Source organism: Flavobacterium supellecticarium, from assembly GCF_004801375.1.
Lineage (GTDB): Bacteria > Bacteroidota > Bacteroidia > Flavobacteriales > Flavobacteriaceae > Flavobacterium > Flavobacterium supellecticarium.
On record NZ_SSNZ01000002.1, the window covers coordinates 749,728 to 807,398 of the forward strand.

Consider the following 57,671-nt stretch of genomic DNA (forward strand, 5'->3'; position numbering starts at 1 on the left):
CGGAGCATCGTCTACAATTGACCTTGGTACGAAGGTAGTTGGTCTGGATGGTGACCTGACTATTGTTGGACTGGGTGGTGGAAAATACGAATACAATATGAACGGCTTACCCTTTGGTGTAAGCATGACCAATCCGTATTGGGGTTCGCGTACCGAGTTAATGGAAGTTATCAGATTGGCCCGACAAAAGAAAATTCATATTGAAGTTGAAAAATACAATCTGGACCAGGCCGTGGAAGTATATGATAAATTGCGAAACGGACAAATAAAAGGGCGTGCTGTTTTAATCCCATAAACCACCAATAAATCATAAAAAAGCGACTGCTGGAAAACTCTGGCAGTCGCTTTTTTATTGTTATACCGAAAAATAAATCGGGAATTGCGATAAAAAAACTATCTTTGTTGTACAAAAATGTGATCTACATGTGAAAATAATTTCTTTCAGGCACTACTAAACCGCGGACTACAAAGTACTCCCGGATGTTTTGTTTCACCTCTAAAGAAAGAAATTATGTTGCTTTTACAGCATGTCTCCTATATGCATCCCAATAGGGAGCTTTTATTTGACGACCTGAATCTGGTTGTTAACAATTATGACAAAATAGCCTTAATCGGGCATAACGGCGTAGGAAAGTCCACGTTGTTTCGTATCATCACCGGATCCGTACCCATTTCCGGAGGTCAGTGTACTATTCGTACCGAACCGTATTACATCCCACAGGTATTCGGGCAATTTAACCGGCTTACCGTGGCCGAAGCTTTACGGATTGACAGAAAATTACAGGCACTATCCGAAATCCTTTCCGGTACTGTAACCGAAGAAAATTTTACGACGCTCAATGACGACTGGACTCTGGAAGAACGTTGTCGGGAAGCCCTGCTTTACTGGCAATTGGACGATATCGACCTGAATCAGCCGATGCATACGTTAAGCGGCGGACAAAAAACCAAAGTTTTTCTGGCCGGAATAACGATCCATCAACCGGAATTGATTTTGTTGGATGAGCCCAGTAACCATTTGGATTATGCTGGTCGTGAATTATTATACAACTTTATACAGTCTGACAATAGAGCTATGATCGTAATCAGTCACGATCGCAAACTGCTTAATTTACTGGATATAACCTGCGAACTAACCGCAAATGGTATTATGACCTATGGCGGGAATTACGATTTTTATAAGACTCAAAAAGAAATCGAAAACAACGCCTTACATCAGGACATCCAGAGCAAAGAAAAAGCCTTAAAAAAGGCCAAAGAAAAAGAGCGGGAAACCTTGGAGCGCCAACAAAAACTGGATGCAAAAGGAAAAGGAAAACAGGAAAAAGCAGGTGTGGCAAGGATAATGATCAACACCATGCGAAATAAAGCCGAAAACAGCACGTCAAAACTAAAAAGTGTACATGCCGAGAAAATAGGTGGCATCACAAAAGAGTTGCAAAATTTACGGGCTACAGTAGCGGATATCGACAAAATGAAATTTGGTTTTGGACTACCGGCATTGCATAAAGGCAAATTGCTGTTTAAAGCATCAGGACTAAATTATTCGTATGACGATAGGCCACTATGGAAATACGATTTAAACATTGAAATCGCTAGTGGTGATCGTATAGTGATAAAAGGGAATAATGGTTCTGGAAAGACGACATTGATTCAGATTATTTTGGGCAATTTGCAATCGGAAATCGGAACCATTCACAGCATACCGATCAAAACAATTTATATCGATCAGGAATATTCACTAATTGATAACCGTATAACGGTATACGAACAGGCGCAGCAATTTAATACAACTGCTTTACCGGAGCACGAAATAAAAATGCGTTTAAATCGGTTTTTATTTACCTACGATGATTGGCAAAAGCCTTGTAAAGTATTAAGTGGCGGAGAGCGAATGCGTTTGTTGCTTTGTGGTCTTACTATTGGTAATGAAGCACCGGACTGTATTGTTTTGGATGAACCGACAAATAACCTCGATTTACAAAATATCGAAATTCTTACCGCTTCGATCAATGAATACAAAGGAACCCTGCTTGTTGTTTCCCATGATGAGGTTTTTCTGGAGCAGTTGCATATTGAGAGGGAAATAATTTTATAATGTTGTTATTACTTCTTTACACCTGACAGGTTTTTAAAACCTGTCAGGTGTTTGTGTTAAAAAAACTGTTGAGTGTTTGTATAGAGGATAAATTATATTCGTATTGCGAATAATACACTTTTATTGTTTTAAAATGCAGTCTCGAAATCTGAATGATATACCATAATACACATATTGTAATTTATAAAGATTCTATTTTTCACAGATTGCAATTCTTTCTTTTTGAATAGCGCTAATAAAGAGTTAGCTTTGCAGTCCACTAACTTAATTGACAATAGTTTAATGACAAAAATGACGAATCGTGCCTTACTACAAAGCAGGATTTCGGCACTACTATTGCCATGTCTTTTTCCGATGGTATCTCAGGCACAGGATATCTTATGGGAAAAATCCTATGGCGGTAAACATGCCGAATTCCTGGCAGATGCGCTGCCTACGCCCGACTATGGGTTCCTCTTAGCAGGCAGTTCCTTATCCGACAAAAACGGAAACAAAGAAATGGCTTCCAGCGGTAATTTCGATTACTGGCTCTGGAAGATGGATGAACACGGATCGGCCGAATGGCAAAAAAGCTATGGCGGCTCCGGTATGGATTTTCTACAAAGTGTACAACTTACGACCGATGGCGGTTTTATTCTGGCCGGAGTATCGGATTCTCCGAAAGGCACTGGTAAAAAAGACGACTCCAAAGGTCATAATGACTTCTGGATCGTAAAACTCGACGCCAAAGGAACCGAACAATGGCAACGTACCATTGGCGGTAACGGTCAGGAGCAACTAAGTTGTATCCGACGTACCAAAGATGGTGGTTATATCGTTGGCGGTTCGTCTGCATCGGGAAAATCGGGTGACAAAACGGAAGCCAATTTTGGGAACCTGGATTACTGGGTGGTCAAATTGAGTTCCGATGGTACCATCGAATGGCAGAAAGCCTACGGCGGAAAATACCTGGATCAACTTAAAACGGTGGAACAAACCCCGGATGGTGGCTATATCATCGGCGGTTATTCCAATTCCCCGGCCTCGGGTAACAAGCTGAATGACAACATAGGCGCGGGTGATTACTGGATTCTTAAAACCGACAAACAGGGCGGAATCGAATGGCAGCGTACCTTAGGCGGTGATGGGGATGATAACCTGACGGCACTGATCCAATGCAAAACCGGCGGCTATTTATTGGGCGGAAGTTCCAATTCAAATCCATCGAACGATAAAAGTAAGGCCAACGGTAAAGGAACTGACTTTTGGGTGGTACGATTGGACACCGACGGACAAACGATCTGGCAGGAAACCTATAATTATGGTAAAACCGACCTGCTAACTTCGATTATTGAGAATGACGATCATACCTTTTTGATTGGTGGGTATGCCCATACCGAAGTAGGCGAAGGCAAAAAAGATAAAAAAGACATCAACGACTATATCGCGGTAAAAATAAACGATAAAGGTGAAGAAGTATGGAGTAAAACCGTAGGAAGTGATGGTGAAGACATCTTAGGCCGCTTGATCGAAACCCGCGATGGCGGATATTTACTGGCAGGAACCTCCAAAGGAAAACCCTCGCGCGATAAAAACGGCGGTAATGGAGGTAGCGATTTTTGGGTGGTAAAGCTTAAAGATCGTTATAAAAAAGAACTGGACAAACCGGCCATCGAAGCTCTTCCGAACCCGGCACAACAATTCACGAACATCATTGTGGGTTACGATTTCCAAACGGGAACGGCCTCCGTATTTGACCTTTCCGGCCGACAACTGCAACAGTTTTCGATCGATAGTCGCACCGTACCGGTAGACTTAAGTCCGTACCCGGAAGGTATCTATATCGTAGAAATCCGTACCAACGTACAACACAACTCGGTAAAAGTCATTAAGGGTATCCAACCTAAATAAGAAATCACATGAAAAAAATACTACTCACCTTACTGCTTTTAGGGCTTTATGGGACAACTATGGCTCAGGAAACACCTCCACCAAGCCCTAATGCAATGGTCGTACCCGAGGTTACCAAACCTTCGGTGGACGCCTTTGCCTTAACCAAATTCGGGGATATCCCGATTAATGAATACACCGGAATGGTCAATGCTTCGATTCCGCTGTATACCCTGCAATCCGGGCATCTGTCTTTACCGATAACTTTAAATTATAATGCTGCGGGTGTTAAAGTAAGCCAACCGGCCACCTGGACGGGAATTAACTGGACACTTAGTGCCGGAGGGGTGATCACCCGAACGGTAAACGATAAACCCGATGAAGCCGATTATCTGGAAGGAAGGCTGACGGCCGAAATGATTGATCCGGCCGGTTTGTATAACGGTTCCTCTCATGCCATATGGTTAAACCGGATTTTTGCGAAGCTACGCAGGATATGGGATGTGAAGCCCGATCAGTTTTATTTTAATTTTCCGGGCTATTCCGGTAGCTTCTTCTTTGATGTGGATTTTGTGCCACGTCTGACTAAAGCGGATAGCAACCTTAAAATTGAAATAATGGGAAGTGATCCCGATAATAAGATTCGTTTCCGCCAGTCGCAGGAATTTCGTCTGATCACCCCTGAAGGCATTAAATATTATTTTGGAGGTGCTACTGCCACCGAAACCACCTTTGTTGGAACGCGTATGGATAACCCCTATGTGCCAACGGCCTATTATCTGACCCGAATTGATCATCCGGAAAGTGGAACCATTATGTTGGAATACGACTCGGATTCGGTAAACAAAACGATCCGTATGGATCAGGTGGAAAACCTGACTGTTAAAGTGTATGAATTCGATACCAGTACCCGCGACTGTGTTCGACCGCCAACGGTTGAACAGGATCATACTACCACCCTTAACAATACGATTACCGCTAATGGAAAGACTTTAACCAAGATAAAAGGAGCTGGCTCCGAAATTACGTTTAACAGTACCAATGGTTCTTCATTACATTATCGAAAAGTGTTAAACAGTATTGAGATCAAACAGGGAGCCACAGTGGTCAATACGATCAACTTAACCTATCTGTTTCCAGGTTTACCAACCTTTTCAGAGCGTTTTTTTCTGACCAAAGTCGAGTTCAATAAAAACAACAACTATGGCCACGGACGTAAATACGAACAATATACTATGGAATACGATGATCCGTTAGCCTTACCAACCCGGACGAGTTCGGCGCGCGATGCATTAGGATATTATAACGGTAAAACGTTTAATTCGACAGCCTTGCCACAAAACAACGATTTGTACTTCCATAATTACTATCCGAATCTGGCCGATAGAAGTTCCGATTTTGCCAGCGCGGTAAAAGGAGCACTAAAGAAAATTATTTATCCGACCGGAGGGTATTCGGAATTTGAATACGAAATGGAAAAATCCAAAGACTATGTTACGGATGGCCTTACAATGGATATCTGGCGTAACAATACCGCGAGAAACCCGGTAAACAAAACATCGGTAAACGGTGCTATTACAGGAGATTTATACCAAAATCCAGATGGAACCTTTGGCTTTACTGGTGCTTTTGAAAACCAGACGATTAAAGGGATTATCAATGTCCTTTCGACTAGTCAGATGGGACATACCGATGTTATTGTGTTGAAAATTTCGGATTTGTCCGCAAACACTATACAAGAGATTACCTTCCGTATGCCGGATGGCAATCAGGAGATTGGAACCGGTAGGTATGATTTTTCAAAGGAATTTACTTTTGATATTGTAAAAGACCATCAATATGCTTTTCAGTTATATAACAACTACCAGTTATCCACGACTCAGTTTGATGCCCAACTTTATTTTACCTATCGCAAAGGAACCAAACTAATAGACGACGGAAAGTTACGGGTTAAGCGTACAACGGATTATACAGCCGCAAGTGAGCAGGCTTTTGTAAAACGGTACTACTATACTTCCATGGAAGATTATTTTAAAAACCCATTGGATTTGGTAACCTTTAAAAAGAACCACGAGTATATTACCGATTGGCAATTGACCAAATGTTGTAATGGAGGTGGCGAAGCGCCACTGGAACAAAAGCAACAGTTTGAGATCAACTTTAGAACGTTTTCGTCCAATCCGCTTACCCCAATTAGCGAACTGGAGCGTAACTACGAGCACGTACTGATCAGCTATGGTGGCGATAACTTTGAACTGGGTGGAAAATACAAACGCTTTAATAACTCCGTTCTGGGAATCAATCAGGATATATGGCCGATACATCAGAGTGTTTTTCAACAGGAGCGCGCCAGCTATAAAGGAAATGCCGGAGATATTTACCAGGGTACCTTACTGGAAGAAATTGACCTGACAAAACGCGGCAGCACCTTGTATAAGGTTCGGCAAAAAAACTGGCAATACCGTTATGAAGATCAGGCAAGCATCACTGGCGTTATCGGAGGATATGCCTACTTTAACTGTTTGTTCAAACAAAGTGGGATTACCAACTTTGACCTGCGTAAATACCAACTGTTATCTCGAAAAGTACAGTTAGTCAAAGAGAAAGCCTATGATTTTACCACACCGGTACTCTATACGGTGAATGTTGACAATAACCCGGATGCTTATTTGTCCACTACAACTGACTATTGGTATGATGGGCTAATAGGTTTACCGACCATGATTGTAACCACCACAAGCGAAGATGGGATGGTAAGCCGCATACATTACTCGTATGCGGATCAGGTGAATCTGGTGCCGGATGCGACACCTTCACAGATCACGGCTCTTAATAAGCTTGTCGAATTAAATAAAGTATCGGAGCCGATTACGGTTCGCACTTTCTACGGACTTGCTAATGGAATTCCGCCATTGACCGGAACCAAAATAACGTATTATAAAAGCTGGAACAACAATCCGAACCGGATTTTACCGGAGCTAGTGCGTTTTTCAAAGGGAAGCGGCGCTTTGGAAGACCGTATCCTGATCGAAAAATACGATGCGTATGGAAACATGGTGCAAGTACGGCTTAAGGATGGTGCCCCTACCTATTATCAATACAACAGTCGTAATCAGGTAACGCTTAAAATTGAAAACTATGCCCCAGCTGATCCCGTTGACGGAAATGAGGAAGTGACGTTACCGGAACCAATACCGGGAGGTCCTTGTACCATAAGTCAAACCTTTCCCGGGTCTATTGTGACGTATTATTACTATGATGCTACGACCTTTTTATTAACCCGAACACTGGATACCAACTGTCGAAACACCTACTATGAGTATGATAGTCTAATGCGTTTAAAGCGTATTAAAGATCATGATGGCAATACTATCGAAGAGTACGACAACAATTACCGAACCAACTAAAACCAGCAGTATGAAAAAATTACTTATAGCCTTGATGTGTGCTCCGGTTTTAATGGTGGCACAAACCAATTCACAGAACTGGACCAAGAAAACGACCTATCGGGAAGCCAATAGCGGCCGACCGGCTTCGACGGTGACCTACTACGATGGTCTTGGCCGACCGGTACAGCAAAATATAAACAAACAATCCGGTACCGGAAAAGATCTGATCACCCATATCGAATACGATTTAGGACGTCAGTTAAAAGAATACTTACCGTATCCGGCCACGACCAACGATATGAGTTATCAGGCCGGCGCGCAGTCGGCTACCTTAAGCTATTCGCAATACAGCGGACAATATCCGTTTAGCGAAAAAATAGTAGAACTGTCGCCATTGGCACGTACCTTAAAACAAGGCGCACCCGGGACAGATTGGCAGGTAAACCCAAATGCAGATACGGACCATACGATAAAATTGGACTATCTGACTAATGGTGCGAACGAAGTAAAAAACTATTTTGCAACAACCACCTGGGACAATACCAATGGCGTCTATACGATACAGTTACAGGATAAGGGCTATTATGCTGCAAGCCAATTATATAAAACGGTGACCAAAGACGAAAACTGGAAATCGGGCAGTAATAATACCACCGAGGAGTTTAAAGATAAAAACGGCCGTGTGGTTTTAAAGCGTACCTATAACGATGGCGCACACGATACTTATTATGTTTATGATATCTACGGAAACCTAACCTATGTCATCCCGCCGTTAGTAAACAATCCGACGGCACAACTGGACGATTTATGCTATCAGTATAAGTACGATTCCCGCAACCGTATGGTCGAAAAAAAGCTGCCGGGCAAACAATGGGAGTTTATCGTGTATGATAAAATCGACCGTGTCGTGGCTACTGGACCCGCTTTATCGCCTTTTGGCGGTACACAAACCGGGTATCTAATCACCAAATACGATGCCTTAAACAGAGCCGTTTATACCGGATGGTTGCAAACCACATCTACCCGAGCAACTATGCAGTCGCAATACAATGCAGCGGGGACTATTGTATCGGAGGAGCGAACCAAAGTTAATGTGACAGTAAACGTGGATAATATAGCGATCAGTTATACCAATTGGGTTATTCCAACCAGCGGAATGAAACTGCTTACAGTGAATTACTACGATAATTATACCTATGTCAATGCTATTACACAACCAGAAGCACCGCTTCAAACCGAAGCGACTTCAGTAGCCGGACTACCGACCGGAAGTTGGGTACGCGTAGTAACGACTCCATCGGAAACGTTTAACGAACAAAGTTATACATTATACGATCCGAAATACCGTCCGATTCGAACCTATACAACCAATCATTTGGGCGGCTATACCCAAGTAGACAGTAAGCTGGATTTTAGCGGAAAAGTAGAATTTACGCAAACCTATCATAAATTGAATAGCAGTAGCCCGGAGTATACGATCAAAGATTCTTATACGTATACCGATGAAGATCGATTGCTGACACATGTCCATCAAATTAATGGCGGTGCTGAGGAGCTTATCACCAAAAACACCTATGATGAACTGGGACGTTTGGAATCCAAAATTGTAGGCGGATCGGATACTACCGGAACCAGTGGTATGCAAAAAGTAGATTACCGCTATAACATCCGGGGTTGGCTAACGGATATTAACAACAGTGCACCTTTGGGAGATCTGGGACTTACTTTGGACGAAGGTGACCTATTTGGCTTTAAGATCAATTACAATCGGGTAACGGAAACCGACGAAGACGGCATTATGTATTTTGGTTCATCTAGTGCCTATGGGAACGTAAAACCGTTATATAACGGTAATATTTCAGAGACTTTTTGGAAAACTAACAGTGATAATGTCCTTCGGAAATATGGTTACCGATATGACAATTTAAATCGTTTATCCGGAGCTTATTATCAAAAGCCATTATCCGTTGAATCTATAACAAATTCGTATGATGAATATGTTAACTATGATAAAAATGGAAATATCACTTCCCTGAAACGTATGGGGAATCTGGATCATCCTAATTTTGTTATTAATATCGACGATTTGTCCTATACCTATAACGGAAACCGCCTGATGCGGGTAAACGAAGCAACAAACAATCCGGAAGGTTTTAAGGATAACGGTTATGGAAATACCTATAACGATTATGCCTATGATGCAAACGGTAATATGACTCAGGATGCCAATAAAAAGATTACGAATATTGTTTATAATCACTTAAATCTGCCAACAGAAATTCTGTTTAGTGATGGTAATAAAATTGCTTATATTTACAACGCAACCGGAGTTAAGGTACAAAAAAGTGTACTGGATGGTGGTAGTACATCTCGTGTAGATTACCAACAGGGGTTTCAATATGAGAATCAGGAATTATCGTTTTTCCCACATACAGAAGGCTATGTTAAGGTAACGGAAGGTAACTACTTTAACTATGTTTATAATTACACGGATCATTTAGGGAATATCCGAATGAGTTGGACCTGGTATCAGAAAAGTGGTAGTGTGGCGGTAATGGAAGAAAACCATTATTACCCGTTTGGTTTAAAACACCGTGCCTATAATGTAGAATCGTATACCTATGCAATGCCAATGGACGGTTCTCCGGGATATAATATACCGGAACTGGTTGATGAAACGGTTGATAATCCGAATCCGTATAAATATAAATACAACGGGAAAGAGCTGCAAGATGAACTGGGGCTTAATGTTTACGATTATGGCGCACGTAATTATGATGCTGCAATTGGTCGTTGGATGAATATTGACCCGCTGGCGGAAAATTCCAGAAGATGGACACCGTACAATTATGCCTATAATAACCCAATGTATTTTGTTGACCCTGATGGTATGCAGGCTGAACATAATCCTTTTAAAGGTTTAGTGAAAGCTGTAAGAGAAACAATAGCTAGTGATTTAAGAGCTGTAAAAAATACTGTAACAAATACTCTAAATCAAATCAAAACATTCGTAAATGAATCTAAATTAGAATTTAAAGTTGAAGGAAAAGTTAATGTTGGTCTTCAAGCTGGAGGAAGTGTTAAATTAGGAGGTTCTAAGGTTGCATTATATGGTAATGGAACGTCGATAACTTTAGCCGAAGGAAAAATGACTCAAACGGAAACGGATTATGCACCAATAAAAACATCTGGAAATTATATTGGAAAGGATGATAAAGTTGAAGCATCACAAGGTGCGGAAGTAGGTTTTGGTTTAGCCTCAGCATCAGTAGAACGAAAACATGAATCTAATGTATATCATGGAGGTGTTCAAAATGAAACAGTCAAATCCGAAGGAGGTATAGGTATTGGTCCTTTAGGTGTAAATTATAGTAATGAGAAAAATTTAGAAACTAAAAATAAAGAACAACGATTAGAAACAAAGGTTGGTGTTAAAGGAGCCCTAGGTATAGGTTTTGATGTTAATGTTACTTTTGGATTAGTTAAAAAGCAATAAATATGGAGTTGTATTTCAAAATAGGTATCGGGTTTATTAGTCTGTTTATTTTATTAGCATTAATTTCATTACTGCTCATTTTTAGTGATAGAACTAAGCTTAATGATATGACAAATAAAAATCATCTAGGGAGTTTCCATGGAGGAACCTTTTATTCTCAACCATTATTACCAATTGACGAATGTGAAGATGAAAATTTAAATCAAGTAATTAAAAGTCATAATAAAAAAATTAGAGTTTTTTATTTTTCTTTTTTGTTTTTAATACTTGGTATAGTTTTTTTAAATTTATCAGATAAATAAAATCAAATGAAAAATAAAAATTGTTTTTTACTCCATTTGTGTGTGTTACTAGTTTTAGTCTCATGTAATAAAAATGAGGTGAAAAAAGACTTTTTTGCAAATGGTAGAGTCAAGACAGAAATAAAAATGGAAGGAAATGTTAGAAATGGATTCTATAAGGAATACTATGAAAATGGAAATCTTAAATTAGTTTCAAATTTTGAAAATGATATTCAAAATGGAGAAACAATTCTATATTTTGACAATGGTAAGAAAGAAAAAGAAATTTTTTTCAAAAACGGAATACAAGAAGGAAAGTCTACATTTTACTATGAAAATGGAGTTATAAGTGAGGTCGGTAATGTAAAGAATGGAAAAAAGAACGGTTCTTTTACACTAAATTGGGAAGATGGTGTTTTAAAAAGTAAACTAAATTTTGTTAATGATGAAATTCAAGGAGAAGGATTTTTTTATAATAAAAAAGGCCAATTAGAATATAAAATTAACTTTAAAGATTCATCTCCAATAAATTGGAATTCAGTTAAGACAGATTATAATTTTGATTTTCTTTTTCCAAACAGCTTTGAAACTGTGTTAACAAACTCTAAGGAAGGTAAGATTGCACTTATTTATAAAAGTAGCTCTGATATTTACAAACCAAATGTAAATGTTGTAACGATTTATAACAGTAAAAATATGACACTGCCATCTATTATTTCAGAAAATATGAAAGAGTTAAAATCGAGTTACAGTAATTTAAAAATCATTGAACAAACTGATGAATTTGTTGATTTTCAAATTGAACAAGAAGGGCTCTTGATAAGAGGATGCAGTAGTTTTAGAGACTGTGCTAATAATGAGGTTTTAATATTATCAACATTGTCATTAGCTAAATCATATGAAATCTATACGCCAATATTCAACTTGATGAAAGAAAGTTTTACTTGTAGGAATCATTAATCCCGATAGCGCGGATTTGTAATCCGTGCCAGCAAAGAGAAGAAGCAAACTACAACTGTAAAAAGTTGTAGTTTTGTTTTTTATAGAACCAGAGGATTCAGATAATCCGCGCGATCCGCGCTATCTGGTAAAATGATAAATAAAATGATAAATAAAATTCTTATATTTTCAATATTAATAGGCTGTATTATGTATATCATTTATGCATTGAAGAAGGGAACTATCTGGGATAAAGATAAAACGTTGTACACTAATTTATTCTCACTTAGAGCTTTTCTTGGGGCATTAATGTTTTCTTTGCTTCTAATTTTAATGATTTTAAAAGATTATAATTTATTATGAAATACTATTTATTAATATTGCTGATAGGAGTACTTGTACAAAACAATATTTCCCCCGATAACGCGGATTTGTAATCCGTGCCAGTAAAGAAGACGCAAACTACAACCCTAAAAAGTTGTAGTTTTGTTTTTTATAGAATTAGAGGAATCAGATAATCAGAGCGATTGGAATTTATTTTGAAGTGTAGTCACGGATTGTAAATCCGCGCCATCTGATTGGATTAAATGGAGAACAAATGATGGGAAACAACACATTACTTATGATGCAAGTGTTAAAACTGTTGAACAGGCTAAAGAAAAAAAATATACAAATGTTGAAGAAGTAGTTTCTCAGGGTCTAGCACATAATTCAGATTATAGTGAGGTTGTTGAACTTGGTGCCGGAGGCAATTATAGAGTAAATGGAGGAGAAAGAAAAGATATTGATGATGAAAGTTATACTATGCGGGGAGGGACATTAATTTCTGAAAATAAAGGAATCATGGATGCTATAGGCGAGTGGGGACCTAGTGCATTACAAGAAACTGGTGGAGATTTTACGAAAGCAGCAGCAGGATTAGCTTTAACTGGCTATGGTGCTCCAGCAGCAGGATTTTTAGCAACAGTTGGAGGTGTTCTCTCAACGATTGGAGCGGCTGGTGAAGTTATTAATAATACTGTTGAGGGAGTCTCAGATGGCAATTTCAAACTTGGGAAATCGCTTAGAACAATTGGTTCGGAGATTCTTTCAAAAACATTAAATCGACCTGGAAATAATTTTGGACAAGCAGGTGAAATTTGGAATGATATTCTTATTAATGAAACTAATAATCAAATAGATAAATTGAAAATTTAACGATATGGATTTAATATGGCTTTTTCTATTGATTATTGTTGTCTTTATATCAATAAAAGACTTGATGAAATCGAAAAAACTACCTAATGACAGTGTATATAACTTCTATCAAAATTCAAGGTTTTATCGCCTTTTAATTTTGGTCGTTGCTTGTATTGTTGTTATTATAATTGTTATTGTAAGAAAAATTATTTATTAAAAAACCAAATGAAAAGTTTAGCAATCTTAATTATTTTTTTATTTTTCAATTCAAATCAAGAGAAACTTTATGGTAAGTTTAAAATTGAATATGAGGATAGATTTAAATCACAGAATGGAATAGTTATCTTCAAAGACAGTATTTATGAAAGACATTTAAAAAATGGTAAAGTAGTAAAAGGAAAAATCAAATATAAAAAATTCAGTATTGAGTTAGAAGATGTGGGGACAAATTTGGAAATGGATTTTTATAAAGGAGATATTGATAAAGACACAATTTTTTTTAATACGAGAGATTTAAATAATAAAGCTGTTACTAATAATGATATTGTTATTAATTCGGGGAAGTTAATAAGATTAAAAAAAGAAAAATCCCTCTGATAGCACGGATTTGTAATCCATGCCAGTAAAGAAGAAGCAAGCTACAACCCTAAAAAGTTGCAGTTTTGTTTTTTATAGTGTTTGGAGCAGGCTATGTAAAAGTGACCGATGAGATTTATTACAATTATGTCTTTAATTATACGGATCATTTGGGTAATATCCGATCGAGTTGGACCTATGATGATAAAGCGGGAGGTTTAAAAATAATGGAAGAAAGTCATTATTATCCGTTTGGATTAAAACATAAGATGTATAACGTACAGCAGTTTGTTTTTGTTACCCCGCCGGATGGTTCCCCGGAGTATATGTCGCCGGTATTGCTGGAAGACGGTTCAAAACCGTTGATCAACCCGTATAAATATAAATACAACGGGAAAGAGTTACAAGACGAGCTGGGGCTTAACATGTATGATTATGGAGCACGTAATTATGACCCTGCGATTGGTCGATGGATGAATATGGACCCGCTGGCGGAGAATTCAAGACGTTGGACACCGTATAATTACGCATACAATAATCCGATGTATTTTATTGATCCTGATGGGATGCAGGCAATTGAGAATGATGATTGGATTGAGTACACTACAAGAGATGGTAAGCAAAGTATTACTTATGATGCAGAAATAAGAACCATAGAACAAGCTGAAGCAAAAGGATATACAGGAGTTAAGCAAGTTTTTTCAGAAGCAACAGCTACGAATAGTGGAAATGGAGACAAAATAGAGTTTAGGAAAGGAGGGACGTATACAGTTAATGGAAGTGATGCTATCAATCCAGTTGATCAAAGGTATACTACTGAAAGTGGAGCAACTATTAATGTAAATCAAAGTGCTTTGTCTCAAATAGCACCTATTTTATCCAATTCTGGAGATGTAGCAGTAGTTGCAGGAACTCTTATGGTCCTTACAGGTGTAGGAGCTCCAGCTGGAGCAGCATTGATTACTTATGGCGGTTATGCATCTACCGCGGGAACGGCGTTAGATTTAGTAAATGATGCAAATAATGGGACTTTGACAACTGAAAAAGTTGTAACAAAAGGAGTTATGATGGCATTGCCTGAGGTTGGTGGAGCTGGATTTAAAGCACTTGGAGCTCCTAACGCAGGGAAGTTATTAAACTTGCAAGTTATGGGAGCAGATAAAACATTAGATGCAATGAGAGAAACAAAATCTGGACTTTATAGAAAGTAATTATGAATGATTATATAGTTTTAACGTGTTTAATAATTGTTTTAAGTTTCTATCACTTATTTTTTAAAAATAGATTAATAAAATGGGAGAAAAGAGATATGGTAGAAAAATCCTTTTCTATTAAGTTTACAGTTATTATTGTCGTTGGGATAATTTTACTAATTTTTAAAATTATGAAATCATAATTATGAAATATACTTATATTATTTTGTTGGTAAATCTTTTATTCTCAAGCTTTATTAATGCGCAAAAAATTAAATTCAAAGACGAAAATTTCAAATCTGCTTTATTGGAGTTAGGTTATGATTTCAATAAAGACAATGAAATTCAAATTTCTGAAATTGATACAGTTGTCAAACTAAAAGTTTCTAAAAAAAAGATTAAAGTTTTAGATGATTTAGTACATTTTAAAAAATTGAAAATGATAAATGCAATGACAAATCAAATAACAAGTCTTGATGTTTTTAATGATAATTCAACAATAGAAGAAATATATATCGGGGAAAATCAACTTGGAAAAAAAATGATTTTAAAGAATATCAAAAACTTAAAGGGATTATATGCTTTCAGGAATGGAATCGAAGAAATAAACTTTATAGGAACTGATAACATTGAATCCTTATATCTTCAAGGAAATTTATTTGAAAGGATTGAATTTAAGAATCTTACAAAACTTAGTACGTTACAATTATCCGAAAATGAAAAGTTAAAAGAAATAAATGTTAGCAATAACAAAGAATTAGCTCAGCTATATCTTACTGATACAGCTATATTAAAATTAGATATAACAAATAATCCATTACTAAAAACTTTATACGTTGAAAAAAAAGTAAGAATTGAAGTAAATGGAAAACAATCTGATTTTAAACCAATGCCAATAATTCAAATTTCTAAATAAGTTTTTTTTAAAAAATAGTATGGAATTGCAATCCGATAACGCGGATTTATTTCATCCGTTCGGCTAAAGCCTCGGGTGTAATCCGTGTAATTAAAACTAAAAACTACAACCCTAAAAAGTTGTAGTTTTTTATTTAATTTTAAAAATCTACCGCTTTGCTCTTATTTATACTACTGTAAAACAAAAATTTTTATGTAGTACGGCATGTTTGTCCTTTTACAGTACTGTTTTAGCTACATAATTTTACGTATATTTATACCCGACTATTCATTAAAAAACGTTAGTATGTCACATTTTGATACGCCAGATAAAAAGATACATCAGGGAAGAAATATTAAACGTTTTCGCGAAATGCTGGGTATTAAACAAGAAGCCTTGGCTATTGAGCTTGGTGAGGACTGGACTCAAAAAAGAGTGTCTTTAATGGAACAACGCGAAACTATCGAAAACAATATTCTCGCGCAGGTAGCTCAAATTTTAAACGTTCCCGTAGAAGCAATCGAAAATCTTGACGACGAACAAGCCGTAAATATCATTGCCAATACATTTAATATTGAAAAAGATGGCTATATAGGAAATTTAAATCCAGTATTTAATATTAATCCGCTCGAAGAAATTAAACAATTGCATGAAGAAAAGATCGCGCTATACGAACGTATGCTAAAAGAAAAAGAAGATATGATGAATCGGTTAGAACAGTTAATTTTAAAAAAATAATCCGATAGCGCGGATTCATAATAAAAACTACAACCTTAAAAAGTTGTAGTTTTGTTTTTATAGGATATGCGGTTTTAGTGAATTTTAAACTTAGTGCGGATTGTAAATCCGATCGAGTTGGATCTATGTTGATAAAGCGGGAGGTTTAAAAATAATGGAAGAAAGCCATTATTATCCGTTTGGATTAAAACATAAGATGTATAACGTACAGCAGTTTGTTTTTGTTACCCCGCCGGATGGTTCCCCGGAGTATATGGCACCGGTATTGATGGAAGGCGGTTCAAAACCGTTGATCAACCCGTATAAATATAAATACAACGGAAAAGAGCTGCAAGACGAACTAGGGCTTAATGTTTACGATTATGGCGCACGTAATTATGATGCTGCAATTGGTCGTTGGATGAATATTGACCCGCTGGCGGAATTGTCAAGAAGATATAGTCCATACACCTATGCATTAGACAATCCTGTTTTTTTTATCGATGTAGACGGGATGTATGCATCTAATACAAAAGATAGAGATGATAGACCCACATATGGATCAGGACACTGGTCGGATAGTATGAGAAATCAGAATTCGACTGGAGATAATTCATCCGAGAATAGTTCAAATGCAGGAAATGGTGACCCAAAAAAGGGGAAAAAATCTTTCGGTGACACTTTCAGACAAATGGCAAGTCAGATTAGTAATTGGGTTGATGAAAATATAGGAAATTCAGCTCGAGAAATGACTGATGTAACAAGCGAATGGGCTACTGATATTAGTGAAACACATGCGAGTATAGGATCTGGAGATATTTTTCAAAGACATATGGGACCTGCTAAGGAACTATATGAACTAGGATTTGGAGCAACAGGAGTTGGATTAGCAAGTACTAGAAGTTTTGTTACAAAAGTTGTACCAGAAGGATACACTATAGCAGCATCGAAGTTTGATTATTTTTTTGGGCGTGTTACCTCAAGTGCAAATAACATTAGACGTTCCCAAGATAACTTGAGAGATTTGACTACATTGGGAGTTAAAAATGAAAGAGATTTGATAAAATTATTTAATAAAGCATTTGAAAGCGCTACAATTAAAACAACAGTAAATGATTATGGAACAACGCTAACAAAGACTGCTAGAGTTGGAAATCAAGGGCAAATTAATGTCGGCTTTTTTTATAAAGGTGGGGATATGAAAAAGGAGCCTATTATTTCAACTGTTATACCGAAAATTTATAAATAAAATGGAAAATTTTAATTTTAGAATAATCACAGAAAAGGAGTTTGAAAAACTTGAAAGCACATTAATTTTTAGTGATAAAAATGATAGAAGTTTTGGTGAAATTTCTTTTCTAGATAAAAAATTTAAATTTAGCTGGCATAGCGAAATAGTTTTGCCAATTATAAAACAAATAGATCATAATGCATTCGGTATTGGTATAGATTTGAATTTTGTACTAATAGATTTGAATAAAAGAGAAATATTATTAAATTTAAAATTAGATAATTATTTTATGGATTTTGTAATGCATAATGAGAATATTTATGTAGCAGCACAAACATATATTATACAAATAGAAATAAAAGGATGTAAGATTATTAAAGAATATGGTTTGCCTGAATTTTTTAATGAATTTATTTTGGAAGGTAACACAATTAGGGTTCAATGTATCGATAATGAGATTGTTGATCTTTAGAGTAAAATCTCCGATAGCGCGGATTTGTAATCCGTGCCAGTAAAGAAGAAGCAAGCTACAACAAACTGTTTAAACAATAAAACCTATTTCGGCTAAGCCGGAAATAGGTTTTATTTTTTTTTAAATCACTTAATTTTTATATTCTTCGTAACCTTCATCAACCTCAATATTTCGATAAAACTCCTTTAGGTCCTCTACTTTCATTATTGCGTTGGAATGGACCGATTTCAAGAAATCAAGAAACTTAAGCCTGTCCTCTTCAGTAATTTCAGTGCTCCCATCGTTAGGAAAATTAGCCAGAATCAAATCTTTAATCACTTGATGTTGCTCAGTCATTACAGCCATTTTTTGATATGAAAACCTTAGGTTATTATCCTCGTTTTCATCGACAATCTCTGATGAACCAGTACTTTTGTTGGTAGTGTTGTCATTGTTGCTTAAAATACTCCTAATGGACTCTCGTTCTTCTTTGAGAATACTTTTTAGCTGTAAGTTTATAAGCTCCTCATTAATGACAATTGAAGTAGATGAACCTCCAGCTGAACCATTAAAATTATGTGATTGATTTGTGGCAATATACCCTTTTTTTCTTAGGCTGTGTGCCACATTTTTAACACTTTGAACATTCTGAAAGCCAAGATATGGAGCAATGGCATTATAATTCATGTAAAAAGTGTTCCCTTTGTCAGTGAACGACAATACCAATTCTAAAAAACTTTTTTCCGAAATAGTAATTGGTAATTTCAATAATGCTGGGTAAGATTTTATGAACCCAGTCTCTTTAAAGTTCTGCATAAATTTATTTTTACGCATGACCACCTTAGCGGTCTTATTCCTTTGCTTAATCTGCGAAAGGCGTACTAGAAACAACAACATTTCTAGTGTAACAATTTTTCAAGTAAGTTCCTGAACATTTGTATAATGCAAAGGTACTAATGAAAATCAATAAGTTGCAAGTTTTCAAATCAACTATTTTTTTTGGCATTTTATGAGTACCTCGGTATTAATCTCCTTTACTCCAAAAAAAAGTTGAGGGTGGTATGCTTCGCAAGCTTCCATGAAAAAGACAATAAAAACTCCAGCCTATGAGAATCTTCTAAAAGAGTTTGACAGGTTTGTTAAAGTGAGGAACTATAAGCAAGGTCAAGGAAAAATGTACCAGAATGCGGTAAAGGAGTTTCTCATTTGGCTGGAAGATTCAGGAGTGACCAAGATAAAGGATGTAGACAGCCAAGAGACAATAAGTTATTTCGAACACCTGATTGCAAGACCCAAACAAAGAGGTGAAGGTACTTTGGCCGAGAAGACCATCAAATTTCATTTATTCACTATGGGACTTTTCCTGTTGAACCTTTTGGAAAACAAGGAAATTGATAAAGAGTTCTACATTCCAACGTACGGAAACGGGATTCAGAATCCGAGGAACATACTTTCAACTGTTGAGGTTAAAATGCTCTTCGATAACTGTACATCTGAAATTGAAAGGGCTATGTTGTCGGTTGCCTATGGCTGTGGTCTTAGAAGGTCTGAAATTGAGAAACTGGATGTCAAGGACGTGCAACTCATCAGCGGGATGCTGATGGTCCGTAAGGGAAAAGGTAGCAAGAGACGGGAAGTTCCTATGAGTGACTCGGTGCTTAAATGCTTAAAGCAATACATTACTGAAGAGCGGTATCAGAAACTGATAGGAAGAAACCAATTGGAAGAGGCTCTTTTTGTCAATGCTAGAGGTAAAAGGGCCAGCGGTGAAATACTCAATGATATGCTGAAAAGGATTATCGAGCAAACGGATAATTACGAGCTGATTCAAAAAGGCATATCACTCCACTGTCTTCGTCACAGTATCGCAAGTCATCTTTCCGATAACGATGCAGGCATTGAATTCATCGGGCGTTTTCTTGGTCATTCAGAAATCAATACCACCTATATCTATGCCATCAAGAACAAAAAGCGAAAGCCAGTAGTAACCTTTTAAAATCAAGCTTATGGAAAAAATCAAGTTAGAGGATTATCTGAAACAGCGGTTGGCCGAGAAAACAGCCCAGAGCTATCTTTTCACCATCAATAATTTCATTAAGACCAACCCGAAATGCAAACGTTATAAGTTTCATGATATCATTAACTATATGGATGAGGTCACGCAGAAACAATCCAATACCCAATACAGAATCAGAATCCTTTCAGCAATTAAAAAGTACTACGAGTATTTGGTAATGACTGGAGTAAGAAAAGACCATCCATGCAAAAAACTGAACATCAAAAACAGAAGCAATCTGGATATCCAATTGCAGGATTTGTTCAGCAGCGAAGAATTGCAATTGCTCCTACAAAGGGAAAACCGCTATTGGTTTTTGGAAAGTCGAAATAATGTGCTATTATCACTATTGATTTATCAAGGGCTTACCAGTGAAGAAATCACAAAATTGGAGTTGAAAGACATCGATTTGGAAAACGGGACAATCTACATTAAAACTTCCAATACGCTAAATGGAAGAACCCTTGAATTGCTCAACAAGCAAATACTTCCATTATCCAAATATATTGATGAGGTTAGGCCAAAGATGCTTCGTTGCAATACTGATAAACTGATTTTGAACAAGCTCGGCAAACCGATTTCAGTTGATGGCATTCATTCGGTCATTGACCCATTAAAGAATTTGTTCCCAGATAGGAAACTAAATCCTCAAACCATTCGGATGAGTGTGATTTGTAATTGGCTCAATGAAAAGAAATATGATTTGGTTAAGGTTCAGGAGCTGGCTGGACACAAATGGCCAGGGACAACGGAGAAATACATACGAGTTGATGTGAATGCAGAGCGTGAATTGATAAATAGGTATTTTCCTATTCTCTAAATTAGTATTTTTGGATTATTAACTAATGTTTATGGAAGAAACTTACATACAATATGGTGTCTCAAGTGATTTGGCTCAAAAATTAAAATTACTGGGTATTCCTAAAACTACTTTTGAAAAAACTTCAAACAAAAATTTAAGAGAAAAGTATTTTCTACCTGATGATGAAATAATTCTGGTTAAGGAACTTATAAAAAGGCAGCCAATTAGAGAGGATATAATCGAAAAACTACTCGAGAATTCAAACTATACTTGTTGTATATGTAAAGGAACAAAAGGGAAATCGTATATAATTCATCATATTGAAGAATATTCTACAAGTCAGAATAATGAATATCATAATTTAGCAGTTCTCTGTCCAGATGACCACGATATTGCTCATAAGAAAGGGAAATCTTTGACTTTGAAATTAACAGAAAATCAAATTAATAATGCAAAATATAAATGGGAGGAAGAAGTTAAAAGGAGGAACATTGAAAAAGCATCTAAAAATGGAAATATTTTTGAAGTAGATTTTATAAACATTCCTAGAATTTTAGAGTTATGTATTGAGTTGTTTGATAAAATACCTAACACTCGGTACACTGAGCAATTGTTAAGTTTGGGATTAATAACAATCGATGGAGGTATTAATGAAACTAAACTTTCGGAAGTTAATGAAAATCCAACTACACCTTTAATTTTCTTTGCTCCACATGGCGCAGCAATACTTAAAGCTCATTATTATGAAATCTTTCAAAAAGTATTGATGCATCTCAATTTTATTGACCTTGATTTATTATTAAACAGAAATTCTATAAAGTCTGGTATTGTGGGTGAATACTGTTATTATGTTGGGGGTCCGTATAGCTCAAAATTACCAAATCCAATTACTAAAGATTGTGAGTTGATGAGATTTTATTTTAAGCGAAAACCATTTATCGTTGAATGGCTTGTTGACCCTAAATATTTTAGTTCAAGTTCAGCAAAACATAGAACAAATCATAGGAATGTATATATGATTTATGGGAAAATACGAAACGTTAATATTGAGATTCGTGATGACAAACAGCATATAATTATAGATATTAGACCTTATTGTTTTGGATTACCAGAACTTAGGAAACATAGAGTTCCTGATATAGCATATAGAGATAAATATGATGATATATTTGATGAGAATGATATTGATAGTATCTGATTGTAAAACCTAAAAAAAGTAAAACTAATGAAAGAAGTCTACATAGCATATTTTGATTTTATGGGATTCAAAGAATTCATTTTAAATAATGAAAATGAAGTTTTAATCCGAAGAATGGGGCATATTTTTAGAGATATTGAAGTATGCCTAGGGCAAGGAAAGTATCAAGAGCCAAGTAATGGGGTTCTTCTGGCAGATATTTCCAAATCAAAACTCAATTGCCTTAATATTTCAGATACAGTTTTATTTTGGACTAATGGATGTGATTTTGAGGCTCTACAGGAATTGCTAAATGTTGCGTATGAATTTAATTGGAGAGAGATAGGTTACAACTTTCCATTAAGAGGAGCTTTGGTCAAAGGAGAAATTAAAGAAGTATCAGGTAAAAATACTAATTCTGAAGGAGGCTCATATTCAGTACAATGTTTGTATGGCAAAGGATTGGTTTTAGCACATGACATTGCTGAAGCACAAGAATGGGCCGGAACAATAATTGATAAATCGATTATTAATGATTTGAAAAAAGAAATCAATGGAATAGAATATTTGGAAAGCTTAGCAGTTAAGTATCAAGTCCCATTTAAAAATGATGAGAATCATGAGTTTTATGTCTTTAAACTAAAAAAAGGAATAATTACTGATGAGGCTTTAAAAAATGTATTAGAGGCAGTTGAAAAAGTATTTTCTCAGGATAATAAATCTATAGACAAAAAAAGTGTGCAATTAAAAATTAATAATACTAAAGATTTTATAATTAACACTAAGAATACCTATTAGCAACTGTATTTAAAATAATTAATTTTAAAACTAGATGATTTAAAAATGGATATTAAGAAGATTCTTTCTAAAGCTGGTCAAACTTCACTATTACCTCAGTATGAAAATTCAGAAACGATGTATGAACGATTTTCTCAAGCTTCATTGGAAGAAAGGGATGAAATTGCCAGAGCTGAAAATGAACGTGGTTATAAACTCACCGATAATTATGAAATTATTGCAGATAATCTCAATTTCTTTATTTTAAAAAAAGAAGAATTTGAAAAAGAGTTTTTGTGGGAGCTATCACAGCGAATTTCACCTTCAAGTGCTGAAAAGTTCTGTAATATAGTCGCTCAATACTGGGCAGATGGTAAAACAAAAAGAGACTTTATAGAAGTTAAAAGGCTATTAGCAAGTGTTAAAAACTATTTATTAGGATATAGAATAGCTAGTTCTGAGAATAATATTAAGGTTTTGTGTGAAATTGATAATGATATTGAGCCTAATTTTGATGATGATGAAATTAAAGAAATACTTAATTTGAATAGAGAAATGATACGAGGATATTTTCCTCAATGGCTTGAAACCCGCTCAAATTATCATAGTTTAAATACAGAAAGTATCTATTGTAGAAGAGGACTTTACTTAAAACAAATTTTCGAAGAAAAAAGCGAATACTTCGAATGGGATTACATTAATTCATATTCAATTGGTTTTACAGTAACAGAAAAATTTGCCCAAATGACAAAAAATGACATTCCTGTTATCATCAATAAAAATTTATCAGATATTGAGCATCGAGTATTATTTTTTGCACCATTCATTAAAGGAATGCCTGTTCGACAATTTGAATTAGGAGTTATCCCACATTGTAACTCAATGTATTGCTATAATCAAGGAAAACATGGAGGCATAGATGAGTTTTTAATTGAGTAACTCCGCAGATGTTTCCCTAATCGGTAATTTATGTACTTTTGAAAAGGTTCGTTAAAAGATATCTCAATGATATATTTAAATTTTGCGACACATACTAAATAATTAATTGATGGAAGAATTAGCAAGTAATTTACTTGATGTTATAAAAGATTATAGGAATCATGATGGAATCCAATTAGATACCCAACATATTATCGATTGGGTAAATCAATTTGGTGAAGATGCTGAGTTTATGCTTGAAGAAATTAATCATATTATACCACAGGTCTACATTTCCAAAGAAAAAGCCAAATCATTTATCGATGAACATGTAGATGCTTTAATGAGAGAATTAGGCTATAATAACATTATTGATTTTCTTAGTAATACTGAATTTTTAGATTTGCAAGAGCCTCATAAGAGCCAACCTGCAATACTCGATATATTGGAAACACTATTAGGGGAAAAGTATGGTGAATCTTATCTGAAATACAAAACATATCCCAAAGTTAATTTTGTTTATTTTGATGATATATTAGCTTCTGGTAGTACTATTGGGAATCATTTGACTAAATGGCTGGACGATACAAATGCTGATGGAATCAGAAACGTGGATAATGTTTTGAAAAACAATTACAAGCTATCAGTAAATTTATTTTGTATGCATACTTGGGGACAATCGTTCCAAAAGTTTAGACTGATGAAAACATTTGATGATAGTCTTGGAAAAAAAATAAATTGGTTTTACAATTTAGAGATTCAGAACCATGCGAAATGGAGCAATCAATCATTAAATATTGCTTTTCCAGTCGAAGAACAACCTTCCAATGTCAAGCAGTATTTAGCGGGTTTGGAAGCAGAAAAATACGAAGATTATGCTTATAGAAAGGCGAATACTCCAAGTGTAGAAAAGTTTTTTACATCACCAGAAAATAGAATCAAATACGAAAATATTATTCTTCAAAAAGGGATATTAATAATAAACATGATTCAAAATGAAATAAAACCAAATATAAGACCGTTAGGTTTGATAAACCCGAACTATAAAATATTTGGATTAGGAACACACTTCTTTACTTGGAGGAATATTCCGAACAACAGTCCTTTAGTGTTTTGGTGGGAAGTGGCTGGACATAATTGGAAACCGTTATTTCCTGTTGCAAATAGAGGATAATATGAAAAAATTGCATTACTTTGTATTATGAGAATTAGCGAAAGAACATATAATGTTAATGAGGTAATCGCTTTTAGTAAAACTTCTGGTAAATTTGGAGGTCTTTCCAATATGGCTCCTGGATACTCATTATTTGTTAATGAAACAAACATAGCTAATACTGAGATTCTTTACCAAGCATGTAGATTTCCGTTATTCCCAAGCATTCAGCAAGAGATAATTTCTCAGACCAACCCAATGGAAGCTAAAGAAATTAGTCGAAAGTATAATCAATACACTAGGCAGGATTGGGAAGAGGTGAAGTTCGATATAATGAGCTGGTGCTTACAGATAAAACTCCTTCAAAATTATGATAAGTTTTCTGCATTATTGATAAGCACCTATGCGAAGCCAATAGTAGAGTATTCAACCAAAGACGATGTTTGGGGAGCAATCCCTACTGATTCAAATACCTTAAAGGGTAAAAATGCTTTAGGAAGATTGCTAATGCAAATGCGGGAAGTGTATTTGAAAGGTTTTAAGGATATTGAGTACGTAAAACCATTAAATATCCCTGCTTTTTTATTGTTTGATAATCCGATTGATAAGGCCTATAAACCCGAAATTGTCATACATGACCTCGATGATATTTATGCATACTAAATAAAAACCAAAAGCTCTCAATCGAGAGCTTTTTTATTTTCAAACAGGACAAAAAAAGTTTCGCAGAATTTGTCCCCCATCGACCTCAGTATTTACTGGGGTTTTTCATTTGCCTGAAATAATCATAAAATCTAAATCCTTTATTTATAGGCTTTCCAACACTTTTTTCTTGCATTTTCATGTCCTTTTTTATGATATCCGCAATTTTCAATTTTGAAAAGCTAAAAATTTCATGTCTTAAATTAAAAAATCCGATGAACGTATTTAGCACCATGATTGTGAACTACTGATTTTGCTGGATTCTTTTTGTCCTATTTTTTCACAAGCCCAGTAAATACTTTAGCTCACAAGAAACGAACAATTTGTTTCCAATGATTTGAAATGATATAGGTCAATTTGCAAAAATGTATGTCTCACCAAATCATAAAAAATATGATTCGATTTGTAAACAAATTCAAAAATGAGGATATAACTTAAAAATATATACGATATGATTAAATTAATAATAGTACTTGGCTTTTTTCTTTTAGTGATTATACTTGGCTTCGCTTTTCCTGACAGAGTTGTCATTGTTTTCTTTGCTTTGAGTTTAGTAATAGTCTCTATCTGTAATGCTTTAATAGCATATTTTAACAAAGGCAAAAAATAGCACCTGTTTTCTGTTGAAAAATACTACTTTTGAATCGCTGGTTGGTGGTGGAAAACGGACGTTCTTAGCCCATTGGGGCAGGTTTGCAAAGTCCTATAAGTATAAATACAATGGGAAAGAGCTACAAGACGAGTTGGGGCTTAATGTTTACGATTATGGGGCGATGATGTATGACCCTGCTACAGGACGAAGAAATAATATTGACCCATTAATAGAGAAAATGAGCCGATATAGCCCGTATAGTTATGCGTTTAATAATCCTATGAGGTTTGTAGACCCTGATGGTATGGCTCCTTTTGACTGGATAAAATGGACAAGTAATAATGGTCAAAAATTCATGACTTATGATTCTGGTGTAAAATCAGTATCACAGGCTCAAGAAAAAGGTTATACTAATGTAGAGAAAGTATTTGAAAAAGGTAAAGGAGGTTCAACTACAACAGATGAAACTTTTAGATTTGATAAAGGCGGTCTTTATAGTGTTAATGGTGGACCTATTCAAAACGTTAAAAATGGAGCCTTTATTGCTGAAAATGGAGTAACAATTAATGACAATAAAAGTTATACACAACAGTTTTCAGCAGTTTTTTCTGGTGTTGGGGACTATTCTTCAACTATTGGAGCAACTTTAACAGCAACTGGAATTGGAGCACCACTTGGAGCAGTCTTAAATACACTTGGAACAGTTTCAGGAACAATAGGTACAGCTCTTGACCTTGCAGATGATGCATTTAATTCAGAAACGTTAACAATAGAAAAAACAGCGACTAAAATTACAACAACTGTTCTAGCTCCAATGGGATTTAAGAAGGCAGGCTTTAATGATATTGAGGGACCAATAATGGATATGTTATTAATGGGGGCTGATAAAACGATAGACTATGGAAGGGATAATTTAGTAGAACCATTTAAACCATAATAATTATGAATAATAAGATTACTGTATTTACATTCTTAATAATATGTGTTTGTATATTACTATATATGGTTAAGAAACGTATTGTTTGGGAAGACAAAAAGTCGGTTTATAATAATACATTTTCTTTAAGAGCATTTCTTATGCTGATTTTTATGATTATAATTTTAGTAGCATTACTTTTTAAATAAATTATTATAAGCGATGAAATTTTTTAAAATTCTATATGTGATTCCTACGTTTTTTGGTTTTTCAACATTACAACAAAGTAATTTGGAAGGGCGTTACAAAATTTTTTTTGAGAATGAATATCATTCTCAAAATGGTGTAATCAGTTTTAATATTGATTCTTACAAGAGGACTTTAACTAACAAGAAAAACATTTCAGGAACTATTGAATATAAAAAGAATAAAGTGATTCTCAATGATGAAAATTCTTCTTTACAGATGGAACTTTCTAAAAGTGAGATTGATAAGGATACTATAAGCTTTAGGACTTTAAATAGTAACAAGAAAGTTGAAGAAAGCGATATAATTATGTATGAAGGAATTCTTGTAAAATTGAAATAGTATATCGAAAACCCGATGGCGCGAATTTATTTCATCAGTTCGGCTAAAGCCTCGGGTGTAATCCGTGCTAGTAAAACAGAAGCAAGCTACAACTGTAAAAAGTTGTAGCTTTGTTTTTATGGTAGTTTAAGTAAAAATTTTAATATTTAGAAACGGATTATAAATCCACACCATCAGGGCAGTGCGTTCGACTTTTATTCAGTTTTGTTTAATGTCCATATAATGGCCTTTTCCTTTGTTGCTCTGAATATGGTTGCGTGTTTTTCTTTCGGTTCGTCAGAAAATTTCCATTGTACGTTTGCTCGGTTTTCTATTTTCAAAATATCTGCTAATTCTTTTGTAAATGGCGCGATATCTTCTGCGTTTGAACCTGCAAACCAAAGTCGTTTGTTAGATGATGGAAATTTAGCCAAATGTTCTTTTGCAGTTCTTACTAAGTAATGATTATTCCACCAAAGCGATGGGTCAAAAGCAATGTAATTATCAAACATTTCAGGTGTCAAGAAGAATGTTTCCATAACAAAAAGCCCTGATGCAGATTCGCCAATAATACTTTTTTCATGCGTTGTTCTGTATCGTTTCTCTATTTCAGGGAAAAGCTCGTCTTGAATAAACGCTCTAAACTTTTCTGAACCACCAACAATTGGTGCGATTTTTTTGTCTTTTGCTACTTCTGTAAATCCTGTCAAATCCCTTCTTCGTTGTGTGTTTTCAATCCCTACAAGAATTAAAGGTCTTATTTTATTTTCCTTAATTAACTTTGCCAAAGTATTTGCCATGTGCGGAAAATCTTCTTTTATTCCACCGTCAGCCATATACATTACAGGTAATGAGTCAGATTTTGTTTTATAGTTCATTGGCGTCCAAACATTAATAATTCTCTCTTCTCCAACTTGTTTAGACTGAATTTTAAAAGTTTCGTATTCTGGAATTGGGTCGTTTGGTTGTGATGCGTTAGAGCAACTTACAAATGTTACAAGAATAAAAAGCAAGTTGTAATAAATAAATTTCATCTTTTCTGTTGTTCTTTCTGTTAATATTCTAAGCACTGTTGTTTTAAACTAATGTACAAACTTGTTTGCATTTATAACAAAACTAAATAAAAAACCCTGAAATTTTGTCAGATACATGATTTCAACAAAGCTTAATTAATAAGAGAAATAGCTCAAGAAACGCCCGATAGCGCGGATTTATTTCATCAGTTCGGCTAAAGCCTCGGGTGTAATCCGTGCTAGAAAAGCAGAAGTAAGCTACAACCCAAAAAAGTTGTAGCTTTGTTTTTTAGGGTATAGGGTTTTAGTAAATACTTTATGAAAATTGCACGGATTGTAAATCCGCGCCATTTCGGGGTATTGTGACGGTAATGGAAGAAAACCATTATTACCCGTTTGGTTTAAAACACCGGGCTTATAATATCGAGTCGTATATGTATGCTATGCCGATGGATGGTTCACCCGGATATAACATACCGGAACTGGTTGATGAAACGGTTGATAATCCGAATCCGTATAAATATAAATCCGCGTTAACCCAAGTGATTAAATTAAGAGAAAAACAACAACCTAAACAATAATCATGAAAGAGCTTATATCTTTGTTAAGAATTAAAAACTTAATTCTATTTCTTTGTATTTCCTTGTCTGTACAATCACAAACGAAGCAAAGTGTTTTTGCGTTAGATAGAATGAATTTGGTTTATAGAGGGATTGAAAATCCAATATCAGTTGCAGTGAATAATGCCAAATCTTATCGGTTGTATGGCATAGGAATTGAACAAAAGCAAGATGGAACTTATGTTTTGCGTCCAGGTATTGGGTTAGAAACGAAAATTTTTGTTGAAATTATTCAACAAAACAACTCTGTAATAACGGAAGAACACCTTGTTAGAATAAAAAAATTACCAAAACCAATAGGTAGTTTAAATGAAGAATTTTCTACAAAAGGTTTTTTAGAATTTACTAAAGATGATTTAAGAAATGCTATTATAAAAATAAAGTTTATTGATTTTAATTTTGGTATTGACTTTAAAGTAGATTCTTTTATTATTAAATACAAAAAACAAGAGATAAAAGTTGAAGGGAATAAAATAGATGAAAATGCTTTTCAATTCATATCAAAATTAAAGAAAGGCTCCGAATTTATCATTGATGATATTAGTTATCCTGCAACAGAACCTCTTAAAATAAAACCGATTAGGGTTTGGATAAAATAAGGTAACAAATAGGAAAAGATATAAATTTCCCGATAGCGCGGATTTATTTCATCAGTTCGGCTAAAGCCTCGGGTGTAATCCGTGCTAGTAAAGCAGAAGCAAGCTACAACCCAAAAAAGTTGTGGCTTTGTTTTTTAGGGTATAGGGTTTTAGTAAATACTTTATGAAAATTGCACGGATTGCAAATCCGCGCCATCGGGCTTAGCGCGTCAATAAATAGAAACTACAGATCTAAAAGGTTGTAGTTTTATTTTTGTCAATGCCTTTATATTTAGATGCGGATTGTAAATCCACGCTATTAGTCACGGTGATTTTTTTGCTCATAATATTCCATCCAATTGCGGATTCTTCCCACATACATTTTAAGATAGTTTTCAGTAAAAAATATATTCGACCAATCAAATCGTTGGGCTTGTACACCAAGATAAAATACAAAAATAGACGCTCCGGCTTCCGGAATTAATCCAATTTCTTCTTCGGATAAATGCCTTATTTTTTGGTAGCCATTTAGAAAGCTTTTTGCTTTTAATTCATATTCATTTTTATCCGATTCTATAAAAAATAACTGCTTACAAAAATAGCCAACATCTAAAATTAATAACCCATTTCCGCAATTATCAAAATCAAAAATAGTGATCTCATTTTCGTTATTGACGCTCAGATTATCATACCAAATATCCAAATGAACGATCCCTGTTTTATTTTCGGATAAATTACGGCCTTTAATTCTCGTTGCTATTGTACTACCAATCTCTTTTAAAAATTTCATTTCATTTAAATCTTCATCAAAAAATGGCTTTAAATGAGTATAGGGTTCATTCAAAAGTATTTCCGAATCATAATTTACCCGATCAATTTTTTTGCTTTCGGTTACGTTATGAATTTGAGCCATCAGCGAACCAATGGAAAAGCAGGTTTCGTTGGACATAAACCGCATTTTTTCACCTTTAGCAAATGAAAAAAGTACGCCATATCGAATTCCTTCGGGAGCATTAATTTCCTGAATAAAGGTTCCATGGTGATCTGAAATGGGATAGGAAACAGAAAGCGCATTTTCTCTGAGTAAATTCAGAAGCGCTAATTCTTGCTCAATTTCTGTTTTTGTTCGCCATTTATGACAATACACTCTAAAAACAAATTTTGTTTCATGATCCGAAATAAAGTAAGTATGATTTACGCCGGTTCTAAATAATTTACAATTAAGATTTTCGGATAGCGGGTATTTTTCTTTTATAAAATTCCCTAATGCTGTTTCTGATAATGTTGAGGCTGTTACTGGAAAAGTTGTCATATCGTTCGGTTTTTTATAAAGGTGGCTAATGGTTTAGGGTGAATTAATAAACAGGTATCGCTATACCATAAAATGAGAAACCTACTCCCGTTAGGAATAGGTTTTAAGGATAAAAACTACTGATGTTATCGGTAATTGTTATTTTTTGTATTCTTTTACGACTTGATTGATTTTACCAAATATTGAATTGCCGTTTCGGTCTTTCATTTCAATTTCAATTCTGTCTCCAAAACGCATAAACGGAGTGGACGCTTTTCCGTCTTTTATGATTTCTAAACATCTAACTTCAGCCAAACAGCTGGAACCATTCAGACTTCCCTGGTTTGCGACTGTTCCGGAGCCGATAACAGTTCCGGCCATTAAAGAACGCGTTTTAGAAGCATGTGCGATTAGCTGACCAAAGTCAAATGTCATATCGATTCCGGCATTAGGAGAACCGATACATTTGCCATTTAAAGTTGAATATAAGGGTAAATGGAGCTTTCCGTTTGTCCAGTCACCATCCAGTTCATCTGGAGTAACAACGACCGGTGCAAATGATGTCCAGGGTTTGGATTGATAAAATCCAAATTGTTTGGATAATTCATTAGGAATCAGATTTCTTAGCGAAACATCATTGATAATTGTGATTAGTTTAATGTGATGTAATGCGTCTTCCGGATTAGTTCCGGCTGGAACATCATCAGTAATAACGGCTACTTCCGATTCGAAATCAATACCCCATTCTTCGTTTTCAATCATTATGTCGTCAGTAGCCCCAATAAATGCGTCAGAAGCGCCCATATACATTAACGGATCTGTCCAAAAAGATTCCGGTAATTCCGAATTTCGGGCCTTACGTACCAGTTCTACATGGGTCACATAAGCACTTCCGTCGGCCCAATGGTATGCTCTCGGAATTGGTGCTAAAACGCGGGCAGAAGAAAAATCAAATGTATCAGGGATCTTGTCTGCGTTTAAGTTTTCATAAACATGTTGTAATTTAGCCTCAGTTTCTTTCCAATTATCGATTGCAAATTGCATGGTTGCTGCAATTTCAGGCACTTTTACTGCTTTGGTTAATTCTTTATTTACGACTACTAATTGTCCATCTCTGGTTTTGTTGTCAATTGAAGCTAATTTCATGTACTATTTGTGTTATTCGTTTTTTATAATTGTAGTTAAAATATTATAAGAACAACAAATTTAGACAAAAACATTGAAACGAACCCAAAGGTGATGGCTAGCATCACTGATCTCTTATTTTGTGTTAACAGAAACAAACCTTCGGAACCACAATCCGACGCCCGGAATTACTTTAAACCAAAAAGAGCATACAAAACAAATTGTACGCTCTTTAAAGACCAAAATAATCAGAAGGATAAACCATCAATTATTCAGATGCTGTAAAGATACGATAAGATAAAACCAAAAACACTGATTTACTGCTTTTTATGATAAATTTATGAGAAACGTAGTAGTTTCAGATCGCGCGGATTTATAATCTGTGCTGATAAAACGAATCCTAAATGTTTTACACCTGACAGTTTTTTAAAACCTGTCAGGTGTTTTTATACAGTTTTCTTGATCAAATATTACTTATTCTCGGCTGCATACTCGATCATACCCGATAGCACGGATTTATTTTATTATTTCGGCTAAAGCCTCGGGTGCAATCCGTGTTAATAAACCAGATGATTATAATTCCGGTCACACTATGATTGTAAGGATGCTAAATAATCAGCAATAATGTCTTTTTGGGTTAAATCAATAATTCGTTTTTTATACCAGTCGACTAAAACCAGTTGCAGCTCTACACCAATAGCATACAGAAAATCGATCATCCCGGAATTGTTGGGCGTCGTTGCTATTTCGGCATCAAACGAATCGAACCATAAATAGGTTATCGTAGTCGTTTCGGCATATAAAAAAATAGCAAAATTGTGATACATAAAACAATGCGCATTTTGAATAGTATTGCGATACGATTTAAACGTACTGTTTTTTACAAAATCAGGCTCGGCATAGGGTATAAAACCGTAGTTGATCAATTTTGTAGTCATATCAGATACGGTAATCGCTAAATCAGATGTAGGAACAGGACGGTTACCGCCAATAGGCCGCGTAGTAAAATATTGTTCGCTTTCCGGAACCATTTCCCAGGAATTGCGTTCGTCGTCTTCCAGTTCCGTCAATAGCGTAAAAGCCTCGTTTATAAAATGCACATTATTGATCGGAGTAAACTCATAACATAAAAAAGAATCCTCGTAAAAGTAGGGCTCCATAGGCGTCATTTTAGCGATAGTTAACAAAGCTATCAAAAGTAAGTGATCAAAAGATAAAAATTCTTTGTTGTTATATTTTACACCTGACAGGTTTCCAAAACCTGTCAGGTGTTTATTCAAAAGTTAGCGGGATCAAATATTATTGATCCTCGGCTACATATTCGAGTATATCTCCGGGCTGACAATCTAAGGCTTTACAAACGGCTTCCAGTGTCGAAAATCGGATCGCTTTTGCCTTTCCTGTTTTTAAAATGGAAAGATTCGAAAGGGTCAGGTCGACTTTTTCGGAAAGCTCATTCAGCGACATCTTTCGCCTGGCCATCATAACGTCTAAGTTTACTATTATCGGCATATATTATATCGTTAAATCGTTTTCATTCTGAATTTCGATACCGCGTTTTACGATTTGAGCAATTACAAACAGGGTCACGGCCATAAAAAGCCATACGTCGGCACCATCCATATTTAAGAGGCGCAAGTTAGGCGTTTCGGCGCCTTTTTGGGTAAGCCATTCAGAATAATGTAAACCGTAATACGAAAACAAACCGATTCCCAAAGCCAGATATGCGATGTTCTGAATAAATTGGTGTAACGCGCTACTAAAAGGATTGGCAATGTTTAATTTTTTAGCGACAAACAGTTTTACGATCAGATAAAACAATATCGCTTTTAACACGGCTATGATCGTCATAATAATGGCAATGACAGCGAAATGACCTCGATCTGATTGAAAAAGACCAGATAGATAATCGGCGCCTTCCCAAAAATTATGTACACCATCGGGGTTGATAAAAAGTGAAATAATAGTGTTTACAACAATGGCACCTGCTTCAACACATAAGCCGATAAAAATGATCCAGGAAAATACTTGAAGTACTTTCAAAATCTGGTTGGAGGTGATTTTAATTTCCATAAGAGGATGATGATTTAAAATTTACAGAGCAAATATCAGTAAAAATTTATTGAAAAACAATAAAAATAAATTGAAATACAAAATATTTAGAAGTTGAGGTTTAAAATAGAGTGTTCTTATTTCCGGTTTTCCGTAAGGAAATCGCGGTTTGCAGACTGTTATTTGCCGGTAATTACAAACCATAAATAAATTAATCATGGAAAACATTCAAGCGATTAAGCCCGGACCAAAAAGACAAACGGACAAAGGGAAAGACGACAAACGGCAACGGGTAACACCCGATAACAAGCCAAAACATCCAACTTTAAAACCGCATAAGCATAAACCTAATGACTAGCGGTAGGGAGAAAAAGAACGGAGTCTGATAAAGACTCCGTTTTTAATTATTGATCAAAGCTATATAGAAAGGGCGCTTGTCGTATAAAGCGAGGTTGTTCCATTTCCTGTAGTACAAAATCGGCCAGGTCGGTAGCACTGATAAAATCACCGGGACAATCGGTCAGGGAAGTATGATACGGAAACGATTCGTCAGTTTGTCGGATTAAAGGCAACCGAATCATCGTCCAGTCCAAATCACTTTGTGTGAGTAGTTCGTATTCCTTTTGTTTGTCATATGTGGTTTCCGGGAAATGATCATACATCCATTGAGTGGCCATTTGTACTGTATCACTTTTAACATCGGCTGGCGTATTTACATTTAGTCCGGTAGTCACAATATAACGTGACAATTTATAGTGGTGCATGGCTTTTATAATATGACCGGTTGCAGTACTAAAAATCGTAGGTTCGCCTTTGGGCTGTCCAAGTGTGCTCACCACCCTATCACAGTCCTGTAACAAAAGCAATACCGATTCAAAATTGCGGACATCGCCTTTTACAATTTCAAGCAAAGGATTTTGAGTATCATAATTTTCGGGATTCCGAAGTAGTAATCTAATGGAAAAACCTTTTTTAAGCAGTTGTTGTACAAGGTATTTTCCGGATTTTCCAGTGCCGCCAATTACGGCAATTTTTATAGTTTTCATTGCGATTATTTTATAAAATTAGAGAATAAAATACCGGGACTCCATTGGGAGTCCGGATGTTCAGGAAGCATTCCTAAACCGGGATTGTTATTTTATAAAACAATTCGAATACAGCTAAGATACAAAAAAGGAAGTATAAAAGCGGCTAATTTTTAAACTCGGAACCGATACTGTTGCTAAGATCATAAAGCAACCACTGTTTTTCCAGTACGGCATTTTTTTCATTTTTCAGCAACCGGATAAAATCCGAAACACCAACCGGTTCATTACCATTACCATGAATCAGCACAATACTTCCGGAAGTCGCTAATTGTCCTTTTGCAAGCCAAGCATCACTACCAATTGGAATCAGTCCGTAATCCGTTACAAGACCAACGACTTTGTTATCCGATACCAATCCGGGAAACCGGAAAAATACCGATGGGATAAGTCCTTGTTCGAGCATGACAACCTCGTTTTGTAGTATTTCGAAATTAATATCGGTACCGGGTTTGAGTAGGAAATTCTCCTGTAAGGGGAATTTAGGGTCATAAAAATGACTATACGTATGGTTGACCCAGGTAATACGGATCGCATTATTCTTTTCGAGTTGTTGTAACCATCCGATATCGTCACGATGGTTTTCCAGAAAATGTCCGGATAGGGAAAGTGCTACCGGAACCGGTTTTTCTATGGTACCAAATGCAGCCATAAGATCGGTAAAAATGTTCCGGTCTAATGGTTTGTGCGACGGACAAAGGTCGATGGTTAGTGTAATTCCTTTTTCTTTCGGATAACCGTGAATAATCCCTGCATCCTGTAACGAAAAAGATTGTGAAGAGGCATATTGCAAGGCTTTTAAATAGGGCGTGTCCTTAAATTGTTTTTTCAGTGTTTCCCAGGAAGCAGTTTGAACCTGTAATGCGGTAGCGGGTACAATCCGGGGTTCGAGTGTCGTACAATTTACGGTTAGATATTGCAATTGTCCGTTTTGTTGAAAACGTCTTAAAACGATCAGATCTTCCCGGTTGAATTGTCCGTAGCCAGTGTAACGTGTATATTGGCGAACATCAGATTGTGCATTCGCCGAGGAAACGAACAGGTACAACAAAATTTGGAATAAGTGTTTTAAGGGCATCGCAGACTATTTTAAACAGTATTGAAAGTACTAAATTCGGACGAATTTCAGCTATAAATAGTAAAATCAGAGCATTTAGTACAACCAAAAAACCGTTTTGTAATACAAAAAATCCCTTAAATAAGGGATTTTACAAATAATAAGGATGATATTAAGCCACAGTAATGGCAAATTCTTCCTGCGGTAAACGCACTTTTTTAAAAGTCGCAAAAGTATCATTTTCGGCATCGCGGTAACCTAAAGCCAGTACCACAACACTTTTTAATCCTTTTTCCTGTAAACCCAAAAGGCGATCGAATTTTTCCGGATCGAAACCTTCCATAGGTGTGGAATCGACACGTAAATCGGCAGCAGCAATCATTGCGGTTCCAAGACCGATATAGGCTTGTCGGGCGGCCCATTGGAAATTGTGTTCGTCGCCGCGTGACAAGATACCGTTTACCAATGCATTTTTAAAATCGGCTAGATTTTCAACCGGAATTGCGCGTACGGTCGCAATATGGTTCATATAGTCTTCAATTTGTTCAAGAGTGACTTTTTCAAATGCGGCAAAAACCAATAGATGAGAGGAATTAGCAATTTGCGTATTAAAAGAACCTTCGCCCAATTCTTTTTTAAGTTCCGGGTTTTCGACTACAATCAGGCGATACGGCTGTAATCCGGTTGAAGAAGCCGATAAATTGGTCGCATTAATAATCTGGTCGATAGTATCGGGATTTACTTTTTTGGTGTTGAATTTTTTAGTCGCATAACGCCAGTTAAGGCTTTCGATTAATTCCATGATAGTACAATTTAATGATTCTGAGGACAAAGTTCGAAATAAGTTGTTTACTTTTGTCACTAACAAACAAAAAGTAATAGTAACATAGAGGTAACAAGCTGGATATGGAAACACCGATTCACTCACAAATGGCCTGTAATAAGGCAATAATGGCGGTACACGATGCAATGTATGTTTTGGGCGGTAAATGGAAGATTTCGATTATTGCATCGTTGCTATTCGGAAAAAAACGCTATTCCGATATTTTAAAGGATGTCGATGGAATTTCCGGAAAAATGCTTAGCCGGGAACTTAAGGAAATGGAAATAAATCAATTGATCAAACGCACGGTGATCACGACACAACCGGTTAGTGTGATGTACGAACTCACGCCTTATGGCGAAACGGTACAACCGGTAATTACGATTCTGGCACAATGGGGGATTGCACACCGGGATCTGGTTACCAAAGGAACTGCCAGCGTAGAATTGTAATAAAACTTGTGATACGTTTTAAAAAATAGTAACTTGAAATGGTATTAAACCAAAACAAGAAACGATGGCCTGGAATCCCGAAATATACGATCAATTTAAGAAAGTCCGTTACCAACCATTTTTTGACCTGGCGGCTTTTATTCAACCGAAAGAAAACCTTAGAGCGATCGATTTAGGTTGCGGAACCGGAGAACAAACCGCGATTTTATCCCAACAGTTTCCCGGAAGTCATTTTACCGGGATCGATGCTTCGGCCGAAATGCTGGAAAAATCAAAAGTGTTTGTAAACGAGAACCTGCATTTTAAACAGGCTACAACCGAATCGGTTATCAATTCCGGTCAAAAATGGGATCTGATTTTTAGTAATGCCGCGTTACAATGGTCGCCGGATCACGAAGTGTTGTTTCCTAAACTCATTTCTTGTGTTCAGTCCGGTGGACAATTGGCGATACAAATGCCGGTGCAAACGGAGAATATCGTAAACCGGATTTTATTCGATCTGGTTCAGGAAAAGCCCTTTTCAGACTATTTAAAAGGATACAAACGCGACTCACCGGTATTGTCTTTGGATCGTTATGCGCAGATTTTATTCGACAACGGCATCCGCGACATGCAATTGCTACAAAAAGTGTATCCGATCATCGCAGAAGATCATAAAACCTTGTTTGAATTTATTTCCGGAACAGCCTTATTGCCTTATACAGAACGGATGGATGACAAACAGCAGTTGCATTTTAAACGCGTGTTTTTGGAACGAATCGCTGCACATTTCCCAAAACTACCGGCATTATATGCTTTTAAACGAATATTGTTATACGGTGTAAAGCTGGTTTAAGAAGAAAGAATAAAGAGCGCGATCGTGTGGAATAGGATTTACAGTTTTATATAAAATTTAGTTAACGACGTATTCCGATATCCGATTTTATATAATTTTCAACTTATATTTATTGATCAAATAAAAAGTAAGTATGGCCGCCATTAAAACCAAACAGACAGACGCGAATGTTCATGAGTTTATCGACAGCTTTGCCGCTACCGAACAAAAAAAGCAAGATAGTTATGCTTTAGTGAAAATCATGCAGGATTTTACCGGTTTTGAACCCAAAATGTGGGGACCATCAATTATCGGTTTCGGGCGCTATCATTATAAATCAGAGCGAAGCCGTCAGGAAGCCGACTGGCCTTTGGTTGGATTTTCACCGCGAAAAACGGCCATTTCATTATACATTCATATGGGGAACGAAGAACAGCACCCATTGTTGGAAAAGCTCGGAAAATGCAAGATAAGCAAAGGTTGTATTTATATCAAAAAGCTGGCGGATATCGACATCGAAGTGGTTAAGGAAATAATGGGAAATACGATACAGCAATTGCACAAAAAGTACGGTAAGTTGTAAAAGGGATTCCTGCATTGTATAGAAAATAAAAGCCATTTTTGAAACCTTTACACTGGTCCGGGAACAGTTGAAGGATGTTATTCAATTAGAGAAACACCATCGGATAGTTATCGTTTTCATCCGTTTTACAAGTTTTCGGTTTTTAAAAAAAGTAATCTTGTTATTCCAAACCTTATAAGCAAACCAAAAATATGACAAAACCAAACTTTCTTCAAACAATAACGATACTATTGTTATCGGTTACAACCTTTTCACAAACAACAGACAATCCGGAACTTCAAAAAATGGCTGATGATGATCAAAATGCCAGAAAGCAACCGAATATTGATTGGACGATTTTAAATAAAGAAGACAAAGCAAGACGCGAACGAACCGCACAATTGTTTAAAGAAGACCGGATAAAAACCGCGAAAGACTATCTCAATGCGGGGATTGTATTTCAGCACGGCAGTGATTCGATCGATTCGGCTATGGCGGTCAAAAGTTTTGAAAAAGCCATACAATTGGACGAAACACTGAATAAATGGTGGTATGCGGCGGCGGTCGACCGGGATTTAATGCGAAGAGGAAAACCACAGCTTTATGGAACACAATTCGTTAAAAACAGAACTAACGGACGGTGGGAACGTTATAAAATTGATCCGACCCAGATAACGGACGAACAGCGAAAATACTATAACGTAGAAACGCTTGCCGAACAGGAAGCGAAAGAACGGGCGATGAATTTAAAATCGGTTTCGGCCTATTATAACGAACAAAAAGCGATTGATCCGATCATTAAATTACTCAAATCGGAAGTTGCCAAAGGGAAACAATCGGAATACGATGTTAGTGAGGAAAGGATCAATAGTTTCGGATATGAATTGTTGGAATTGGGAAAAACGAACGAAGCCCTGAAAATTTTAAAACTAAACACCGAATTGTATCCAAAAGGTTTTAATACGTTCGATAGCTATGGCGAAATATTACTGCAAACCGGAGCGACAAAAAAGGCGCTTCAGGCTTATCAAAAATCATTAAAATTAAACCCGGATAATGATAATGCGAAAAAGATACTGGAAGCACATAACATCCGAATGAAATAAACACACCATCTGAAAAATATAGTCAAACTCCGATAGTACTCTACTTTCGGAGTTTTTTTATTCCATTAAAAAATCAAAAATCAGGATTGATTTGTTTTTAATATATTGATTTTTAATACTTTTTTTAATCTAATATATTTTTTAACTATATACTTTGTAATACTATGTATTTTGTTTTTATATTTGTCTCATGAACGAAGACTTTACAACCAAATGGATCTCGCAACTCAAAAAAGGCACCTTGTCATTTTTAGTGCTTAGTATTCTAAAAGATGGAAAAGAATACTACGGGTATGATTTAATCAATGAGATTAAAAAACGAACGCAAATCGACATCGCGGAAGGGACGCTTTACCCGTTGATGAACCGATTAAAAAAAGAAGAACTGGTAGCCTCAAAATGGGTGGAACAGGAATCGGGTATTCCAAGGAAATATTACACCATTAGTACTTTGGGATTACACACTGTAAACGAAATGAAAACCTATTGGGACAGTCTCAATACAACGATAAATGCAATATGAAATTTAAAGAAATAGCTTTCCGGGAACCGAATTCGAAACGAATTTACCGGGATTATATCATGCGGATTCAACAGGCGATTAAAACACTGAATGCAGCCAATCAACAGGAAATTTTACTGGAAATCAACAGTCATATTTATGAAAGTCTGATGTCGAATCCGGATTCCGGAAAAGAAGAAGTAGCCCATTTACTGGACATTCTGGAAAAACTAGGACAACCGGAAGTCTTTTTAAAACCATTGGTAGCCGAAAAAAAACTGGATGAGGCGACCCGTACGTTTAATCCGATTCAGGTGATCAAAGCTCTGGTATTAAACATCGGAAACGGAATTTCCTATATCATTTTTACGGTTTTATACCTGCTTTTGTTTGGTTTTTTATTCCTGATCGGTGCCAAACTGTTTGATCCGGAAAACGTAGGTTTCTTCTACCGTGCAAATGACATTTGTATTTTGGGCTACTACCGAAGCTATGGTGTGACGCATTTGGAATATGAAAAGTTAGGCAATTGGTTTATTCCATTGATGCTGGTTTTGACAGTGCTTTTCTATTTTATGATCACCCTGTTACTCCGATTAAAAAGAACCTTAAAATCCTAAAAAAAATAGCTATGAAAAAAGAAATTAAGGTCGGTTTACTCAGTCTTTTTGTTACCGCATTTGGATGGGCGCAAAAAATCGACACACAAAAACTGGATTTGTATTTTAAGACGCTGGAAGCCAATAATAAATTTATGGGAAGCCTGGCGATCTCTCAAAACGGTCAGCCAATTTATGCCAAATCGGTTGGATATGCCGATGTGGAGCACAACCGCAAGGCAAACGAAAATACAAAATACCGTATCGGATCGATCTCGAAAACCTTTACGTCGGTTTTGATTTTTAAAGCTATCGAAAACAAAAAGTTACATCTGAATCAAACCATTGAGAAATTTTTCCCAACGATAGCCAATGCAAATAAAATTACGATCAGTCAACTGTTAAACCACCATAGCGGAATTCATGATTTTACCAGAGATGATGATTATGAAGATTGGAATACCAAACCGATGACAGCCCGTGAAATGGTTGCCCTTATCGCCAAAGGAGGAAGTGATTTCGAACCGGGAAGTAAAGGGAAATATTGCAATTCCAATTATGTATTGTTGACGTATATTTTGGAAAAAACCTTTAAAAAAACGTATTCGGAATTGGTACAAACCCATATTGTGAAACCATTGGGCTTAAAAAATACCTTTTTTGGAGGAAAGATCAATACTGAAAATAACGAATCCAGATCGTATAGATTTTCCGAAATCTGGAAAGCCGAACCGGAAACGGATATGTCCATTCCGATGGGTGCGGGTGGAATGGTATCGACTCCGGGGGATTTAGTAGTGTTTAGCGAAGGCCTTTTTAAAGGGAAATTACTTAAAAGGGAAAGTCTGGACGCAATGAAAACAATTGAAGGCAATTATGGACGTGGACTTTTTAAAATGCCGTTTGATGATAAAATCGGCTATGGTCATGCCGGAAATATCGATGGCTTTAACGGTACTTTTACTTATTTTGGCGATGGCGATATCTCTTTTGCGATGACATCAAACGGGTCAAATTACAGTGGAAATGCGATTGCATTAACGATTTTAAGTGCGATTTTCAACCAGCCGTATGATATTCCGGAATTTAAAACCTATACGGTAAGCCCGGAAGCTTTAGAGCAATATCTGGGAACCTATTCGTCGGCCGAAATTCCGGTAAAAATGACCATTACCAAAGAAAATGGTACGTTACAATTGCTAACACCCGGTCAGCCGGCAATTGCGTTAGAAGCTTCTGCAAAAGACCAGTTCCGGTTCGATAAAGCTGGATTAATGCTGGAGTTTAATCCAACGGAAAAAAGTATGGTCTTAAAACAAAAAGGAGGCAATTTTACGTTTAAAAAAGAAGAATAATCGGTTTTTATACAACAAGAAAAGGGCTGTCTTAAGGAATAAGACAGCCCTTTTTTAAGTTTATTAAAGATACTTTTTCAGGATTATAAATGTCAATTAGAGACAATTCAAGTCAATAAAAATCAATATTTAATAAGGTAAACTTAAAAAAGATATATTCGTTTTATCGGAAGGGAATTTTGATTTTCCGGAAGTCAAGTCATTTTACTATCAAAATATAATCCATTCAACGATTGACTCTTTTTTAAATATGAAAGCCTACTATCTGCCATTGGTCTTGTTAAGCCTGTTTTTAGGTGATTCTTGTAATTCCGGAAAAGAAAATAAAGATACGGATGACGGTCTTACGTTTAGTACCGATTTTGAATCGGGAAGTATTGGAACGATTTCAAAGCTAAAGGATAATCTTTGGTCATTAAGTCTTAAAGATGACAATAACGACACTTCCTTACCGGATTCATTCCGGACATGGTTCAACGTAAAGGTTAGCGGAATCGGAGCAAATGGTGTCCAGTTGCAATTTACCAGACTCGGATTTCCGTATTATTTTGTACCGGTATATTCGTTAAATGGAACAGACTGGAAACATTTTCCGGAAGCTTCTGTAAAGCAAATTAACAATACAACAATAGAAGTTGCTGTTCCAGGGGATCACAGTACAGTATGGATCGCACGGACATTTCCGTATACGACAAAAGACTATCTGGAGTATCGGAATACGATTGTATCAAATCCTTTTATATCCATACGATCACTGGGGAAATCACCGGATAAATCCTTTCCGATCGACCTGATTACAATAGAAGATAAGACCAAACATTCGGCTAAAAAGCATGTTTGGATTCATGCGCGTACTCATTCCGCTGAAGTTGGGAGTTCCTATCTGCTAGAAGGGTTAATAAATACAGTAGTATCGGATGATGCAATTGGGGAAGCGTTACGAACAAACTATATTTTTAAAATTGTCCCGATGCACAATGCTGATGGGATACTGTTGGGAAATTACCGAACCAATGCATCCAGCATTAATCTGGAAAATCAATGGGAATTTGAAAAAACCGCGAATCCTTTATTTTTAAAGGATGTGGCTCCGATAGAAAACCGTTTTTTAAACCGGGGTGCTATGGCTCCATTGCTTATTGATAAAAAAGATCCGGTAGTTTTGGCGTTAAATCTGCATTCATCCAATAGCAAACCCGAAACACATGCTTTTTTCTTTCCGCATTTCGGGTCGGGAAGCGGCTATACTCAAGAGGAACAGCAATTATGGGGCAATCAGATTGCTTTTATACAATCGGTAGCCGAACATTATGAAGGGCGAATAGAACCACCACCTTTGGAAGGCGGTAAAGGATTCCTGAATTCGTATTTTCCGGAAACCTGGTTTTGGTACAATCGGAAAGAAAAAGTTACAGCAATTACTCTGGAAACAACCTATAGTAAAGCCGGTTTTGACCATTGGGTGACACCAAAGGAATGGCGGGAGTTGGGCGTTGCCGTTGCAAAAGCAATCGGTGATATGAAGAAAGCCCGACTACAAAAAGTCGGTGACCGATCGGCGTTCCGATTAAAACAAAGTACAATGACAATGGAAGAATTAGAACAATTACATTTGAATCATTAGTAAGCATTTGAAAAATTAAGAATACTAAAATAGTTGTTTTTTAAGTTAAACTATTTGATCTTTATATGGTTGTGTAATGGATGGAACGATACAAAAAAATGCACTTATTTTAATAATGCTGTTGGTGTTATTCCAAACTGCTTTTTAAAAGCGAAGGAAAAATGAGATAAATCTTCGAAACCAAGGTCAAGATAGACTTCGCTGGGTTTTTTATGTTGTTGTTCGATCAGGTAATAGGCTTCGGTTAAACGCCGTTGTTGCAACCAGTTTCGCGGGGAGGTCTGAAAAATTTTTTGAAAATCCCTTTTAAAAGTAGCCAGACTTCTGCCGGTGAGATAAGCAAACCGTTCGATCTTAACATTAAAATGGTAATTTTTGTGCATAAATGTTTCCAGATCGATTTTATGTGGTTCCGTGAAATCAAATAAGGTGTCTTTTAATCGCGGATTATAGGCTAGTAATAAGGTAAGCGCCTCTTTTTGTTTAAGGGTTATAAAAGCCGGAGCCTTATCTTCCAAAAGATCCTGATACTGTAACAGGGATTCCATAAAATAATGGAGATGCCCGGAATCAGAAAGCAGAATATAAGCAGTGTCGTGACGTTTGGGATCAATTGTGATTTTATTTTCGATACTGAAATTGTTTAGTAATTCTTCTTCAAAAAGAATCGAAATTGACTTAAATTCCTCATTTTCCAAAGGTTTTTTAATAAACTTCAGCAATTGTTTTTTACGCGCAAAGTAAAGATCTCCTTTTCGGAAAATATGTCGGTTTGTACCATCGTTCAGTTCCATTTCTCCGGAAATAACCATAGACAAACTATGGGAGTGAACAAACTGTTCGCCTTCCCGGAATGCCGCAGCATGACAGGAATAGCGGATATTATCGGAAGTTGTTGCCATAAAAAATCGAAATAAAAACCTTGTCAGTTGTTACGCTGACAAGGATATAAATGTACTGTTTTTTTGAAAAATCAGATTAGTATTGCCTTTGGTTCCAGATATTCGTCCAATCCGAATGAACCGTATTCGCGACCTAATCCGGATTGTTTAAACCCGCCAAACGGCGCTAAAGGATCATGTTTCAAACCATTGATGTTAATCCGCCCGGCTTCAAGCTGTGTGGCCATTTTCAGAGCACGGTTTTCGTCGGCGGTACTGATATAGGCAGCAAGTCCGTAGGTTGTATCGTTGGCAATTGCGATAGCATCCTCGTCATCCTCATACGGAATAATGGAAAGTACCGGCCCAAAAATTTCCTCCCGGGCGATACGCATATCATTATGGACATTAGTGAAAATAGTAGCTTTTACAAAGTTTCCGTTTTCCAGTCCTTCGGGATTTCCCAATCCTCCGGCGAGTAAAGAAGCACCTTCTTCGATTCCGGTTTGGATATAATGTTGTACACGTTCAAATTGTTTTTCCGACACCATAGGCCCGACGTGAGTCGTTTCATTTTCGGGATTTCCCACTTGTACTGTTGCTACAGCTGCTTTGGCAATACGATTAACCGCTTCCAGTTTTGTTTTGGGAACCAGTAAACGAGTAGGAGCAACACAGGCCTGCCCGCTATTCATATAGGCTCCGAAAACCGCCTGAGGAATTACCTGTTCCAGATCGGCATCGTCCAGAATGATATTGGGTGATTTTCCGCCCAGTTCCAGAGTAACTCTTTTTACCGTATCAACAGCCCCTTTGGCAATTAATTTTCCGGTAAGCGTGGAACCGGTAAATGAAATTTTAGCAATATCCGGATGACTGGTAATCGCAGCACCGACCACATTTCCGAGGCCGTTAACCATGTTATAGACACCTTTAGGCAATCCGGCTTCATGGATACATTCGGTTAATAATTGTGTTTGCAAAGCACTCATTTCACTTGGTTTTACAACCACGGTACAACCGGCAGCAATAGCTGTGGCGAGTTTATTACAGATAAAACTATTGCTCGCATTCCACGGTGTAATAATTCCAACCACACCGACCGGAGTCATTTGTACCTGAGTTTTCCCTGCTATACGGTTAAAATCATACCCGCGTAGCACCTCGATCATGTTCGAAAAAGAACTGATGGCATAATGGATACTTGTGGTACAAAACTGGCGCGTTCCACCATATTCGAGTATCATAACTTCGATAAGCTCTTTTTCCCGTTTATGAACGGCAGCTTTTAGTCGTTCCAACAACTCGATACGGGTTTCGATACTGCTTTTTGAAAAGGATTTAAAAGCTTCTTTTGCTGTAGCAATGGCTTCCTGAGTATCGGTTTCATCGCCTAATACCACTTCACCGATTTTTTGACGGTTAGTAGGGTTGATCAAATCAAAAACCATTGTTCCTTTTGGGCTTATAAAAGCACCGTTTGTGTAAACTTTGTCTATTCGTTTCATTGTATTTCAATTTTTATATAGCAAAGTTCCCATAAAAAAGAGGTTGGTATTTTGTTGAGAAGCTCAAATTTACTTTGTTGTATGGCTCATGTGGTTTTGTTTATTTGAGCAAAGCAGTTGGCGCTATTCCAAATTGTTTTTTAAAGGCAAAAGAGAAATGCGAAAGATCTTCAAAACCAACTTCAAGATAAATTTCAATTGGTTTTTTCCTTTTTTCGGTTAGTTGATAATAGGCCAACTCCAGTCTTTTTTTTGTCAACCATTTTTGTGGTGTAGTGTTAAACAGTCTTTTAAAATCCCGATTAAAAGTGGAAAGACTGCGACCGGTAAGGTAGCCCAGTTTTTCCAGGGGCATATTAAACATAAAATGGCGTTCCATAAAATGAATCAGATCCACTTTACCCGGTTCATCGAAATTAGCCAGAATCGTATCAATGTTGGGATCAATTTCTCTTAAAATACTGATAGCTTCGGTGATTTTTAGGGAAGCGATATGCTCCGGAAAATTACCTTCTAATTCAAAATAAGGGATCAGAGACGATAGGCAACTTTCTAATAAGGGATGCGTATTAAAATGATATATTTTATGTTCGGAAAACAATTTTTTGGGGATATCTATTTTTTCATAGAACTTTTTTAGTCGTTCTATAGTCAAATGCATTACTACCGTTTTGTGCGGCTGACCATTTTTAGGATAATTGATTATGGTAGCCAATTGATTTCTGGGAATCAGAAAAATATCTCCGGTTTTAAAAAAGTAAGTACTATCGGCCTGAATGATTTTTGTTTCCCCGGAAATAAACCAGATTAACATATGCTCGTCAAACATAATATCCGATTTGAATAATTTATCATCATAACTGGAGAGTTTGATGTCCGGTGTGATGTATTTCGCCTGATATTCCATAAGATATTGAGTTAATAGAATCCTGATTCATACAAAAGTACGAGGTATCGAATGAATAACTTTGTTTAAAATGTCAAAATTTTAAAGCATAGAAAAAGTTATACCCGTTAGCTGTTCGCTTAAATCCCATAGTTTTTTCGCATTTGATTCGTCTAAAGAATACAATTCTACGCCATAGGATCCGACACTGGCTTCGTTGGCCAATGGAGCGACATCGGCGTCTTCACAATACACACCGCCAATCGTATCCAATAACGGACTTGTGGCACACCATACCGTTGTCGCCGCGCCTTGCGGAATGGTTTTTAATCGTGCGGCTACTTCCGGTAGCATGGCACCGTTTTCGTCCAGGAATCCCATTTTTTGAAATAATTCCAATGAAGCTTCCCGACCTAATTCCGTACCGCCAATGGAACCGGGATGCAACGAATAGGCTCGTATATTAAATGCTTTGGCGCGGTTGTCGAGTTCCATCGCAAATAAGTTACTGGCCGTTTTCGATTGTCCGTAGGCCTGTAAGGTTTCGTATTCCCGGTGAAGGAAATTCGGATCTTCAAAATTAAATGGCGCCATTTGATGACCTAAGGAAGACACATTGATTACGCGTGCACCGTTGGCTTTTTTTAAGGCCGGAAATAACATAGCGGTTAGCTGAAACTGACCCAGATAGTTTGTAGCCAATTGCGATTCGAATCCGCGGCTATCTCTACGCAAAGGCACCCACATAATTCCGGCGTTGTTGATCAGAACATGCAAAGGTCTGTTGGAGGTCAGAAATTTTTCGGCGAAAGCAGCAACCGAATCCGGATTCATAATATCCATTACTTCCAACTCGACATTGTTGATACCGTCAAGATTTTTCGTTGCTTTTTCGATATCCCTTGCCGCGACAATTACCGTTGCGCCTGCATTGGCAAGTGTTTTAGTGGTTTCGAGTCCGATACCGGTATTACCACCGGTAACAATTATGTTTTTTCCACGAAGGTCAATTCCTGCGATTACCTCATTTGTCGTTGTTGTTGTGTTAAATCCGGAACCCAGTGGCTGTTGTAACGCGCCCTGATAATTGTGTTGTCTCATCTTTTTTAGTATTAAAAGTTATAAGACAAAAGTATCGGGTTATGAATACCATCATTTTGTTTAAAAAGTCAAATTACTTTGTTAAAAATGTCAGCGGGCGTTTCCATAATTTTTTAGTCCTATATTTTACAACTATTCTACACCTGACAGGTTTTCAAAACCTGTCAGGTGTTTTTGATTAAAAAAATAGATATATTTATAATAGTCTAAAAAGCAATACGGTATGGCAATAGAAATGGAAATAATGCTGCGTTTTTTTATAGCTGTTATTTGGGGCGCTATTATTGGAGCCGAACGCGAATACAGAGGGAAAGCAGCTGGGTTCCGAACTACAATACTGATTTCAATAGGAGCCTGTTTTTTTACCGTTATGTCCATTTGGATAGGAGGCGAAGGTAATCCGGATCGGATTGCCTCCAATATCGTAACCGGATTGGGATTTTTGTGTGCCGGTGTTATTTTTAGAGCCGACAATCATATAAATGGTATTACAACTGCGGCTACGATATGGGCGGTAGCAGCCATCAGTATGGGAATAGGAGCAGGACATTATCTGATTTCGGCTTGTGGCGGCGGATTAATATTATTGGTACTCACTACGTTGACCTATCTGCAAAATAAAATCGACCGTCTCAATCAATATCGGACACTTCATATCACATTCGATAAAAAAGAGGATGGTTTTACCCGATGTACCGAACTCTTTGTCAAGTATGGCGCCAAATCAAGGTTGATCACACAACAAAAAGAACTGGACACGATTACGTTGAGTTGGGAGATCCACGCCAGTGAAAAACAATTGGAATCGCTGAGTAAAGCCCTTTTACTGGAATCCTTTTTTTCTAAAATAGAATTGTAAAAGAAATCGATAGTAAGGAGTTATACCTTGTTTTAGAATACTATAAAGCTCTGTTGTTTTCATCGAATTGAACTTTTTGCTTGATTCCTTTGATCGTGCTATTTCCAAAAGTATAGGTCACCGACAAATTTAGATAACGGTTGCTGGATCTATAGGCATAAAAAGACCGGAAATCTTTAAAATATTCATCTCCTTTTGATTGTGTGGTATTAAAAATGTCATTAAAGAGAAAGGTATAAGCCAGGTTCTTTTTGAGAAAAGAACCTTTTACCCCAATTGAGTTTTTAAAATAACCGTAAAAAAAAGTATTTCCGTACTGATAGGGTGTATTCCCGGCTAAAATCACAAACAAAGACAGGGTTTTATCCGTTCTAAGCGGAAAGGTGCTATTCAGATTACATTCGGCAAGAAATCCGTTGCTAACAGCCACAGCATCGGGTATATGCGATTCGGTAGTCATAAAACTGCTTTGTAAACTGGCTGTATTTTCCATCCAATTTAAATGGTTTTGGGTATAACTGATAGCAGTACCGTAGGTATGCATCGTATAGAAATTTTCCAGTTGATGGATTCTAAAACCATCGCTAAAACGGATGATTTTGTCCCAATTATCATCGGATCGGGTATAGTAAAGGCTAACGTTAAAATTGTTTTTTAAGGTGTAATTCAACTCAATGGAATTGCTGATCGCTGGCCTTAGATACGGATTTCCTTCCTGATATTCGTAGGTGGAATAATACCTACGGAATGGATTTAACGATTGAAAATTAGGTCTGTTGATACGTCTGGAGTAACTCAGGTTAAAAGCATGATCATCATTAGGCTTGTAGGTCAGATATCCGGTTGGGAAAAACTGACCGTAATGATTGGTCGTCTCTTGTTGGTTGGGAATACTGCCTTTCAGATAGGTATACTCGTAACGTAAACCGGCTTTGATTTCCCATTTGGGGCTTAATTTCCGAATAAAACTAAAATAGGCGGCATAGTTGTTTTCCTGATAGAAAAAGTCGTTACTAATCGCAGTATTTAGGATCGGAATACCATTTTCAATATCGTATATTTTTAATAAAGCATCGTTTCGGATGGCGGTATATTTAAGACCGAATTCGCCAATAAGCCCCAACAGTTTTTTTTCCAGATCGGACTGAAAAGCGGTAATTTGATAACGACCCGTATTGTTGTTTAGTAAGGTGTTTGTGGTACTGTTTTCATACGTTTGCGCCCATTTATCGGTATCGGTTTTCGCTTTTAGGTAATTACCCGAAAAACGAAGAACGGTTCCAAGAGTATCCAGTTTCAGGTCGTAAAAAACAGTGCCGGAATGATATTGGTTTTCCAGACTATCGGTCGATAACGATTGGAAGTTTTGTTCGGCGGCCGTAATTTTTCGGAAGGTTTCGCTGTTAAGTCGCTGATCGGTATTCATGGCTGAATAATTATAAGTGAAACCGACGGTACTCTTAGTCGTTAGTTTGTATTCCGCTTTTAGATTCGGACTTATATATGCAGATTTATAAAAAGATTCCCCTGTATTATTCCAGTAATCGTTATTCGTATAGACAATGTTATTGGTCGTGTTTTGCTGTCGTTTAAAACCTGTATAGTTAAACCCGGTCGACAAGGATAAGCATTCATTTTGATAATTAAAAGTTCCGCCCGATCGACCTGAATTTAGTTTGGCACCTGTATAGAAAAATCCGCCTGCCTGCAATGAAGCATTCCATCCGATTTTATTATTCTTTTTTAAGATAATATTGATCAGTCCACTTAGACCCTCGGCGCTATATTTTGCGGGTGGCGTAGTGATGACTTCAATTTTGGCAATATCGTCCGAACGGATGCTTTTTAAATAATTGAGCAGTTCCTCGCCTTGTAAATTCAATAGTCTGTCGTTGATCATTACTGCAACCGAACTTTTACCGGCAATCAGAATGGCGTTATCGGTAATTTTTACCTGTGGTGTATTGGATAAGGCTTCAACGGCATCGACACCCTGAGCGTTAATGGAATTCGCAATAGTAAAAACGGTTCGATCCACTTTGCGTTCCATTAGTTTCTTTTTGCTGATGATGGTCACTTCATTCAAATCGACTTTAGTGCCCGTGGCTATCGTAATCGCGATGTTTTTAAGCGTATCACGATCAATAGTAATGTTTTGCGAAAATAGCGTCACGTTCTTTTTTACAATCTCAAAAGAGTAATTACCCGGCGGAACGATTACTTTATAAAAACCATTTTCATCGGTAAGTTGCTGCTTTTGTACCTTGGTATTGGTAAGCGTTATTTGCGCATCCTTAACGGGATGATTTTCGGAATCGCTTACTTTTCCGCTTATCGATTGACCAAAACCGGAAACCGTATAGAAAAAGAATACTAAAAATGAAATAATTCCGGAAACGTTACGGTAAAACGGGATTCTGATCGTCATAAAGGCCGCGTCTTTTTATAATGTTTTTAAAATTTGGGCAGCGTTTTCGTTTTTCGGATCTAACTCCAACGCCTTTTGATAGTTTTGTTTTGCTTTGTCTTTTTCTCCCGTATTCATATAGGCTTCCCCCAGACTGTCGTACACATTTCCACTGTTGGGATACAATAGTGTATTGACACGGAAAATGGCGATTGCTTTTGTGAAATCTTTTTGACTTAGCAAGCTATAGCCCAAACGGTTTAGATAATCTTCGGAAAGAGACTGGTGGTTGGGATCTTCAGTTTTTGCATTTTGATAGGCTTGCAGACCTTTTTCAAACGAACCTTCCAAAAGTAGTTCTAAAGGTACTTTTTCATCGTTTTTTAACTGCGGATTTCCCGGACGGGCCGGTTCATCCGAAAAAATCAATGTAAGTTCTTTTGTTCCCGTTTTTGTATTCCCTGTAATTTTTACGTTAAAAGGCGCGTCACGAAGCGCATAGGTGTTTTCGGATATTTTAAGCAGTGCTACCGGACGTTCTATATTGTTGATCAACATTAATTTTCCGTTTTCGCTATAGACTTTATAAAATCCGTATTTGTTTGACTTGTAACGTCCCGTATTATTAAAATCCTGTTGGGTTAACGGTAAGATTGTTTGAGCAGGTGTTACATAACCCGGCCATTGGTATACCGAAGCTACCGAGCGAATGAGTTCTTCAATAAATTCCGGTTTATTGGTGTTGGTTAACACTACAATTCCGTCGCCGTTGGTTTTGTTACCTACGAATTTACTGGAAAAACCTTCATTCCAGCCGCCATGGCTAAAGTAAACCTGTCCGTTTTTGTTTTCCAGAAAAATCCCCAATCCGATAAACGACTCGATAAAAGGAGTTGTAAAGGCATCGGCCATTTTTTGAGAAAGAACAAGCGTACTTTTATGATTCACGGTATTTTGAATGTCGATGACAAACTTTGCCAGATCTTCAGCGGTAGTCCATAAACCAGCTGCGGCCTGTTCGGGATAGGTATGGTATTTTCCCGGCACTCTCGCTCCATTGACACTATAAGCTGTAGCGGCAAACGATGCCTGTGCTGCTGGCAATGGTTGTACAAAAGTACTGTTTTTCATTTTCAGAGGAGTAAGTACTTTTTCGGCCATAATGGAAGCGAAATCCTTATCTTCAAGATCCATAAGGAGTTGTTGCATAATGGTATATCCACCACCGGAGTATCGAAATGATGCACCGGGAAGTTTATCCACTACTACAGCCGGTGAATTAGCCGGTTTTTGTCCGTTTAAAATCTGATTAACCGATGGCAAAGGCTGTCCGGCTTCATATCCGGCAAAGCCATGTCCTGTCAAGCCGGCGGTATGACTGAGAATATTTTTAAGGCTGACTTTCTTTTCTTTTGTAAATTCATTTTCCGGAATTTTCCACGATTTTAAATACGAATTGACATCGGCATCGGGATTAAGCTTTCCGGATGCAACGGTTTTTAATGCGGCATAAGCACTAACCGGTTTACTTATAGAAGCAGCCTGAAATAAGGTATTGGATTCGACCGGGGTTTTGGATTCGACATCGGCAAAGCCATACGATTTGCTCCAGATCACTTTCGAATTTTTGATCACGGCAATACTCATTCCGGGAATCTCATAATGTTTCATCCGGGATTCTAAGGTCCAGAGCGGTTCGCCTTTAAAGCGAACAGCCGGCATTAATCCGGATTCTACTTTGGAAATATCGTCTTTACTATTTGATTTTGTTTGTGCCGATGCCGGGAGGATCATGCCCCCGAAAGTAAATGCCAGAAGGGCAATCGTTGCTAAAGTACGTTTCATTGATGATGGTTCGTTTGTGATTGATTGATTTAACAAATAAACGAAATTTACAACAGGATTGTTTTACAGGACACTATTTTTATTTTTAATACGATAAAGCATACAAAAATAGAATAGATACAACCCCATAGACGAAAACACCTGACAGGTTTTGAAAACCTGTCAGGTGTTTTGGTAACGGTATAATTTGATATCGTTATTTTATTTATTTTCGATTAGCTTTTCCAGTCGCGCCATCATTTCGTCCTTTTCTTTTAGCATTCGCTCGTATAAGGCAATCTTTTCTTCGTGGAGTTGGACTAATTTATCGATAGGATGGAAGGTGCAGTTTTCATTCTTTTGATACCCTTGATAACCAATAGAACCATCACCAAACGTATTTGAAATAATATTCACAGCTTGTTCTTCGTCAAGATTTTCGATAGCTTCTACTGGTATTTTGAATATTTCGGCTACCTGTGTTAGTAAGTTCGTTTCGATAGTTTCCCGTTGTTCCATTAAAGAAACTCTTTTTTGGCTCCAATCTTCGCCTAAGGCTATAGCCAGTGCCTCTTGTTTGATGCCCAACATCTCGCGAAAACGCTTGATGTTTCTTCCCTGGTGTACTTTTTTGTCTGGCGTATCGAAATGTGACATATTACTGATTTTTAAAAATTGTCGGTATAAATATAAGTAAAAATATGGTTCTATAACAGAACCTGAAAAAGGAATAGGATAATTATTGGAGTACTGAAATATCAACTTTACAGGGCGAACTTTATGTTTATAAAACGCCCGATTATGAAAAATTCCACACCAACCAGCAACCGTAAGAAACAAAAAAACTTCAGGTACGCCGTGTTTCGGTATACGGAAAAGCCTTTCCACGCGCCTACGGGCGGTATGTATATTATCCCGAAATCCCATTGGCCGGTAAATGGCTTCAAGAGTCCGGGTTTAAAACCGGGATGAAAGTAAAGATAAGCTGCGCATATCGTAAGCTTATCATAACCGTTGGTACCCGGAAAGATACCTCGTTTTATCGCTTGTACTACTTAAAAATAGCGTGGTACGTATATCTGCAACAGATCCGCAGTAAACCCACACAGCACAGCTGACGGGTTTCGAAAACCTGACAGGTGTTAAAAGCATCGTTTTTTACTTTTTAATTCCGCGCCAGTCATCTAAATTTGTGGGACTCATAGAACACAAAAGACCGTATGTACGAATCGTTATTGCAACTCATTTCTCAAAACCTGCCCCTCAGCGCGGAAGATGAAGCCTTGTGCCGGCAATATTTATCGTCCGTATCGGTATCTAAAAACCAGATTATTGAAGCAAAAGGAAAGATACCGGAATACCTGTATTTTGTGGTTTCGGGCTTTGTACGTTTGTTTCATTTTAATGACAAAGGAGATGAGGTCACCACGCACATCAATTGCCCGCCCGGGTTTATCACTTCGTATGCTCATTTTAGTAACCAAACACCATCGGACGAAAACCTGGAATGCATAACCGATTGTGAACTGTTGCGCATTACAAAAGCCGATTTGGATGCACTTACGCTTAAAAGCCCGGTATTTAAAGATTTTAGCATTCTGATTTTTCAGCAATCCTTATCGTATAACGAAAACCGTTCGAAAGAACTGGCAACACTCACAGCCGAACAGCGTTATAAAAAACTTATCGCGACTCAGCCGGAAATTGTTCATAATGTTCCGGTACAATATATCGCCTCTTATTTAGGAATGAATCCAAAAAGTTTAAGCCGTATCCGCAAGCACATCATTAAGTAACATTTGTGAAGTGGTTTTGAATGCGTAAGGCAGAACTTTGCCCTATCAATTAAAACCAACAAAAATGGAACAGCATCAATTGGCACTTGTTTCGGGTGCAAACGGACATTTGGGGAACAATCTGGTACGATTACTACTCGCTAAAGGAATCCCCGTACGCGCTACCGTACGAAATACGAACAATAAAGAACCTTTTGTCGGTTTGAATTGCGAGGTCGTAGAGGCCGATATTACCGACAAAGCTTCGTTTGTAAAAGCCCTACAGGGTGTGCATACGTTTTATGCCGTAGGTGCTTCCTTTAAACTATGGGCGAAAGATCCGAAGAAAGAAATTTACGACGTGAATATGGAAGGCACCCGAAACACGATAGAAGCCGCTGCTGAAACCGGAGTGAAGCGGATTGTTTACGTGAGTTCGATCGCAGCGTTAGACTACCGACAACTTCCTACCAAAGAAAGTAAGGGTTATAATACCGATCGTAGGGATATGTATTACAATTCCAAAAACGATGGCGAAAAATTGGCGTTCGAATTGGCTAAAAAGCATCAAATTGAATTGGTGGCGGTATTACCGTCGGCGATGATAGGTGGTGTTGCTTTTGCACCGCTCAATGTGTCGTACAATATCATTAGCCTGATTTTAAAAAAACAAATTCCGGTCGAAACCAATATAACCCTAAACTGGATAGATGTCAACGATGTGGCCGAAGGGTGTTACTTAGCCGCGACAAAAGGACGTAATGGTGAACGCTATATTCTGGCGAACGAACAGTGTACCTCGATAAAAGAAACGACGCGAATTGCGCAGGAATTGTTTCCGGAATTGGGTTTAAAACTTCCGATGGCGGTTCCGAAACCCATTTTATATACGGTAGCCTGGCTGATGGAAACGACCAGTGCGATAAGGGGAAAAGCACCCGTTATCACTACAAAAGACATCGCAATGTTTTCGGGATTACAGCAAAACTTCGATATCACCAAAGCGCGAACCGAACTGGGATTTACGCCCAAAAATACAAAGCAAGCCATTCGGGAAGCGATGCAATATTTGCGTGAAAACGAGCGTAGGTTATGAGTTAGTAGGTGTAAAGTATAAAAAAAATAACCCTTTAGGACGTTTTTTCAGCAGATACATCGGGTAGTTCCGAAATATAAAAGCATTCTGAAATAAAGGCGAATGGGCGCTATTATCCATATTAAACAGCACGATATCACCAAGAAATTTAATTTTTGAAAAATAAAATAATACGTGTTTTTACGTTACTTCATTTACCATAATAAAAATAATTTCGCATAATGCTATATATAAAGCGGCATTGTTTTTAAATAAAATTAACCCCAAATACAATAATTATGAACACAACAAAACAAGAAAATCCTACGTGCCAACAGAAAGTAAAACCGGCTGGTATCGCAATAACCGGCGTTAAAGTGAACCGCATAGAGACGCAAATCGATTTCCCAAATCCAAGACATGACAAGCCTTTGCCACCCATTTCTCAGGCGACAGTAAATAAGGATAACGAATTGGAAATCAGTATTGTCGTATTTATCAGTGCGAATACCGCGATTAAAGGCGATGAATTAAAAGTTATACAGGATTTTAGCTATACCAACGATCAGGTTCCGTATGCTAATTTTTACGTATGCTATGATATTGCTCCGGAACCGTGTGCGACGTTTAATATCTTTCAAGTGAATTTTACAGCCGATCCCAAAGGCTATATTCCAAACGCGACTTTACCAAAAGGTTTACCAGTACCCAACCTTTTAGCGC

General features: G+C 36.9%; 55 protein-coding genes and 1 pseudogene (2 of these 56 only partly in view). 39 read left to right on the plus strand and 17 right to left on the minus strand.

Annotated features, from left to right (window positions below; translation table 11 throughout):
- From E6C50_RS08125 to E6C50_RS08190, 14 genes are all read left to right on the plus strand, one after another.
- Positions 1–295, plus strand: the final stretch of a protein-coding gene (locus tag E6C50_RS08125) for an NAD(P)-dependent alcohol dehydrogenase (RefSeq protein ID WP_136402703.1). It extends 731 nt beyond the left edge of the window; 295 of the gene's 1,026 nt are visible here — the last part of the coding sequence; its start codon lies beyond the left edge, outside the window; it ends in the stop codon at positions 293–295.
- Between the two features lie 216 nt (positions 296–511).
- Positions 512–2,098, plus strand: coding sequence for an ABC-F family ATP-binding cassette domain-containing protein (locus E6C50_RS08130; RefSeq protein ID WP_136402704.1), 1,587 nt, complete (start codon positions 512–514; stop codon positions 2,096–2,098).
- A gap of 291 nt (positions 2,099–2,389) precedes the next feature.
- Complete coding sequence (locus E6C50_RS08135) at positions 2,390–3,988, plus strand: T9SS type A sorting domain-containing protein (RefSeq protein ID WP_136402705.1); 1,599 nt, start codon at positions 2,390–2,392, stop codon at positions 3,986–3,988.
- Positions 3,989–3,996: 8 nt separating this feature from the next.
- Positions 3,997–7,374, plus strand: coding sequence for a hypothetical protein (locus tag E6C50_RS08140; protein WP_136402706.1), 3,378 nt, complete (start codon positions 3,997–3,999; stop codon positions 7,372–7,374).
- Between the two features lie 10 nt (positions 7,375–7,384).
- Positions 7,385–10,852, plus strand: coding sequence for a DUF6443 domain-containing protein (locus E6C50_RS08145; protein WP_168732771.1), 3,468 nt, complete (start codon positions 7,385–7,387; stop codon positions 10,850–10,852).
- Positions 10,853–10,854: 2 nt separating this feature from the next.
- On the plus strand, positions 10,855–11,154 hold the full coding sequence (locus E6C50_RS08150) for a hypothetical protein (protein WP_136402708.1): 300 nt from the start codon (positions 10,855–10,857) through the stop codon (positions 11,152–11,154).
- A gap of 6 nt (positions 11,155–11,160) precedes the next feature.
- The gene (locus tag E6C50_RS08155; protein WP_136402709.1) at positions 11,161–12,093 is read left to right on the plus strand and encodes a toxin-antitoxin system YwqK family antitoxin; all 933 of its coding nucleotides are present in this window, start codon (positions 11,161–11,163) and stop codon (positions 12,091–12,093) included.
- 822 nt (positions 12,094–12,915) lie between these two features.
- Entirely contained in the window at positions 12,916–13,269 is a 354-nt protein-coding gene (locus E6C50_RS08160) for a hypothetical protein (protein ID WP_136402710.1), read from the plus strand.
- Between the two features lie 207 nt (positions 13,270–13,476).
- Complete coding sequence (locus E6C50_RS08165) at positions 13,477–13,848, plus strand: hypothetical protein (protein ID WP_136402711.1); 372 nt, start codon at positions 13,477–13,479, stop codon at positions 13,846–13,848.
- A gap of 65 nt (positions 13,849–13,913) precedes the next feature.
- Positions 13,914–15,038, plus strand: coding sequence for an RHS repeat-associated core domain-containing protein (locus E6C50_RS08170; protein WP_230978976.1), 1,125 nt, complete (start codon positions 13,914–13,916; stop codon positions 15,036–15,038).
- 187 nt (positions 15,039–15,225) lie between these two features.
- On the plus strand, positions 15,226–15,936 hold the full coding sequence (locus E6C50_RS08175; RefSeq protein ID WP_136402712.1) for a leucine-rich repeat domain-containing protein: 711 nt from the start codon (positions 15,226–15,228) through the stop codon (positions 15,934–15,936).
- Positions 15,937–16,221: 285 nt separating this feature from the next.
- Positions 16,222–16,653: a helix-turn-helix transcriptional regulator gene (locus E6C50_RS08180; protein WP_136402713.1), complete on the plus strand. Its 432-nt coding sequence runs from the start codon at positions 16,222–16,224 to the stop codon at positions 16,651–16,653.
- A 154-nt stretch (positions 16,654–16,807) separates the two neighbouring features.
- On the plus strand, positions 16,808–17,881 hold the full coding sequence (locus tag E6C50_RS17970; RefSeq protein WP_230978977.1) for an RHS repeat-associated core domain-containing protein: 1,074 nt from the start codon (positions 16,808–16,810) through the stop codon (positions 17,879–17,881).
- 1 nt (position 17,882) lies between these two features.
- Entirely contained in the window at positions 17,883–18,335 is a 453-nt protein-coding gene (locus E6C50_RS08190) for a hypothetical protein (RefSeq protein WP_136402714.1), read from the plus strand.
- Positions 18,336–18,464: 129 nt separating this feature from the next.
- Here the strand turns inward: E6C50_RS08190 and E6C50_RS08195 are convergent, their stop codons facing one another.
- Positions 18,465–19,130: a hypothetical protein gene (locus tag E6C50_RS08195; protein ID WP_136402715.1), complete on the minus strand. Its 666-nt coding sequence runs from the start codon at positions 19,128–19,130 to the stop codon at positions 18,465–18,467.
- A 262-nt stretch (positions 19,131–19,392) separates the two neighbouring features.
- Here E6C50_RS08195 and E6C50_RS08200 point away from each other — a divergent pair, with 262 nt between their 5' ends.
- From E6C50_RS08200 to E6C50_RS08240, 9 genes are all read left to right on the plus strand, one after another.
- A complete protein-coding gene (locus E6C50_RS08200; RefSeq protein ID WP_136402716.1) occupies positions 19,393–20,310 on the plus strand; it encodes a tyrosine-type recombinase/integrase in 918 nt (305 codons plus the stop codon).
- A 10-nt stretch (positions 20,311–20,320) separates the two neighbouring features.
- On the plus strand, positions 20,321–21,190 hold the full coding sequence (locus E6C50_RS08205) for a tyrosine-type recombinase/integrase (protein WP_136402717.1): 870 nt from the start codon (positions 20,321–20,323) through the stop codon (positions 21,188–21,190).
- Between the two features lie 31 nt (positions 21,191–21,221).
- Complete coding sequence (locus E6C50_RS08210) at positions 21,222–22,370, plus strand: HNH endonuclease signature motif containing protein (RefSeq protein WP_136402718.1); 1,149 nt, start codon at positions 21,222–21,224, stop codon at positions 22,368–22,370.
- Between the two features lie 27 nt (positions 22,371–22,397).
- Positions 22,398–23,147 carry a hypothetical protein gene (locus E6C50_RS08215; protein ID WP_136402719.1) on the plus strand — a complete coding sequence of 250 codons (750 nt, stop codon included), beginning with the start codon at positions 22,398–22,400 and terminating at the stop codon, positions 23,145–23,147.
- A 45-nt stretch (positions 23,148–23,192) separates the two neighbouring features.
- Positions 23,193–24,065 carry a hypothetical protein gene (locus E6C50_RS08220; RefSeq protein WP_136402720.1) on the plus strand — a complete coding sequence of 291 codons (873 nt, stop codon included), beginning with the start codon at positions 23,193–23,195 and terminating at the stop codon, positions 24,063–24,065.
- Between the two features lie 109 nt (positions 24,066–24,174).
- Complete coding sequence (locus tag E6C50_RS08225; protein WP_136402721.1) at positions 24,175–25,218, plus strand: phosphoribosyltransferase-like protein; 1,044 nt, start codon at positions 24,175–24,177, stop codon at positions 25,216–25,218.
- A 27-nt stretch (positions 25,219–25,245) separates the two neighbouring features.
- Positions 25,246–25,860, plus strand: coding sequence for an NADAR family protein (locus E6C50_RS08230; protein ID WP_136402722.1), 615 nt, complete (start codon positions 25,246–25,248; stop codon positions 25,858–25,860).
- A 662-nt stretch (positions 25,861–26,522) separates the two neighbouring features.
- Positions 26,523–27,428 (plus strand): RHS repeat protein, encoded by a 906-nt coding sequence (locus tag E6C50_RS08235; protein WP_230978978.1) that lies wholly within the window; start codon positions 26,523–26,525, stop codon positions 27,426–27,428.
- 225 nt (positions 27,429–27,653) lie between these two features.
- A complete protein-coding gene (locus tag E6C50_RS08240; RefSeq protein ID WP_136402724.1) occupies positions 27,654–27,995 on the plus strand; it encodes a hypothetical protein in 342 nt (113 codons plus the stop codon).
- Between the two features lie 194 nt (positions 27,996–28,189).
- Here E6C50_RS08240 and E6C50_RS08245 read toward each other — a convergent pair whose 3' ends face one another.
- Positions 28,190–29,008, minus strand: a complete 819-nt coding sequence (locus tag E6C50_RS08245) for an alpha/beta hydrolase (protein ID WP_136402725.1) — start codon at positions 29,006–29,008, stop codon at positions 28,190–28,192.
- A 350-nt stretch (positions 29,009–29,358) separates the two neighbouring features.
- Here E6C50_RS08245 and E6C50_RS08250 point away from each other — a divergent pair, with 350 nt between their 5' ends.
- On the plus strand, positions 29,359–29,568 hold the full coding sequence (locus E6C50_RS08250; protein WP_136402726.1) for a hypothetical protein: 210 nt from the start codon (positions 29,359–29,361) through the stop codon (positions 29,566–29,568).
- Between the two features lie 2 nt (positions 29,569–29,570).
- Positions 29,571–30,206 carry a GldM family protein gene (locus E6C50_RS08255; protein ID WP_136402727.1) on the plus strand — a complete coding sequence of 212 codons (636 nt, stop codon included), beginning with the start codon at positions 29,571–29,573 and terminating at the stop codon, positions 30,204–30,206.
- A gap of 298 nt (positions 30,207–30,504) precedes the next feature.
- Here E6C50_RS08255 and E6C50_RS08260 read toward each other — a convergent pair whose 3' ends face one another.
- From E6C50_RS08260 to E6C50_RS08280, 5 genes are all read right to left on the minus strand, one after another.
- Complete coding sequence (locus E6C50_RS08260; protein ID WP_136402728.1) at positions 30,505–31,497, minus strand: phosphotransferase; 993 nt, start codon at positions 31,495–31,497, stop codon at positions 30,505–30,507.
- Between the two features lie 138 nt (positions 31,498–31,635).
- Complete coding sequence (locus E6C50_RS08265; protein ID WP_136402729.1) at positions 31,636–32,622, minus strand: fumarylacetoacetate hydrolase family protein; 987 nt, start codon at positions 32,620–32,622, stop codon at positions 31,636–31,638.
- A 569-nt stretch (positions 32,623–33,191) separates the two neighbouring features.
- A complete protein-coding gene (locus E6C50_RS08270) occupies positions 33,192–33,761 on the minus strand; it encodes a hypothetical protein (protein WP_136402730.1) in 570 nt (189 codons plus the stop codon).
- Between the two features lie 139 nt (positions 33,762–33,900).
- Positions 33,901–34,113 carry a helix-turn-helix domain-containing protein gene (locus E6C50_RS08275; RefSeq protein ID WP_136402731.1) on the minus strand — a complete coding sequence of 71 codons (213 nt, stop codon included), beginning with the start codon at positions 34,111–34,113 and terminating at the stop codon, positions 33,901–33,903.
- Between the two features lie 3 nt (positions 34,114–34,116).
- Entirely contained in the window at positions 34,117–34,674 is a 558-nt protein-coding gene (locus E6C50_RS08280; protein ID WP_136402732.1) for a DUF2975 domain-containing protein, read from the minus strand.
- Between the two features lie 196 nt (positions 34,675–34,870).
- Between E6C50_RS08280 and E6C50_RS17620 the strand changes: the two genes are divergently transcribed.
- Positions 34,871–35,011 (plus strand): hypothetical protein, encoded by a 141-nt coding sequence (locus E6C50_RS17620; RefSeq protein WP_168732772.1) that lies wholly within the window; start codon positions 34,871–34,873, stop codon positions 35,009–35,011.
- Positions 35,012–35,057: 46 nt separating this feature from the next.
- On the opposite strand, the gene E6C50_RS08285 is transcribed toward E6C50_RS17620, so the two are convergent.
- The 3 genes from E6C50_RS08285 to E6C50_RS08295 form a co-directional block, all read right to left on the minus strand.
- The gene (locus E6C50_RS08285; RefSeq protein WP_136402733.1) at positions 35,058–35,699 is read right to left on the minus strand and encodes an NAD(P)-dependent oxidoreductase; all 642 of its coding nucleotides are present in this window, start codon (positions 35,697–35,699) and stop codon (positions 35,058–35,060) included.
- 145 nt (positions 35,700–35,844) lie between these two features.
- Positions 35,845–36,816: a polysaccharide deacetylase family protein gene (locus tag E6C50_RS08290; RefSeq protein WP_136402734.1), complete on the minus strand. Its 972-nt coding sequence runs from the start codon at positions 36,814–36,816 to the stop codon at positions 35,845–35,847.
- 151 nt (positions 36,817–36,967) lie between these two features.
- A complete protein-coding gene (locus E6C50_RS08295; RefSeq protein WP_211089524.1) occupies positions 36,968–37,597 on the minus strand; it encodes an NAD(P)H-dependent oxidoreductase in 630 nt (209 codons plus the stop codon).
- 104 nt (positions 37,598–37,701) lie between these two features.
- Here E6C50_RS08295 and E6C50_RS08300 point away from each other — a divergent pair, with 104 nt between their 5' ends.
- From E6C50_RS08300 to E6C50_RS08335, 8 genes are all read left to right on the plus strand, one after another.
- Positions 37,702–38,070, plus strand: a complete 369-nt coding sequence (locus tag E6C50_RS08300) for a winged helix-turn-helix transcriptional regulator (RefSeq protein ID WP_230978979.1) — start codon at positions 37,702–37,704, stop codon at positions 38,068–38,070.
- A gap of 64 nt (positions 38,071–38,134) precedes the next feature.
- Complete coding sequence (locus tag E6C50_RS08305; RefSeq protein WP_136402735.1) at positions 38,135–38,905, plus strand: methyltransferase domain-containing protein; 771 nt, start codon at positions 38,135–38,137, stop codon at positions 38,903–38,905.
- A gap of 133 nt (positions 38,906–39,038) precedes the next feature.
- The gene (locus tag E6C50_RS08310; protein ID WP_136402736.1) at positions 39,039–39,467 is read left to right on the plus strand and encodes a DUF1801 domain-containing protein; all 429 of its coding nucleotides are present in this window, start codon (positions 39,039–39,041) and stop codon (positions 39,465–39,467) included.
- A 191-nt stretch (positions 39,468–39,658) separates the two neighbouring features.
- Positions 39,659–40,552, plus strand: coding sequence for a tetratricopeptide repeat protein (locus E6C50_RS08315; protein WP_136402737.1), 894 nt, complete (start codon positions 39,659–39,661; stop codon positions 40,550–40,552).
- Positions 40,553–40,742: 190 nt separating this feature from the next.
- On the plus strand, positions 40,743–41,075 hold the full coding sequence (locus tag E6C50_RS08320; protein ID WP_136402738.1) for a PadR family transcriptional regulator: 333 nt from the start codon (positions 40,743–40,745) through the stop codon (positions 41,073–41,075).
- Entirely contained in the window at positions 41,072–41,674 is a 603-nt protein-coding gene (locus tag E6C50_RS08325; protein WP_136402739.1) for a hypothetical protein, read from the plus strand. The genes E6C50_RS08320 and E6C50_RS08325 overlap by 4 nt, the downstream gene beginning before the upstream one ends.
- 11 nt (positions 41,675–41,685) lie before the next feature.
- Positions 41,686–43,008, plus strand: a complete 1,323-nt coding sequence (locus tag E6C50_RS08330) for a serine hydrolase domain-containing protein (RefSeq protein WP_136402740.1) — start codon at positions 41,686–41,688, stop codon at positions 43,006–43,008.
- 250 nt (positions 43,009–43,258) lie between these two features.
- A complete protein-coding gene (locus E6C50_RS08335) occupies positions 43,259–44,632 on the plus strand; it encodes a M14-type cytosolic carboxypeptidase (protein ID WP_136402741.1) in 1,374 nt (457 codons plus the stop codon).
- A gap of 104 nt (positions 44,633–44,736) precedes the next feature.
- Here E6C50_RS08335 and E6C50_RS08340 read toward each other — a convergent pair whose 3' ends face one another.
- The 4 genes from E6C50_RS08340 to E6C50_RS08355 all read right to left on the minus strand — a co-directional run bounded on the left by E6C50_RS08340 (position 44,737) and on the right by E6C50_RS08355 (position 49,008).
- On the minus strand, positions 44,737–45,534 hold the full coding sequence (locus E6C50_RS08340) for a helix-turn-helix domain-containing protein (RefSeq protein WP_136402742.1): 798 nt from the start codon (positions 45,532–45,534) through the stop codon (positions 44,737–44,739).
- A gap of 71 nt (positions 45,535–45,605) precedes the next feature.
- Positions 45,606–47,021, minus strand: a complete 1,416-nt coding sequence (locus E6C50_RS08345) for an aldehyde dehydrogenase family protein (protein WP_136402743.1) — start codon at positions 47,019–47,021, stop codon at positions 45,606–45,608.
- 100 nt (positions 47,022–47,121) lie between these two features.
- A complete protein-coding gene (locus tag E6C50_RS08350; protein ID WP_136402744.1) occupies positions 47,122–47,928 on the minus strand; it encodes a helix-turn-helix domain-containing protein in 807 nt (268 codons plus the stop codon).
- 81 nt (positions 47,929–48,009) lie between these two features.
- A complete protein-coding gene (locus E6C50_RS08355; protein WP_136402745.1) occupies positions 48,010–49,008 on the minus strand; it encodes an SDR family NAD(P)-dependent oxidoreductase in 999 nt (332 codons plus the stop codon).
- A gap of 223 nt (positions 49,009–49,231) precedes the next feature.
- Between E6C50_RS08355 and E6C50_RS08360 the strand changes: the two genes are divergently transcribed.
- Positions 49,232–49,867 carry an MgtC/SapB family protein gene (locus E6C50_RS08360; RefSeq protein ID WP_136402746.1) on the plus strand — a complete coding sequence of 212 codons (636 nt, stop codon included), beginning with the start codon at positions 49,232–49,234 and terminating at the stop codon, positions 49,865–49,867.
- 40 nt (positions 49,868–49,907) lie between these two features.
- Here E6C50_RS08360 and E6C50_RS08365 read toward each other — a convergent pair whose 3' ends face one another.
- From E6C50_RS08365 to E6C50_RS08375, 3 genes are all read right to left on the minus strand, one after another.
- Positions 49,908–52,295 carry a TonB-dependent receptor domain-containing protein gene (locus tag E6C50_RS08365; protein ID WP_136402747.1) on the minus strand — a complete coding sequence of 796 codons (2,388 nt, stop codon included), beginning with the start codon at positions 52,293–52,295 and terminating at the stop codon, positions 49,908–49,910.
- A gap of 15 nt (positions 52,296–52,310) precedes the next feature.
- Positions 52,311–54,119, minus strand: coding sequence for a serine hydrolase (locus E6C50_RS08370; protein WP_136402748.1), 1,809 nt, complete (start codon positions 54,117–54,119; stop codon positions 52,311–52,313).
- Between the two features lie 201 nt (positions 54,120–54,320).
- Entirely contained in the window at positions 54,321–54,755 is a 435-nt protein-coding gene (locus E6C50_RS08375; protein ID WP_136402749.1) for a helix-turn-helix transcriptional regulator, read from the minus strand.
- Between the two features lie 248 nt (positions 54,756–55,003).
- Here E6C50_RS08375 and E6C50_RS18080 point away from each other — a divergent pair.
- The 4 genes and pseudogenes from E6C50_RS18080 to E6C50_RS08395 form a co-directional block, all read left to right on the plus strand.
- A pseudogene (locus tag E6C50_RS18080) lies at positions 55,004–55,216 on the plus strand (SymE family type I addiction module toxin); the annotation flags it as partial.
- A 102-nt stretch (positions 55,217–55,318) separates the two neighbouring features.
- Complete coding sequence (locus tag E6C50_RS08385; RefSeq protein WP_136402750.1) at positions 55,319–55,894, plus strand: Crp/Fnr family transcriptional regulator; 576 nt, start codon at positions 55,319–55,321, stop codon at positions 55,892–55,894.
- A gap of 64 nt (positions 55,895–55,958) precedes the next feature.
- Positions 55,959–56,969 (plus strand): NAD-dependent epimerase/dehydratase family protein, encoded by a 1,011-nt coding sequence (locus tag E6C50_RS08390; RefSeq protein WP_136402751.1) that lies wholly within the window; start codon positions 55,959–55,961, stop codon positions 56,967–56,969.
- 278 nt (positions 56,970–57,247) lie between these two features.
- Positions 57,248–57,671: the 5' portion of a hypothetical protein gene (locus tag E6C50_RS08395; protein WP_136402752.1), read on the plus strand. The gene runs 83 nt beyond the window's last position; the window shows 424 of its 507 coding nt (coding positions 1–424); the start codon lies at positions 57,248–57,250; the stop codon falls past the right edge of the window.

Excerpts from the sequence above, each read along its gene's own strand:
- E6C50_RS08330 (WP_136402740.1), top strand. The coding sequence starts at position 41,686 with ATGAAAAAAGAAATTAAGGTCGGTTTACTCAGTCTTTTTGTTACCGCA.
- E6C50_RS08155 (WP_136402709.1), top strand. The coding sequence starts at position 11,161 with ATGAAAAATAAAAATTGTTTTTTACTCCATTTGTGTGTGTTACTAGTT.
- E6C50_RS08175 (WP_136402712.1), top strand. The coding sequence starts at position 15,226 with ATGAAATATACTTATATTATTTTGTTGGTAAATCTTTTATTCTCAAGC.
- E6C50_RS08305 (WP_136402735.1), top strand. The coding sequence starts at position 38,135 with ATGGCCTGGAATCCCGAAATATACGATCAATTTAAGAAAGTCCGTTAC.
- E6C50_RS08260 (WP_136402728.1), bottom strand. The coding sequence starts at position 31,497 with ATGACAACTTTTCCAGTAACAGCCTCAACATTATCAGAAACAGCATTA.
- E6C50_RS08375 (WP_136402749.1), bottom strand. The coding sequence starts at position 54,755 with ATGTCACATTTCGATACGCCAGACAAAAAAGTACACCAGGGAAGAAAC.
- E6C50_RS08270 (WP_136402730.1), bottom strand. The coding sequence starts at position 33,761 with ATGGAGCCCTACTTTTACGAGGATTCTTTTTTATGTTATGAGTTTACT.
- E6C50_RS08360 (WP_136402746.1), top strand. The coding sequence starts at position 49,232 with ATGGCAATAGAAATGGAAATAATGCTGCGTTTTTTTATAGCTGTTATT.
- E6C50_RS08345 (WP_136402743.1), bottom strand. The coding sequence starts at position 47,021 with ATGAAACGAATAGACAAAGTTTACACAAACGGTGCTTTTATAAGCCCA.
- E6C50_RS08340 (WP_136402742.1), bottom strand. The coding sequence starts at position 45,534 with ATGGCAACAACTTCCGATAATATCCGCTATTCCTGTCATGCTGCGGCA.
- E6C50_RS08320 (WP_136402738.1), top strand. The coding sequence starts at position 40,743 with ATGAACGAAGACTTTACAACCAAATGGATCTCGCAACTCAAAAAAGGC.
- E6C50_RS08310 (WP_136402736.1), top strand. The coding sequence starts at position 39,039 with ATGGCCGCCATTAAAACCAAACAGACAGACGCGAATGTTCATGAGTTT.
- E6C50_RS08215 (WP_136402719.1), top strand. The coding sequence starts at position 22,398 with ATGAAAGAAGTCTACATAGCATATTTTGATTTTATGGGATTCAAAGAA.
- E6C50_RS08180 (WP_136402713.1), top strand. The coding sequence starts at position 16,222 with ATGTCACATTTTGATACGCCAGATAAAAAGATACATCAGGGAAGAAAT.
- E6C50_RS08210 (WP_136402718.1), top strand. The coding sequence starts at position 21,222 with ATGGAAGAAACTTACATACAATATGGTGTCTCAAGTGATTTGGCTCAA.
- E6C50_RS17970 (WP_230978977.1), top strand. The coding sequence starts at position 16,808 with ATGGAAGAAAGCCATTATTATCCGTTTGGATTAAAACATAAGATGTAT.
- E6C50_RS08275 (WP_136402731.1), bottom strand. The coding sequence starts at position 34,113 with ATGCCGATAATAGTAAACTTAGACGTTATGATGGCCAGGCGAAAGATG.
- E6C50_RS08350 (WP_136402744.1), bottom strand. The coding sequence starts at position 47,928 with ATGGAATATCAGGCGAAATACATCACACCGGACATCAAACTCTCCAGT.
- E6C50_RS08370 (WP_136402748.1), bottom strand. The coding sequence starts at position 54,119 with ATGAAACGTACTTTAGCAACGATTGCCCTTCTGGCATTTACTTTCGGG.
- E6C50_RS08160 (WP_136402710.1), top strand. The coding sequence starts at position 12,916 with ATGGATGCTATAGGCGAGTGGGGACCTAGTGCATTACAAGAAACTGGT.
- E6C50_RS08355 (WP_136402745.1), bottom strand. The coding sequence starts at position 49,008 with ATGAGACAACACAATTATCAGGGCGCGTTACAACAGCCACTGGGTTCC.
- E6C50_RS08135 (WP_136402705.1), top strand. The coding sequence starts at position 2,390 with ATGACGAATCGTGCCTTACTACAAAGCAGGATTTCGGCACTACTATTG.
- E6C50_RS08300 (WP_230978979.1), top strand. The coding sequence starts at position 37,702 with ATGGAAACACCGATTCACTCACAAATGGCCTGTAATAAGGCAATAATG.
- E6C50_RS08230 (WP_136402722.1), top strand. The coding sequence starts at position 25,246 with ATGAGAATTAGCGAAAGAACATATAATGTTAATGAGGTAATCGCTTTT.
- E6C50_RS08165 (WP_136402711.1), top strand. The coding sequence starts at position 13,477 with ATGAAAAGTTTAGCAATCTTAATTATTTTTTTATTTTTCAATTCAAAT.
- E6C50_RS08390 (WP_136402751.1), top strand. The coding sequence starts at position 55,959 with ATGGAACAGCATCAATTGGCACTTGTTTCGGGTGCAAACGGACATTTG.
- E6C50_RS08315 (WP_136402737.1), top strand. The coding sequence starts at position 39,659 with ATGACAAAACCAAACTTTCTTCAAACAATAACGATACTATTGTTATCG.
- E6C50_RS08140 (WP_136402706.1), top strand. The coding sequence starts at position 3,997 with ATGAAAAAAATACTACTCACCTTACTGCTTTTAGGGCTTTATGGGACA.
- E6C50_RS08365 (WP_136402747.1), bottom strand. The coding sequence starts at position 52,295 with ATGACGATCAGAATCCCGTTTTACCGTAACGTTTCCGGAATTATTTCA.
- E6C50_RS08220 (WP_136402720.1), top strand. The coding sequence starts at position 23,193 with ATGGATATTAAGAAGATTCTTTCTAAAGCTGGTCAAACTTCACTATTA.
- E6C50_RS08195 (WP_136402715.1), bottom strand. The coding sequence starts at position 19,130 with ATGCAGAACTTTAAAGAGACTGGGTTCATAAAATCTTACCCAGCATTA.
- E6C50_RS08385 (WP_136402750.1), top strand. The coding sequence starts at position 55,319 with ATGTACGAATCGTTATTGCAACTCATTTCTCAAAACCTGCCCCTCAGC.
- E6C50_RS08150 (WP_136402708.1), top strand. The coding sequence starts at position 10,855 with ATGGAGTTGTATTTCAAAATAGGTATCGGGTTTATTAGTCTGTTTATT.
- E6C50_RS08145 (WP_168732771.1), top strand. The coding sequence starts at position 7,385 with ATGAAAAAATTACTTATAGCCTTGATGTGTGCTCCGGTTTTAATGGTG.
- E6C50_RS08190 (WP_136402714.1), top strand. The coding sequence starts at position 17,883 with ATGGAAAATTTTAATTTTAGAATAATCACAGAAAAGGAGTTTGAAAAA.
- E6C50_RS08335 (WP_136402741.1), top strand. The coding sequence starts at position 43,259 with ATGAAAGCCTACTATCTGCCATTGGTCTTGTTAAGCCTGTTTTTAGGT.
- E6C50_RS08290 (WP_136402734.1), bottom strand. The coding sequence starts at position 36,816 with ATGCCCTTAAAACACTTATTCCAAATTTTGTTGTACCTGTTCGTTTCC.
- E6C50_RS08225 (WP_136402721.1), top strand. The coding sequence starts at position 24,175 with ATGGAAGAATTAGCAAGTAATTTACTTGATGTTATAAAAGATTATAGG.
- E6C50_RS08205 (WP_136402717.1), top strand. The coding sequence starts at position 20,321 with ATGGAAAAAATCAAGTTAGAGGATTATCTGAAACAGCGGTTGGCCGAG.
- E6C50_RS08325 (WP_136402739.1), top strand. The coding sequence starts at position 41,072 with ATGAAATTTAAAGAAATAGCTTTCCGGGAACCGAATTCGAAACGAATT.
- E6C50_RS08245 (WP_136402725.1), bottom strand. The coding sequence starts at position 29,008 with ATGAAATTTATTTATTACAACTTGCTTTTTATTCTTGTAACATTTGTA.
- E6C50_RS08255 (WP_136402727.1), top strand. The coding sequence starts at position 29,571 with ATGAAAGAGCTTATATCTTTGTTAAGAATTAAAAACTTAATTCTATTT.
- E6C50_RS08265 (WP_136402729.1), bottom strand. The coding sequence starts at position 32,622 with ATGAAATTAGCTTCAATTGACAACAAAACCAGAGATGGACAATTAGTA.
- E6C50_RS08250 (WP_136402726.1), top strand. The coding sequence starts at position 29,359 with ATGGAAGAAAACCATTATTACCCGTTTGGTTTAAAACACCGGGCTTAT.
- E6C50_RS17620 (WP_168732772.1), top strand. The coding sequence starts at position 34,871 with ATGGAAAACATTCAAGCGATTAAGCCCGGACCAAAAAGACAAACGGAC.
- E6C50_RS08280 (WP_136402732.1), bottom strand. The coding sequence starts at position 34,674 with ATGGAAATTAAAATCACCTCCAACCAGATTTTGAAAGTACTTCAAGTA.
- E6C50_RS08285 (WP_136402733.1), bottom strand. The coding sequence starts at position 35,699 with ATGAAAACTATAAAAATTGCCGTAATTGGCGGCACTGGAAAATCCGGA.
- E6C50_RS08130 (WP_136402704.1), top strand. The coding sequence starts at position 512 with ATGTTGCTTTTACAGCATGTCTCCTATATGCATCCCAATAGGGAGCTT.
- E6C50_RS08200 (WP_136402716.1), top strand. The coding sequence starts at position 19,393 with ATGAAAAAGACAATAAAAACTCCAGCCTATGAGAATCTTCTAAAAGAG.
- E6C50_RS08295 (WP_211089524.1), bottom strand. The coding sequence starts at position 37,597 with ATGGAATTAATCGAAAGCCTTAACTGGCGTTATGCGACTAAAAAATTC.